Raw genomic sequence first — 57,671 nt, 5'->3', positions numbered from 1 at the left:
GCAGTCGTACCGGAAGACCCGGCCCAGGTCGCCGATGCGGTAGCGGATCAGCGGGCCCTCGAACTTCTGCAGGCTGGTGATGAGCAGTTCGCCGGGTTCGCCCTCCGGGACCGGGACGAGGTTCTCGTCGACGACCTCGATGAGGTTGTAGTCCGGACAGGCGTGGTGCAGCGTCCCGCCCATCCGCGCGCACTGGTAGCCCAGTTGGGCACCGTCGTTGGCGGCCAGGATGCTGGTGACGACCCGGGCGCCGAGCTCCTCGCGCAGCCAGTCCTTGTCGGTCTCGGTCATGGGCGTGCCGCCGTAGACGACCTTCTCCAGGCGCAGGCCGGGCCGGCGCTGCTTCGCCTCGCGCAGCAGCGGCATGATCAGCACGGGCAGGCCCAGCAGGGCGTTCGCCTCGAAGCTCTCGCAGAGCATCAGCAGGTCGTCCACGGAGATGGCCTGCGCGGTGGAGTAGCACTCCAGGGGCATCCGGGACAGTTCGCACAGGGTGGTGCTCAGACCGCCGTACAGGCCGCCGCCGTACAGGGTGTTGATCAGCCGGTCGCCGTTCTCCAGGCCGAGGGTGCGGAAGAGGGGGATGGCCTCGCGGATCATGTTCTCCCAGTCGGTGCGGGAGTACACGATGTAGCGGGGGGCGCCGGTGCTGGCGCCGCTGCGCAGCACCTCGCCCGTGCGCGGCCGGTCGGTGGACATGCCGCGGCTGCCCGGCAGGGAGTTCGCCTCGAGCGCCGCCTTCTCCAGGACGGGCAGCCGGCCGAGGTCGTCCAGACCGCTCACGGCCGGCAGGTCCCGGTAGAACGGGGTGCGGCGGGCCTGCCCGACGAGGTAGCGCAGCCGGGCCCCCACCCGGTCGGCCTCCCGCGCCCGGTCGGCGCTCCGGGCCGCGGACAGGGTCGTGCCGCGCAGGTGCTCGCGCCGCAGGAGCCGGTGCGGCCAGGGTGCCCGGCAGTCCTCGCCGGGCACGTCGCCCACCAGCCCGGCCGGGTCGGCGGCCTCCCGCGCCCCCAGGACGATCAGGATGTCCTCGGTGTCGCCGGACGGCGAGCCGGAGACGGGCTCGGCGAAGACGGCCGGGTCGAAGGGAGCCGGGTTGAGGGGGGCCGGGTTGAGGGCGGCCGGGTCGAAGGGAGCCGGGTCGAGGGGGGCCGGGTTGAGGGCGGCCGGGTCGAAGGGAGCCGGGTCGAGGGGGGCCGGGTCGAGGGCGGCCGGGTCGGAGGGAGCCGGGTCGAGGGGGGCCTCGGGGCGGGTGTCGGGCGTGCCCGTGCGCAGGACCGGTACGACGTCGGGTACGGCGACCGGCCGTGCCCCGGCCGGGACCGGGGCGTCCGGGGCGGTCACCCGCAGCGGCGGAAGGGGATGGCCGAAGGCGCGCAGCCGGCCGGCGAGCGCGGTCCAGAAGGACTCCCGGACGGTGCGGACGACGACCTCGTTGCCCACGGCCCAGGCGAGCAGCAGCCCGCGCAGGGTGTTGCCGGGCCGGTGGTCGTCGAGGACGACCACACCGGCCGGCGAGATCAGGTAGACGTCGTCGCTGTCGACCGCCGGCTGCCAGGGGAACTGGCCGAGGCCCCCGAGGAGCCTGTCCAGTCCCTCGGTGACGGCGGCACCGGCGAACAGCCCGGCCAGGGCGGACAGCCCGGCCTCGCGAAGCAGCCGGGCGAGACCGGAGTCCGGTTCGGCCAGCGCCCGCTCGGCGTCCTCGACCGCCAGCAGCAGATCGGTGGGGTAGTACCTCATGAGACGTTCCTCAGCTCGGCGGTGGCGGAGGGCTCTGCGGAGGCGGAGGGCTCAACGAGAGCGGAGGGCTCGACGCGGACGGGAGACTCCGCGGAGGCGGAGAGCTCCATGGACGCGGGGGCTGTCGCGGCGGCGGAGAGACCCACCGGCGCGGGGGCTGTCGCGGAAGCGGAAAGCTCCGCCGAACCGGGAGCCACCGCAGAAGCGGAAAACTCCACTGAACCGGGGGCCGCCGCGGCAGCGGAGAGACCCGCACCCGGCAAGGCCACGGCAGAAGCAGCCAGCCCCACCTCCGGCGCAGCCACCACCGCAGCGGACGGCGTCACCGTGATGGCGCGGACGCACTCCCGCAGGAAGTCGCCCAGCACCGTCGAGTCCTGGTGGGAGGCCTCCACGAACACCGGTACCAGCCACTCCTGGTAGGTGACGTGGTCCGGCAGCGGCTCGGTCGGGCCGAGTCGGTGCAGCCGGTCCACGCACGGGTGGTGCGCCAGGTGGTCGGGGACGGTGACGTCGACCGTCGTGCCCGGCGGCAGATGGTGCCCGGGGAACACCAGCCAGGCGTGGTACCGCCCGGTCGCCCCGGACGGCTCGGGCCGGGGAAGCCCCAGCCGGACGGCGATCTCGTGCGTGGGCAGATGGACGCCGCTGTGCCGTTCGTGCGCGGTGATGACCCCGGCGCCGCCGACCCGGTTGGCGACCTCCAGGAAGACCAGATCCCCCTCGGGGGTCTCGAACATCTCCAGGTGCAGGCACCCCTCGGTGATGCCGAGCGCCTTGACGACCCGGGCGGCGAAGGCGAAGTGCTCCTCGTCGTGGGGCAGCTGGTAGGAGCCGAGCGGGGTCCCGGTGACGAAGTCCACCGGCTTGGTGATGTACCGGCTCACCACGAGGTGCACCAGCTCGCCGTCGCTGACCAGCCCGTCGGCGTGCAGGATGTCGCCCTCGACGTACTCCTCCAGCTGGTACTCGCGCGGGTTGTCCAGCCTGCGGTACGCGCTCAGGGCCTCCCTGGCGGTCGCGTACACGGCGACGCCCTCGCTGGAGGCGCCCTGCCGGGGCTTGACGACGGTCCGCCCGGACCAGGGCAGCGGGCCGCAGGCGGGCGGGGCGGCGACGAACCGCGGGTAGCGGATGCCCGAGCCGGCCAGGGCGGCCTTCATGCTGACCTTGTCGCGCACCCGTTCCACCTGCGCGAGGTCCGGGCCCGGCAGCCCGAGGTGCTCCCGTACGCGCCGGGCCTCGAACATGGCGAACTCCGAGAGGGAGAGCACCTTCTCGTAGCCGTCGGCCCGTGAGGTGCGGGCGAGGATGCCGTCCAGGAGGTCTTCGCCCTCGTCGAGCACGAGCCTGCGGCACCTGAGTTCGGCGGGCAGGTCGGCCATGCGGTGCGGCTGGCCGATGTACGTGACGTCGTGGCGGTCGTGGTCGATACCGCGGTGGTAGTCGATCTTGCGGTACGGAACCTGGTGTATGACGAGAATCCTCATCCTTGAATCCCCCGGTATTCCAAGGCCGTGATGCCCCAGCTGAACCCCATGGCGCTGGTCGCCAGCACGACCAGGTCCCCGCTGCGCAGCCGCCGCTCGTCCGCCAGTTCCCGCAGGGCGATGAGGGTGTCTGCGCCGCCCATGTGACCGAGCCGGTCGTAGTTGAAGACGCTGCGCCCGGCCGGGATCCCGATGGTGCCCAGGAGCCGTTCGTGCATCCGCCGGTCGCCCTGGTTGATCAGGAAGTGGTCGATGTCGTCGGGAGTCCGGCCGAGCGCCGTCAGGGTCTCCTGGAGCAGCGCCGAGAAGTTCGCGACGTACGCCTCGGACAGCCCCGGCCGGTGCGGCTCCCGGCGGATCCTGACCCGGCCCTGCCGCCACTCCCCCGCGTAGTAGTCCACCCAGCCGGGATCGGTGCGCATGGCCGAGTGCAGCAGTTCGAACGACCGGGGGCCGTCGGCGGTGACGAGCATCGCCGCCGCGGCGTCCCCGAAGTTGAACAGCGCCCGGGAACCCGGGTCGGTGCGGTCCACCATCCGGCTGAGCCGGTCGGCGACGAGCACCAGGGCGTACTCGCCCGGGCCCGGGCCGGCCCCGTCCAGGGCCACCCGGAGCGCCACCGAGCCGGCGTTGCAGAAGTTGGTGACCTCGAAGCAGTGCGCGCGGTCGATGCCCAGCTCATGGGCGACCTTCGCGGCGGGCGACCAGAACGGGACGTCCCACTCGCCCGAACCCGCGTAGATCACCTGGCGGATGGCGCCGCGCGGCACCGGCGTGCGCCGCAGGACGGCCGAGGCCGCCTGCAGCGCCAGCTCCCAGGACAGCTCGTGCTCCCCGAGGGCGGGAAACTCCTTGCTGTGGGTGACCTCCAGGATGTCCGGGACGGGCACGCCGGACGTGGTGTGCAGGTCCTCGGCGCTGATCCGGGAGGCGGGGAAGCATACGTCGAAGTCGACTATGCCGCCCACTGCTCACCCGATTCGATGCTCACCCGGTGCACCGTCCGGTTCACGCCCGGCTCCACGTCGGTGGCCGCGTGATACGTCGTCCTGGTCTTCCACACCAGCAGGTCGTTGGTGGTCCACCGGTGGGTGTAGACGTGCTCCGGGTCCTGGATCAGGCCGTCGACGAGGGTGAAGAACTCCTCGGTCTCGTTGGCGTCGAAGCCCACGACGCCCTCCATGTACTCGCGGGACCCGTACAGGTACGGGCGGCCGGTGACCTCGTCGTGCCGCACCAGCGGGTGGCGCACGGGCGGGTGCTCCGTCTCGGCCTGCGCCTTGAACTCCGCGGCGGACAGCCCGACGTGCTCGGGGCGGATCCGCAGCCGCTTGGCCACGGTGTGGATCCCCGTGGCGTCGGCCAGCTTCCGCTTCCACTCCTCGGGCAGCCGGTCGTACACGTCCACGGCACTGGCGAAGAGGGTGTGGCCGCTGGTGCCGGGGACGTTGACGCCGTGCAGCATGGTGAACGGCGCGGGGTCGGCGACGAAGGTGGAGTCCTGGTGCCAGAAGTTGCCCACCCGGGCCACGCCGATCGGCTTGTCGTTCTTGACCTCGTTGGACGAGATCATGATCTCCGGGTACTCCGGGTGGCGGTACTTGCTGATCACGAACGGCACGGGCCGGCCGAGGCGCGAGGCCAGGGCGATCTGCTGCTTCGGCGTGAGATCGATGGAACGGACGACGACCAGCTGCCGCTCGTGCACGTTGCGTACGAGTTCGTCGAAGACCTCGGGCCGCTCCAGGTCCTCGTAGACGGCCCCGGTCAGCTCGGCACCGATGTACGGGGTGATGTCGGTGAACTTCACGAGAGTCTCCCTCAGGCGTCTGCCAGGCACGCGGTGAGCGCCTGGACGAAGTAGTCGATCTGCTCGCGGGTGCGGTACGGAGCCACGGTCACCCGGAACCGTTCGGTGCCCCGGGGCACCGAGGGGAAGTTGATGGGCTGGACGTAGATGCCGAACTCGTCCAGCAGGCGCCGGGCCACGCGGCGGACACGCTCGGCGCCCGGGACCATCACGGGGACGAGGTGGCTGTCGGCGTCGATGAAGTCGATACCGGCCGCGCGCAGGGCGTTCTTCGTGTACCGGGTCCCCGCGTCCAGGGCAACGCGCAGTCCCCCGTCCTTCTGCACCAGGTCCAGGCCCTTGAGCGTGGCGTCCACGCCGGCCTGGGGCAGGGCGGTGGTGAAGATGAAGCCGGGGGCGAAGGAGCGCACGTAGTCCAGGGCGGTGTCGGGCCCGGCCACATAGCCGCCGACCGTCCCGATGGCCTTGCCGAAGACCCCCTGGATGAAGGTGGCCCGGTGGTCGCCGAGTTCCTCGCTCAGGCCGGCGCCCGTCGGTCCCCGCACACCGATGGCGTGCGTCTCGTCGACGAAAGTGAGCGCGTTGTACCTCTCGGCGAGATCGAGAAAGGCACTCAGCGGCGCCACGTCCCCGTCCATGGAATAGACGGTCTCGAACACGATGATCTTGGGCTGCTCAAGCGGGTACTGGGAGAGATCGCTTTCCAGGGCGTCCGCGTCGTTGTGCCGGAATACATGCTTCCGGCATCCGGTGCGGGAAATTCCCTCGATGAGCGAGCGGTGATTCAGGGCGTCCGAGAACACGACCGTGTCCGGCACCGCGGAGATCATCGTGCTCAGCGACTCGAAGTTCGCGACGTACCCGCTGGAGAAGATCAGCGCCCGCTCTTTCCCGTGCCAGGCGGCGAGCCTCTCCTCCAGCTCCACATGACTGGCGCTGGTGCCCGCGATATTGCGGGACCCGCCGTTTCCGGTGCCGTGCCGGAAGGTGGACTCGATCTGCGCGAGAATGACGTCCGGATGCTGGCTCAGCCCCAGGTAGTCGTTGCTGCACCAGACCTGGAGCCGCCGGTCGCCGTACTGGGTCTGACCACGGTCGTCGGCCCGGTGGGCACCCGCGATGAATTCCCGGTAGAGCCCGTTCACCTTCAGGTCGTCGAGCCTTCTGCGGAATTCCCCCAGGAGGACCGTTTCCCGTGCCTCGCTGCCGATGATGGTCACGCGCCCCACCCGGAATCGTCGGGCTTGACGGTGACGTTCGCCTCGGCGACCGCGAAGCCGCCCCCCGTCGGAGCGGACATCCACAGCGCAAGAGCCGAGAAGGCTCCGGCCGCAAGCATGCCCACAGCACGTCGATATCGCGTCTTCATCTCAGTCCCCCAGAATCCTGCACGAGACGGCCTTTTCACCGCCCCCTGTGACGGAAAGAGATCCTGCCGACACTGAGGGCACAGATCCAGCCGCAGGTGGGATCATGAATCTGCACTACGGAAACCTGAAGGGGGGGCACATGTGCACAGAAATGGACAACCTCGCCAGAACCGGTGAGGTGGAACTCTGCGACCGGGGACTCACCCAGTACCGGGACGCACTCATGAACGGCAGCACCTCTACGGAGGTGGCGGAGTGTCTCCATACCCTGGGGCTGCTCCGGCCCGCCGCATCGAACTCCGGAACGCTCGAACCCGTGTCACCGGACGTCGCCCTGAGCGTGCTCAGCCAGCCCATCCACCGCGTCATCCTGGAACAGCAGGATGCCCTGGCCGCACTGCACCTCGCGATCTCACGTGCCAACAGCACCTACGCGGACGTGCAACAACAGCGACGAGCACCCGTCCGGCCGCTCCTGGGGGAGGAGGCCATCAGCGCCTCGCTGGAGGAGGCCGTACGGTCCTGCCGGGAGGAACTCCTCACCGCCCAGCCCGGCGGCGGCCGCTCCGAGAACATCCTGGCCGAAGCCCTCGACCGGGACCTCGCCCTGCTGGCCCGGGGTGTCCGGCAGCGCACCCTGTACCAGCACACCGCCCGCTCGCACGGCCCCACCCTGACCTACATCGAGCAGGTGGCCAAGAACGGTGCCGAGGTCCGCACGCTCGACGAGCTGTTCGAGCGCCTGATCATCTGTGACCGGACCGTGGCCTTCATCCCGAACGCCCAGCAGGAGCGCCGTCAGTCGGCCCTCATGATCGAGCACCCCGGGGTCGTCGCCTACCTCGTCGGCGTCTTCGAACACGCCTGGGAGCGAGCGGATCCCATCCCCGTCGTGGCGTCCTGCGAGCGGCCGCCGCTGCTGACCGACCAGACGCGGCAGGCCATCTTGCGGTTGATGGTCGACGGGTACACCGACGCGAGCATCGCGAGCCGTCTCGGCATGAGCTCCCGCACGGTCGCGGCCCACATCAAGAAGGCAGCGGAGGCGCTGGGCAGTCGCAGCCGCGCCCAACTCGCCTATCTGGTCGCGCAGTCGGGGGTGCTGGACCAGCCCGCGGGGCAGCAGGCGAGCTGAGCCGCACCGTCGCGTGCGCCGACGACGCGACGGGTGGCAACGCCCTCGGCCCCCGATCCACACCAGGGATCGGGGGCCGAGTCGCCGCGTTCCGGACCGGGCCGCCGCAGCAGGCTGCCCGGACCCGGTCAGGGGTTACTGCTTCGAACCTCCGGCCTCCGGGGACTCCTCGGCCCCGGCGGCACCGGAGGCCTCACCGGAGTCCGCCGGCCGCGCGACGGCCTCGGAAGAGGCCTCACCCTCGGAGCCCTCGGCACCGGAGGAGGCCTCGGCACCGGAGGAGCCCGCGGCGCCGGAGGAATCCGCGGCACCGGAGGAACCCGCGGCGCCGGAGGAACCCGCAGCACCGGAGGAGGCCTCGGCAGCGGAGGAGCCCTCGGCGGCCACGGCCTTCGACGTCTGCGCCGACTTCTCCACGACCGCCGCCGGCACCAGCTCCACGGCCTGCTTGGCCTCCGAGAGGAGCACGGTGTCCTGCGGCTGCTGGTCCGCGAAGTTCTCCGGGTGGTGGCAGGCGACCCGCTGGCCCGCGCGCAGCTCCGCCAGCGGCGGCTCGGTCGTCCTGCAGATCTCCGTCGCCTTCCAGCACCGGGTGTGGAAGCGGCACCCGCTCGGCGGGGCGATCGGCGAGGGCACGTCGCCCCTGAGCAGGATGCGCTCGCTCTTGGCCGCCCTGCGCCGCGGATCCGGGATCGGCACCGCCGACAGCAGGGCCTTGGTGTACGGGTGCATCGGACTGGCGTACAGCGAGTCCCGGTCGGCCAGCTCGACGATCTTGCCGAGGTACATCACCGCGATCCGGTCCGAGACGTGCCGGACGACCGACAGGTCGTGCGCGATGATCACATACGTCAGGCCGAGCTCGTCCTGGAGGTCGTCCATCAGGTTGACGACCTGGGCCTGGATCGACACGTCGAGCGCGGAGACCGGCTCGTCGGCCACGACCATCCGCGGCTTCAGGGCCAGTGCCCGGGCGATGCCGATGCGCTGCCGCTGACCGCCGGAGAACTCGTGCGGGTAACGGTTGTAGTGCTCGGGGCTCAGCCCCACCAGCTCCAGGAGGCGCTGGACCTCCTGCTTGACGCCGCCCTCGGGTTCCACGCCCTGCAACCTGAACGGCGCCGAGACGATGGTGCCGATGGTGTGCCGGGGGTTGAGCGAGCCGTACGGGTCCTGGAAGATCATCTGCACGTCGCGGCGGAGCGGGCGCATGCCGCTCGTGCCGAGGTGCGTGATGTCCTTGCCGTCGAACTCGATCTTCCCGCCGCTGGGTTCGAGCAGCCGGGTGATGAGACGGCCCATGGTCGACTTGCCGCAGCCGGACTCGCCGACGACGCCGAGGGTCTCGCCGCGGCGCACCTCGAAGTCGATGCCGTCCACGGCCTTGACCGCCCCGGCCTGCCGCTGCAGCAGGCCCTTCTTGATGGGGAAGTGCTTGACCAGTCCCTCGACCTTGAGCAGCGGTTTCTCATCGTCGGTCACGGCCGTCGTCCCTGCCCGGGTATCGGTCTCGCTCACAGCTTCGGCGCAATCTCTTCGTTCCAGATCCGGGTGCGGTCCTCCTGCGACAGGTGGCAGGCGGTGAAGTGCCTGCCGCCCACCTCGCGCAGCTCGGGCCGCTCGGTGCGGGTGATCCCGCCCTTGGGGATGTCCGCGTACGGACAGCGGGGGTTGAACGCGCACCCCGAGGGGACGTTGATGAGGCTGGGCGGCTGGCCCTTGACCGGGATGAGCCGGTCGGTCTGCTCGCGGTCGATCCGCGGCATCGAGCCGAGCAGGCCCCAGGTGTAGGGATGCTGCGGCTGGTAGAAGATCGTGTCGACCGGTCCGCGCTCCACACAGCGCCCGCCGTACATCACGAGGATGTCGTCGGCGATCTCGGCGACCACGCCGAGGTCGTGCGTGATGATGATGACCGCGGAGCCGAACTCCTTCTGCAGGTCCCGGATCAGGTCGAGGATCTGCGCCTGCACGGTCACGTCGAGCGCTGTGGTCGGCTCGTCCGCGATCAGCAGCTCGGGGTTGTTGACCAGCGCCATGGCGATCATGGCGCGCTGCCGCATACCGCCGGAGAATTCGTGCGGGTAGCTGTTGACGCGCTTGTCGGGCTCGGGGATGCCGACCCGGTCGAGGAGTTCGACGGCGCGCCTGCGGGCGGTCTTCTTGTCGACGTCGTGGTGGACCCGGTACGCCTCGACGATCTGGTTGCCGACCGTGTAGTAGGGGTGCATCGCGGACAGCGGGTCCTGGAAGATCATCGCCATGTCATGGCCGCGCAGCCGGCGCACCTCGTCGGGGCTCGCCGAGACGAGTTCCTTGCCGTCGAGCCAGATCTCGCCGGACATCCGCACGTTCTTGCCGCGGTTGCCCAGGCGGTGCAGGCCCATGATGGCCAGCGAGGTCACCGACTTGCCCGAGCCGGACTCGCCCACTATGCCGAGGGTCTGGCCCTTCTCCAGCTGGAAGGAGAGCCCGTCGACGGACTTGACCAGGCCGTCGTCGGTCGGGAAGTGCACCTTGAGGTCACGCACATCGAGGAAGGCCCGGGGGCCCTCCCTGCTGGGCGTCGGCTCGCCCACGGCGGCCCCGGTCTTGGTCAGTTCGGTCACGAGAGCCTCACGCGCGGGTCGACGGTGGCGTACAGCACGTCCACCACCAGGTTGCAGAGCACGACGAAGAAGGCCGCCAGCAGGGTGACGCCGAGGATCGGCGGCAGGTCGTTGTCGGTGATGGCCTGGACGGCGTACTGGCCGATGCCGGGCAGGGAGAACACCGACTCGGTGATCACCGCGCCGCCGAGCAGCAGGCCGATGTCCATGCCGAAGACCGTCACGATCGGCGTGAGCGCCGCCCGCAGGCCGTGCTTGACGACGACCTTGCGCTCCTTCAGGCCTTTGGCCCGTGCGGTGCGGATGAAGTCCTCGTTCATGGTTTCGAGCATGCCGGACCGGGTGAGCCGCGCGTAGATGGCGGAGTACAGCAAGGCCAGCGAACACCACGGCAGGAACAGGGTGTTGGCCCACTGGGACGGGTTCTCGGTGAACGGCACATAGGTCCGCCCGAAGATGTCCAGCTGATAGCTGAAGACGAGCAGGGCCAGCTGGCCGGTGAAGAACATGGGGAGCGACACACCGGCGAGGGCCACGCCCATCGCGGCGCGGTCGAAGAACGAGCCCGGCTTGAGCGCGGAGATCACACCGGCGGCGACACCCGACAGCAGCCACAGCACGGCGGCGCCCGCTGCCAGGGAGATGGTCACCGGCAGCCGGTCCACGAGCTGGGGCCAGACTTCGATGTGGTTCTTGAAGGAGTAGCCGAAGCAGGGCAGCTCGCACTTGACCGTGTTCGGGCCGAGGTTGTAAGTGGCGCCGGAGACGATCCCCTTGATGAACTCCCAGTACTGCTCGTAGACCGGCTTGTCGAGCCCGAGGTTCTGCTTGACCGCCAGGATGTCCTCGGGCGAAGGGTTCTTTCCGATGTACTGGGCGGCCAGCTGGTCGGGACTCTGCCCGGCCAGTCTCGGCAGCAGGAAGAAGATGCCGAAGGTGACCGCGGTGACGACCAGCAGCAGGATCACTGCCGCGATCGCCCGGCGGATGATGTACGAGATCACGGGGACCGGCGCCGGCGCCCGCGGGGGGTGAGACCCACGGGCGCCAATGCCTTCACCTGCCTTCCAGGGCTGCTCTTCGCGCTACTTCTTCGTCGTACCGAGGTTGAGGGCGTCGTACTGACCGCTCCAGGCGGCCGAGGACACCACGTTGGTGGCGTTCGGCGAGCGGTACAGCAAGACCTTGAAGTAGGTCAGCGGCACGATGACGGCCTCGTCCATCGTCTTCTTGTCGGCCTCGGCGTAGGCGGCGTTGCGCGCCGACTCGTCGGGGTTCTGGATGGCCTCGTCGAGCAGCTTGTTGACCTCGGCGTTGTCGAACGACGAGAGGTTGGTGTTGCCGGAGGAGCTGATGGCCTTGCCGTTGAGGATCTGGTTCAGGTAGCCGTAGCCGGTCGGCCAGTCGGCGCCCCACTGCATCATCATGATGCCGATGCCCTGCTTCTTGGCGAACGCGGGCACACCGGCGTAGTCCGTGAAGTACTTGCCGGACGGGTACTGCTTCATCTCGGCGTTGATGCCGACCTTCTTCAGCGAGTCGATGATCGCCGTGGCCGCGTCGACCTCCTGCTGACGGTCGCTGCGCGCGGAGATGTAGGTCTTGAAGCCGTTCGGCTGCTTGCAGGCGCTCAGGTGCTCCTTGGCCTTGGCGGCGTCACCCTTGTTGCCCTTGGTGGGGTAGGCGTCGAACTTCTGGTAGCCGATGACGTCCGGCGGCAGCACCGTGGAGGCGATGTCACCGCGGACCGGACCGCCCTGCGCGGTCTGCACGGCCACCTTGTCGATGGCGTACTGCACGGCCTTGCGGCACTCGACGTTGTCGAACGGCTTGACCGTGGTGTTGAGCGCCGCGTAGACGAGACGGCCACCGTAGGTGTTGTCCGTGTTGGCCTTCTGGTCCTTGTTGTTGAGCAGCTGCGCCTGCGTCTGCGTGTCCACGCCGCGGCCCGCCAGGTCGACGGTGGTGGTGCCGGCCATCAGGTCCTTGTCGATCGTGGCCTGGTTGACCTTCAGGTTGACCACGATCTTGTCCGGGTACTGCTTGCGCAGCGGGTCGGTCTTGGCGCTCCACTCGGGGTTGCGCACCAGGGTGACCGACTTGCCCTCCTGGTAGCTCTGGAACTTGTACGAGCCCGAGGAGACGATCTTCTTGGTGTAGTCGACGCCGGTGTCCTTGGCCTTCGGCACCGGAGCCGTCTGCGGGGCGGTGACCAGGTAGTCGAAGTCCGTGAACGGCTGCTTGAGCTTGAAGGTGATCGTGTACTTGTCCGGCGTCTCGATCGACGCCAGGCCCTTGTCGCTCTTGTCCTTGTACGGGCCCTTGTACTTGTCGCCGCCGTCCAGGAACTGGGCGAAGTAGTTCGGGCCGAGGGAGAGCACGTCACGGGCGAAGTTGGAGCGCTCCACCGCGTACTTGACGTCCGCCGAGGTGACCTCCGTGCCATCCTCGTACTTCACGCCCTGGCGGAGCTTGTACGTCCAGGTCTTGCCGCCGTCGGACGACTGGCCCTTGGACTGCGCCAGGTCCGGCACGATCTCGTTGCCCTTCTCGCCGGGGGCCGGCTTGAAGGTGAGCAGCGGACGCGCGTAGAGGCGGCTGAAGTTGTACATGTACGCGTAGTACGTGTTGCCCGGGTCGAACGAGTCCGGCACGTCGGACATCGCGTAGGTGACCGTGCCGCCCTTCTCCGTGGAGGCGTTCACGACCGACTTGGTGGCGGCATCGGCGGTGGCCTTGCTGCCGCCGTCGTCGCCGTTGTCGTCGGCCTTGCTGCAGCCCGCCAACACGAGGCTGGCGCTGCTGATGGCCGCGGCGACGGCAATTGCTGACCTTCGCATGATGGTCGGATTCCCCTTCTGAAGTTGAACACTTGGGCTGGACGCGGCACCGGCCGCGACCGCAGACGTCAGCGGCTGCGGGGGTCGAGAGCGTCCCGGAGGCCGTCACCGAGGAGGTTGAAGGCCAGTACGGTGACGAAGATGGCGAGACCGGGGACGAGCATGTACTGGGGATCGACCTCGAAGAAGTCGACCGCCTGGTTGAGCATGCCGCCCCACGACGCCTGCGGCGGCTGGATGCCCACGCCGAGGAAGCTGAGGGAGGCCTCGAAGAGGATGTTGGTCGGGATGAGCAGCGTCGAATAGACGATGATCGGCGCGACCAGGTTCGGCAGCAGCTCCTTGAAGAGGATGTACGGCCCGGAGGCGCCCATCCCCCGTGAGGCGTCGACGAACTCCCGCTCGCGCAGCGCCAGCGTCTGACCGCGGACGATGCGGCCCATGTAGGGCCAGTTGAAGAAGCCGATCACGAAGATCAGCACGAGGATGTGCAGCGGGAGGCCCTCGAGCCCGAACGCGCCGCCCTGGAGCGTCGCCGAGATGGCGATGGCGAAGAGCAGCAGCGGGAAGGCCAGGAAGGTGTCCATGAGCCGGCTGATGACCGCGTCGACGCGCCCGCCGTAGTAGCCCGCGATCAGGCCGAGCACGGTACCGATCACATTGGACAGCACCGTCGCTCCGAAGGCCACGACGAGGGAGACCCAGGAGCCCTCCAGGATGCGGGCGAGGATGTCGCGCCCGAACTTCGGCTCCACACCGAGGGGGTGGTCCCAGCTCATGCCGCCGAAGTCACCCTTGGGGAGGGTGGTGTTGGGGTCGATGAGGTCCTGGTGGAAGGCGTTGGGGTCGAGGCCCAGCAGCGACTGCAGCGGGCGGGACAGTGCGGCCGTCAGGATGAGCAGCACGACCACGACGCCGCCCGCGACCGCCACCTTGTCGCGCTTGAAGCGGGTCCAGGCGATCTGCCCGAGGGACCGGCCCTCGATGTTCTGGGACTTCACACCCGCCAGCACGGCCTCCGGCTGGGCCTCGGCCTGCGATCCGGTGGTCTCGATCGGTGCCGTCACAAGTGCCCTGCCCCTTCTCGCCGGTGGTCACCGGCCCCCTTGCCCACCGTTGTCGGCGGCTTGATCCACTGTGGCTATGGCGTGGCGTCCGCAGATGGTACGGCCACCGTCAGGCCGATCCTCAGCTTGGTATCGCTCACAGGATCGACGGCCTCGCGCCTGAGAGGCGAGTCTTCAACGCGCTCACGATCACACGCCAGGCCTGATGGAGAAAGTATGCGCAACCGTGATGCCGACAAGGGGATTCCGTTATCCGGACACGCAGGCGCGTGGTCCGGACGTTACGGCGTTGGACGTACGCATCACGCCGCGTGCCACCCGGCGTCCGCGAGCGGGACGGTCGGCGGGGCGACGGCCGGTGCCGACCGCGTCAGTACCGGCCCTGCGCCGGCGGGTAGCCGTAGCCCGAGGCCGGGGCCTGGACGGGGGCGGTGGCGTGGGCCTCGCGGTCGTAGAAGGGCCGGGCGTTCGCCCGCAGCCACATGGCGACCGGGTCGTGCTCGTCGGACATCGCGACGGTCGAGACGGGGAGCCCGTCCGGTACGGCGCCGAGGGACTGCTGCATCATCGCGCGCACCGAATCCACGGCCGGCGGCGAGGCGTCGTACACATCCAGGCCGATGGCGAGGTACGGCGCCCCGAGCGCGGGCTGCACCCAGGCGCGGCGCAGGGAGCGGACGGCCGGGGTGCGGTGGGCGTTCTGCGCGAGCAGCGCGTAGAACTGCGGGACCTCGATGGCGGGTTCGGACAGCCGCAGCGGCCCGGCGGGCTGGCGGTCCAGGCCCGTGGCGATCCGGCGCAGGTCGAGCCAGGGGATGCCGACGCCGCCGCCGGGGGCGTGCGGGTTGAGCCAGAGGCCGTAGTGGTCGGGGTAGAGGGCGCGGGCGACGTCGACGCCGTCGACCACCTCGTAGGAGCGGTTCCAGCCGCTGGCCGACAGCTCCTGCGCGGAGGTGACGCAGGGGGCGTAGCCGTAGCCGTCGACCTCCATGTTTCCGTACTGGGCGTCCGGGGAGCCGGCCTGGCCGTGCCACAGGAGCATCCAGATCTGGCCGGTGTGCGGGGTGGCGAGCGCGCGCAGGAGGGCCTCGTAGGCGTCGTAACGCCCGGGCGTGACCTGGCGCAGCATGTGCTCGACCTGTCCGGCCGCGGCCGTGCCGCTCGCGCTCACCTTTACCGCCCCTTCGTACAACGCCTCGACCGTGACCTAGCTTAAGCCCGCCCACCGACTCGGGACCGGCCCTCGTCCGGCGAGTGCGGGTCCGTCCGTGGCTCGTCGCGCCCACGCGGCGGAGCCGCATGGTGTCACAGCCCCGCGCCCCCCGGGTCCCTTGCCCTACCGCTGGTAGAAGGGCCGGACCCGGTCCCTCATCCAGTTGCCCACCGGGTCCTCCGTCACGTCCAGGAGGACGAGGTTGACGGGCCAGGGCGCCGGTGCCGTGGTGACGGCCCGGGTCAGGGCGTCCAGGGGCAGGGCCCGCAGGTCGCCTTCCCACTGGGAGAGTTCGACGCCCACGAACATCACGGGGTCGGCGGTCTCGATGGCGGCGAGGCAGCGGCGGGCGGTGAGGACGACGCCGATCGCCTCGAACTCGGCGGACGCGGCGGCGAGGAAGTCCACCGGGTCGTCCTGCCAGTCCGGCTCGAAGAGGCGGACCCGGCCGCCGCTCGCGGGGCCGTCCAGGGGGGTCCGGCCGGCCCGGCACAGTTCGGCCACGGCGGGCGGCGGGAGCGGGATGCCGACGACACCGCCCGGGTTGACGGCGATCCCCGCGTGCGGGGGCAGACCGCGGGCGAACTCCACGGCGGGGGCGATGGTGTACGGCATGTGGGAGCCGGCGACCTGGCGGAACTGCTCCTCGGAGCTGAACACCGGGACGTACGCCTGGCCGTCGATCTCGATGCCGGGCAGGTCGAGGGGGCCGCTGTGCGGGCCGCCGCCGTTGGGCAGCGGGACCCACACGAAACTCCGGCCGAGCACCTCGACGATCCGCCCGCCGGCGGACGGCCCGGCGCCGAGGGAGGCCGAGAGCACCTCCTCCAGCTCGTTGCCGGGCCATCCGCCGTGCGGGTGGGTCTGCGTCTGCGCCGGGAAGTCCGCGGAGAAGTCCGCCGGGAAGTCCATCTGCCTACCGCCTGCCTGGAACCACTGCTGTGGCCCAAAGGCTAACGGCTCCCGGCCGACGACCGGCGGGCCCGGGGCCCTGGGCGATCGGTCCGGGACCCGTGGCGCACGGCATCGGCTCCCGACCCATGACACACGGCCGGCCCCCTGCTCAGCCCGTGAAGGCGATGCGGCGCAAGGTGTTCGCCGCGTCGCGGTCGACCAGGATCGCGCCGCCGCAGCCCGAGGGCAGTTCGCCGGCTTCCACGGCGCGCAGCAGGCGGTTGGTCGCCGCGCGGTGGCGCAGGAACGCGTAGCGCGAGACGCCGCGGCCGCGGTCGCGCTGGCCGGCCAGGGCCTGTTCGGGCGTGACGTCGAGGAGGAGCAGGTGCAGGGTGCCGCCCCGGCGGCGGGCCTCGCGGGCCAGCCAGCGGCGGACCCACGCCTGCGTGCCGCAGTCGTGCACGACGACCCCCTCGCCGCCGCGCAGGGCGCGGCGCAGCCCGGCGTAGTGGGCGAGGCGGACGAGGGGGCGGTAGACCGCGTAGGGAAGGAAGCGCGGCATGCGGCGGTCCCAGCGGTCGCGGGTGTCCTGGGAGTCGACGCGCGGGCCCGGCACGGTGCGCCGCATGAGCGTGGACTTGCCGCTGCCGGGCAGGCCCGTGACCACGATGAGGTCGCGGGGGCCGAACAGCAGCGCGCGCGGGCCGCGGCCGGCGCGCTCGCGCAGATCGCGGACGACCGGCGCCGGCACCGGGCCGCAGGCCGCCCGGGCCGGTGCGGCGGCCGGCTGCTCGGGCAGCGCGATGCCCGTGGTCGTGGCGTACGCCGTGGTCCTGTTCACCGTGATCGTCCTCCCCTGGGGCCAGGTACGGAGTCCCATCCCCGCCGAGTGTAAAGAGAAGGTAATGCCGGAGGCTCTCGTTTCGGTCCTTGTCCTGCAACAGGGCTGCTACAGGGTGTCGCGGGTCGCTGCGGGTCGCTGTGTCCGGCGCGGGGGACGCTGTGCACTCCCTGTGAAAGGTCCCCCTGCCGCGCCGGAAGGATGCGTGCAATGATGTGCGCGCCAACTGCATACCGGCCGTTTGAATCCGCGCGGGAGAGTTCCCAGCACCGCTGACGCTGGGGCGCCGAAGGAGCAAGTCCCTCCCTTGAATCTCTCAGGCCCCGTTACCGCGCGGGCGAGGCACATCTGAAAAGCGGGCCGCTGCGACAGCGGTCCCACCCAAGGTGCAAGCCATGGACCGGCGCGGTCATGGCGAACCTCTCAGGTTCCGATGACAGATGGGGAGGAACGACCTCGCCCGTCATTGCCTTGGGAGACGACCGACCGTGAGCAGTACAGGAGAACTCCGTCACACCGCGCTCGATGCCCTGCATCGTTCGCTCGGCGCGACGATGACCGACTTCGCCGGCTGGGACATGCCCCTGCGCTACGGCTCCGAGCGCGACGAGCACACCGCCGTGCGCACGAGGGCCGGCCTGTTCGACCTCTCCCACATGGGTGAGATCACCGTCACCGGCCCGCAGGCCGCCGCCCTCCTCGACTTCGCCCTGGTGGGCAACATCGGCGGCGTGAAGCCGGGCCGCGCCCGCTACACCATGATCTGCCGGGCCGACGGCGGCATCCTCGACGACCTGATCGTCTACCGCCTCGGCGAGACCGAGTACATGGTCGTCGCCAACGCCTCCAACGCCCAGGTCGTCCTGGACGCGCTGACCGAGCGCGCGGCCGGCTTCGACGCCGAGGTGCGCGACGACCGGGACGCCTACGCGCTGATCGCCGTCCAGGGCCCTCAGTCCCCCGGCATCCTGGCCTCCCTCACGGACGCCGACCTCGACGGGCTGAAGTACTACGCCGGCCTGCCCGGCACGGTCGCCGGGGTCCCGGCCCTGATCGCCCGCACCGGCTACACCGGCGAGGACGGCTTCGAGCTGTTCGTGAAGCCGGAGCACGCCGTCGAGCTGTGGCAGGCCCTGGCCAAGGCCGGTGAGGGCGCCGGACTGGTCCCGTGCGGGCTGTCCTGCCGCGACACGCTGCGCCTGGAGGCGGGCATGCCGCTGTACGGGCACGAGCTGAGCACCTCCCTGACGCCCTTCGACGCCGGTCTCGGCCGCGTGGTGAAGTTCGAGAAGGAGGGCGACTTCGTGGGCCGCGAGGCCCTGCGCGAGGCCGCCGCCCGGGCCGAGCAGAACCCGCCGCGCGTCCTCGTCGGGCTCGTCGCCGAGGGCCGCCGCGTCCCGCGCGCCGGGTACGCCGTCGTCTCGGGCGGCGAGGTGATCGGCGAGGTCACCTCCGGCGCCCCCTCCCCCACCCTCGGCAAGCCGATCGCCATGGCCTACGTCGACGCCGCGCACGCCGCGCCCGGCACGCCCGGTGTGGGCGTGGACATCCGGGGCAGTCACGAGCCGTACGAGGTCGTGGCGCTGCCGTTCTACAAGCGGCAGAAGTAGACACTGGCCACGGGCGCCACGAGTTCCCGGGCACATCACCCCGCTCACCAGCGGTCCCCTTCACCAGCACTCCCGCGCGTACAGGAGAATCCAGGCCATGAGCAACCCCCAGCAGCTGCGCTACAGCAAGGAGCACGAGTGGCTGTCGGCCGCCGAGGACGGCGTGTCGACGGTCGGCATCACGGAGCACGCGGCCAACGCGCTCGGCGACGTGGTCTTCGTCCAGCTCCCCGAGGTCGGTGACACGGTGTCCGCGGGCGAGACCTGCGGCGAGCTGGAGTCGACCAAGTCGGTGTCCGACCTGTACTCCCCGGTCTCCGGTGAGGTCACGGAGGTCAACGAGGACGTCGTGAACGACCCGTCGCTGGTGAACTCGGCCCCCTTCGAGGGCGGCTGGCTGTTCAAGGTGCGGGTCACGGACGAGCCGGGCGACCTGCTCTCCGCCGACGAGTACACCGCGTTCTCCGCCGGCTGAGGAGTCGTAGCCGTATGTCCGTCCTGAACACACCCCTGCACGAGCTCGACCCGGCCGTCGCCGCCGCGGTCGACGCCGAGCTGCACCGCCAGCAGTCCACTCTGGAGATGATCGCCTCCGAGAACTTCGCGCCGGTCGCGGTCATGGAGGCGCAGGGCTCGGTCCTCACCAACAAGTACGCCGAGGGCTACCCGGGCCGCCGTTACTACGGCGGCTGCGAGCACGTCGACGTGGTCGAGCAGATCGCCATCGACCGGGTGAAGGAGCTGTTCGGCGCCGAGCACGCCAACGTGCAGCCGCACTCGGGCGCCCAGGCCAACGCGGCCGCGATGTTCGCGCTGCTCAAGCCGGGCGACACCATCATGGGTCTGAACCTCGCCCACGGCGGGCACCTGACCCACGGCATGAAGATCAACTTCTCCGGCAAGCTCTACGACGTCGTCGCCTACCACGTGGGCGAGGACGGCCGGGTCGACATGGCGGAGGTGGAGCGGCTGGCCAAGGAGGCGAAGCCGAAGCTGATCGTGGCCGGCTGGTCGGCGTACCCGCGGCAGCTGGACTTCGCGGAGTTCCGCCGGATCGCGGACGAGGTCGGCGCGTACCTGATGGTCGACATGGCCCACTTCGCCGGGCTCGTCGCGGCCGGGCTGCACCCCAACCCGGTGCCGCACGCGCACGTGGTCACCACCACGACCCACAAGACCCTCGGCGGCCCGCGCGGCGGTGTGATCCTCTCCACGGCCGAACTCGCCAAGAAGATCAACTCCGCCGTCTTCCCCGGTCAGCAGGGTGGTCCGCTGGAGCACGTGATCGCCGCCAAGGCCGTCGCGTTCAAGGTCGCCGCCTCCGAGGACTTCAAGGAGCGCCAGCGCCGTACGCTGGAGGGTGCCCGCATCCTGGCCGAGCGTCTGGTGAAGGACGACGTCCGGGCCGTGGGCGTGGACGTCCTGTCCGGCGGCACCGACGTGCACCTGGTCCTGGTCGACCTGCGCCACTCGGAGCTGGACGGCCAGCAGGCCGAGGACCGCCTCCACGAGGTGGGCATCACCGTCAACCGCAACGCGATCCCGAACGACCCGCGTCCGCCGATGGTGACCTCCGGTCTGCGGATCGGCACCCCGGCCCTGGCCACCCGTGGTTTCGGGGCCGAGGACTTCGCCGAGGTCGCGGACGTCATCGCCGAGGCGCTGAAGCCGTCGTACGACGCGGAGGCCCTCAAGGCCCGGGTGAAGGCCCTGGCGGACAAGCACCCGCTGTACCCGGGTCCGAACACGTAACAAGCGACAGCCAACGGTCGCGAAGAAACCTTTCGGGTGCCGTGCCGGCCACCAGCGGGCGCGGCACCCACCCCCTCTGCACCACCCCCGTAGTCAGGAGTTCCCCCGTGGCCATCTCGGTCTTCGACCTGTTCTCGATCGGCATCGGCCCGTCCAGCTCCCACACCGTCGGCCCGATGCGCGCGGCCGGCCTGTTCGTCCGGCGGCTGCGCAACGAGCAGCTCCTGGGGTCCGTCGCCTCGGTCCGCGCGGAGCTGTACGGCTCGCTCGGCGCCACCGGCCACGGCCACGGCACGCCCAAGGCGGTCCTGCTCGGCCTGGAGGGCGACTCGCCGCGCACGGTGGACGTGGAGACGGCCGACGAGCGGGTGGAGACGATCAAGGCCGACGGCCGGCTGAACCTGCTCGGTGAGCACGAGGTCGCGTTCTCCTTCGACGACGACATGGTCCTGCACCGCCGCAAGGCCCTGCCGTACCACGCGAACGGCATGACCCTGTGGGCCTACGACGCCTCGGGCGCGGAGCTGCTGACCAAGACGTACTACTCGGTCGGCGGTGGGTTCGTCGTCGACGAGGACGCGGTCGGCGCGGACCGCATCAAGCTCGACGACACCGTGCTGAAGTACCCCTTCCGCACGGGCGACGAGCTGCTGCGCCTGGCCGAGGACACGGGCCTGTCCATCTCGGCGCTGATGCTGGAGAACGAGCGGGCCTGGCGCACCGAGGAGGAGATCCGCGAGGGCCTGCTGGAGATCTGGCGCGTGATGCAGTCCTGCGTGGCGCGCGGCATGTCCCGCGAGGGCATCCTGCCGGGCGGTCTGAAGGTGCGCCGCCGGGCCGCCAACACGGCGCGCAAGCTGCGCTCCGAGGGCGACCCGAAGGCTCTCGCCATGGAGTGGATCACGCTCTACGCGATGGCCGTGAACGAGGAGAACGCCGCCGGCGGCCGGGTCGTCACCGCCCCCACCAACGGCGCGGCCGGCATCATCCCGGCGGTCCTGCACTACTACATGAACTTCGTGCCCGGCGCCGACGAGGACGGCGTGGTCCGCTTCCTGCTCGCCGCGGGCGCGATCGGCATGCTGTTCAAGGAGAACGCCTCCATCTCCGGCGCCGAGGTCGGCTGCCAGGGAGAGGTCGGCTCCGCCTGCTCCATGGCGGCGGGCGCCCTCGCCGAAGTCCTCGGCGGCTCCCCCGAGCAGGTCGAGAACGCCGCGGAGATCGGCATGGAACACAACCTCGGCCTGACCTGCGACCCGGTCGGCGGCCTCGTCCAGATCCCCTGCATCGAGCGCAACGGCATGGCCGCGGTGAAGGCCGTCACCGCCGCGCGCATGGCGATGCGCGGCGACGGCTCCCACAAGGTGTCCCTGGACAAGGTCATCAAGACGATGAAGGACACCGGCGCGGACATGTCGGTGAAGTACAAGGAGACGGCGCGGGGCGGGCTGGCGGTGAACATCATCGAGTGCTGACCCTTTCCGGCCGACCGCCTGACGGCTGTCACACCCCCCTCCTAAGCTGGGCCCTTCGAGCACCAGGGGGTGGGGCACAGTGGCGAGGCGGCCGGAGAGTGTCGATGTCGTGGCGGCGGTGCGGCGAGTCTTCCGTGACGGCCTGCTGAGCGGGAAGTCCGCGTTCGCGCGGGAGGTGCCGGCCTGGAGCGAGGCCACGGCCTCCGATCTGCGCATGCGGTTCGTGGACCAGCCGGACGAGTCCTCGGACACCTTCCTGGTCAAGCTGCGGCGCCAGCTCGACGGCGCGCCCGACGCGACGGTCCTGCTCGCGGCCGAGCTGCTGTTCGTGAACATGGCGCCCTTGGTGCCCGAGCAGATCGGGCTGGCCAAGAAGCGCCAGATCCTCGGCGAGGTGCTGTCCTGGGCCGACCGCCCGGTGGCGGTCCCGGCGGACCTGGAGCCCGGCCTCAAGGGTTTCCTGCACGGCGGCCAGGGCTTTCTGAACTACCGGTGGGCGCAGTTCCAGATCCTGGTGCTGCTGGTCGAGCGGCTCGCCGGGATGACCGGTGCCGAGCTGGAGGCGGTACTGAAGGACCCCCTGGGGTTCAAGGACCTGTGCCTGGACATCCAGCGGTCCGTCGGGCACAAGAAGGGACGGGCGCAGATCCACGTCCTGCTGTTCCTGCTCTTCCCCGACTTCTACCAGCCGATCGCCAGCGCCTACCACAAGCAGGAGATCGTCAAGGCCTTCGCGGACGAGCTGCCCGAGCCCACCGGTGACGACGACCGCGACCTGCTGGAGCTGCGCCGGACGCTCCAGGCGCAGACCGGGGAACCGGTCGATTTCTACGACGAGCCATGGGTGCGCAGGTGGCGCGGGGGAGCCGCTGAGCACGAGCAGCGCGGCTGGCTCGTGCGCGGATACAACGTGGACGGGCACAACTTCGTCCCGGACTGGATCCGGCGCGGCTACTGCTCGCTGTCCTGGCACGAGATGCCGGAGATTCCCGCCGGCTCGGCCAAGCAGGACGTGCAGCGGGCCGTCGCCGAGGCGATGCCGGAGGCCAGTGCCCAGCTGCGCGGACAGGCCGCGTACCAACTGCACGCCTTCCTCACCCTCATGCAGCCGGGGGACCTGGTCGTCACTGTCACCCCGGACGAGGTTCACGTCGGCACGGTCCAGGGCCCGGCGGTGTACGACACGTCGGACGGACCGGACAACGCCCGCCGCCGGCCGGTGAGCTGGGCCACCGCCGAGCGGCCGCTCGTCCGCGCGGAGCTGCCCGAGCGGGTGCAGGCCCGGTTGCCCCTGCCACCGGCGCTGTACGACGTCAGCAGCATCGCGGCCGAACTCGCCGAGCGCGCGGGCCTGGAGGACGTGGTCGCCGAGGAACTCGTCGACGTCGACGTCACCCATTCCCTGGAACTGCCCTCCGTCACCGAGGAACTGGCGGCCCGCCTGCTGATGCCACTGGAGTGGCTCCGGGAGACGGCCGAACAGCTCCAGGAACAGGGGCAGCTGGTCTTCCACGGCCCGCCCGGCACCGGCAAGACCTACCTGGCCCGTGCCCTGGCCCGGCATCTCGCCGGACCCGACCGGGTGGAGCTGGTGCAGTTCCATCCCTCCTACACCTACGAGGACTTCTTCGAGGGGTTCCGTCCGGTCCGGGGCGAGGACGGCTCGGTGGTGTTCGACGTCGTGCCGGGGCCGTTCCGGCTGCTCGCCGAACGCGCCGCGAAAGACCCGGCGAACCCGTACGTACTGATCATCGACGAAATCAACCGGGCCAACGTGGCGAAGGTCTTCGGCGAGCTGTACTTCCTGCTGGAGTACCGCGAGGAGCCCGTCACCACCCAGTACAGCCCGCACGCGCCGTTCACCCTGCCGGGCAACCTGTTCCTCATCGGCACGATGAACACCGCCGACCGCTCGATCGCCCTGGTCGACGCGGCGATGCGCCGCCGCTTCGCGTTCCGCCGCCTCTCCCCCGAGAAGCCGCCGGTGCGGGGACTGCTGGACCGCTGGCTGCGCGAGCGCGGCCTTCCGGACACCGCCGCCCGGCTCCTGGACGAGCTGAACGCCCGGCTCGGGGACGCCGACCGCGCGATCGGGCCGTCGTACCTCATGAAGCCCGCCGCGGCCCGGCCGCAGGGGCTCGACCTCGTCTGGCGCACCCAGATCCTGCCTCTGTTGGAGGACCAGCTCTACGGCACCGGCGTCGACGTGGAGGAGGAGTACGGCCTGCCCGCCCTGCGTGTGGCGCTCGGGCCGGCCCCGGAGGAGGCGTGACCGCCTCCGGCCCGGTCGCCCGAGGCCCCGCCGACCTCGACCTCACCGTCCCGGAGACCGGCCCGGGCACCGTGCGGGAACTGACCGGCGACCAGATCGCCGGGCTGCTCGGTGTGCCGGGCCTGGTCCGGCTGACCCCGGCGGCGGGCGGACGCTGGCGTCTGCGGGGGAACCAGAAGGTCGGGCTGGTCCGGCTGCGCACACCGTCCGGCGGAGCCGTCCAGCTCCATCTGCGTCCCAAACTCCCGGTCCGCGACCTGCTGTTCCTGCTCTCCTACTCGCCCGGCGACCCGTGGCGGCCCGAGCCGGTCACCGCCGCCGAGTCGAACGAGCTCCTCCCCGCCGTCGCCGATCTCCTCGCCCGCACCGCGCGCCGCACCCTCGACGCCGGGGTGCTGCACGGCTACCGCACGGTCGAGGAGGACCTGCCCCTGATCCGCGGCCGGATCCGCACCGCGGACCAGCTGCGCCGGGTCGGCCTGCCGCTACCCGTCGCCGTGCGCTACGACGACCACACCCCGGACATCCCCGAGAACCGCATCCTGCTCACGGCCCTGCACCTGGCCGCCCGGCTGCCGGAGGTCCCCGCGGCGACCCGCCGGACCCTGCGCCACATCTCCGGCCAACTGACCGGGGTCCAGCCCCTCCGCCCCGGCGCGCCCTTGCCCCGCTGGACGCCGGACCGTCTCAACTCCCGTTACGGGCCTGTGCTGCGGCTCGCGGAGCTGGTGCTCTCCGCGCGCTCCGTCCAACCGGACGGCCGGGCCCCCACCGCGGCGGACGGCTTCCTGCTCGACATGCCGGACGTGTTCGAGCGGTTCCTCACGGCGGCGCTGGGCGCGGCCCTCGCCGGCCACGGAATCCGGTGCGCCGCCCAGGAGGGGCACCACCGCCTGGACGAAGCCCGCCGGGTGCGGCTGCGGCCGGACATCGTGCTGTACCGCGCGGGCCGCCCGGTCTCCGTCGTGGACGCGAAGTACGTCTTCCTCGGCACGCCGGCACCGTCGACCGACCACCTCGGCCAGCTGCTCGGCTACTGCACCGCGCTCGGCCTGCGGCACGGCCACCTCGTCTACGCCGCCACCGACCGGGACGGCCCCGCGGACCACGTCATCCGCCGCGCCGGCATCACCGTCACGGCCCACGCCCTGGACCTGGCCCGCCCGCCGGCCGAGCTGCTGTCGGCCGTGGCCACCCTGGCGGACCGGATCACCGCGACCGCGGCGCCAGGTGCGGGCGCCGCCGCCGAGCGCCCCACCGAAGTTGACCAGCCTCCACTCCTCAGCCGCGGAAGTCCGCCGGGCGTTCCGGGGACGCCTCGGTCAGGGCCTTGGTGATCGTGTCGGTGCCGGCGCGCAGGCCGTAGACCGGGGTGCCGGGCTGCTGGCGCCAGGAGTCGTCGATGCCGCCCGCGTCGACGGTGTCGAAGCCGAGTGCGTCGATCAGGTCGCGCACCGTGCGCTTGGCCGCCTCGTCGTCGCCGGCCACCGGGAGGGCCATGCGGTCGGGGTCGCCGGCCGGAAGCGGGCGGTCCAGGATGTCCTGGGCGTAGGTGCCGTTGAACGCCTTGACCACCGGGTGGCCGATCTGCCGCTCGGTCCAGCGGCTCTCCGTGAGGCCCTCGTCCTCGATCGCGGCGATCCTGCCGTCCCGCTGCCGCGGGTAGTAGTTGCCGGTGTCGATGACGGCGACGCCGTCCGCCGCGCCGTCGAGGAGACCGGACGGCAGGTCCGGGACCGCCTTCAGGGGGATGGTCACCACGACCACGTCCGCTCCCCGCGCCGCCTCCTCGACCGGCACGGGCGTCGCCCCGGTCTCCTCCGCCAGGGCCGTGAGCGTGTGCGGGCCGCGGGAGTTGGCGACGGACACGTCGTGACCGAGGGCGGTGAGCCGCCGGGTCAGGTTGCCGCCGATGTTGCCCGCTCCGATGATGCCGATCTTCATGTCCTCGCCTCGCCTTTCGGGATGTGGACAGCGCCTCGCGGAGCCTCAGTGCCCAGGGCAACCTCCGGGGCGGATGGGCTATTCCGGGTCCCGGGCGGGTGCGAACGGGTCCTCCAGCTCCGCGCGCAGCACCTCCGCCGCGCCCTCCGCGTCCCCGTCCGCCACCGCCCGGACGAGCGCCTCGTGGGCCTCGTCGCCGGTGTCCGGGTCGTCGGCGCGCAGGCCGGTCAGGGAGAGCAGCTCGATCAGGCCCTCCCGCAGGACGGGCGTGAACTCGGTGAACAGGTCGGCGAGCACGGGGTTGTGGGCGGCTGCGACCACGGCGGCGTGGAAGGCGATGTCCGCGTCGACGAAGGCGGCGTCGTCGAGAGGGCCGGCGGCCCGGCGGGCCCGGAGGGCCGCCCACAGGGCCGTGACGTCCTCCGGCGTGCGGCGGCGCGCGGCCAGCCGGGCCGCGTGCACCTCGACCGCCATCCGGACCTCGTAGACGTCGGTCACGGCGGCCCGGCGCAGCCGGGTGGGCCAGTCCTCGACCGGCTCGGTGGCGATGACGAAGACGCCGGCGCCCTGGCGGGGCCGTACCAGTCCGGCACCGGCGAGCGCGCGCAGCGCCTCGCGGACGGTGGAGCGGCCGACTCCCAGTTCCTTCGCCAGGGTCGTCTCGCCGGGCAGCTTGGTGCCGACCGGCCAGTGGCCGCCGGTGATCTGCTCGCGCAGCCGGGCGGCGGCCTGCTCGACCAGGGGGCTGGGGCGGACGGCACCTAGCGGCATGGGGTTCACCAACTTGTCTGAGGAGAGAGGGGATTTCACTTGTCTGAGGACCTGAGCAGTGGTTAGCGTACTGCGCGTGACGCTGCGCGGTCTCCTTCTCCTCGGCTGCCGCGGCGGGGCCTGACGCGACCGGCACCCCGCCGCGGGTCGCCGTGCTGCCGGTCACCGTCCGACCGAGCCGAAGGCCACAGCCGACGATGACCACGACCACCACCCCCGCCACCGCCTGGAACCCCCAGCGCCCGGGCCCCATGCCGTACCACCGCTACCGCCCCTTCCAGGAGCGCGTGCACGTCCCCGCCGCCGGTCGCGCCTGGCCCGCCGCCCGGATCGAGCGCGCTCCCCTCTGGGTCCCCGTCGACCTGCGCGACGGCAACCAGGCCCTCGCCGAACCGATGGACACGCCCCGCAAGCGCCGCTTCTTCGACCTGCTGACCGGCGTGGGCTTCAAGGAGATCGAGGTCGGCTACCCGTCGGCGAGCCGCACCGACTTCGACTTCGTCCGGCATCTGGTGACCAGCGGCGCCGTACCGGACGACGTCACGCCCGTGGTGTTCACCCCGGCCCGCCGCGATCTGATCGACCGCACCTTCGAGGCGATCGAGGGGCTGCCGAGGGCCGTCGTCCACCTGTACATCGCGACCTCGCCGGTGTGGCGGGAGGTCGTCCTGGGGCGGGACCGGGCGGCGGTGTGGCGGACCGTGCGGGAGGCCGCCGAGCACATGGCCCGCCGCGCGGACCGCTCCTCGTACGTCCGTTTCCAGTTCTCCCCGGAGACCTTCAACCTGACCGAGCCGGACTTCGTGCTCGAACTGTGCGACGGGCTGAGCGAGTTGTGGGACGCGAGCCCCGACCGGCCGGTCACCCACAACCTGCCCGCGACGGTGGAGATCGCGACGCCGAACGTCTACGCCGACCAGATCGAGTACGTCCACCGGAATCTGTCCCGCCGCGACAGCGTGATCCTCTCCGTGCACCCGCACAACGACCGCGGCACCGGTGTCGCCTGCGCCGAACTGGCCGTGCTGGCCGGGGCCCAGCGGGTGGAGGGCTGCCTGTTCGGCAACGGGGAGCGCACCGGCAACGTCGACCTGGTGACCCTCGCGCTGAACCTGTACGCGCAGGGGGTCGACCCGATGCTCGACTTCCGGGACCTCGACGCCGTACGGGAGACGGTCGAGCACTGCAACCGGCTGCCCGTGCACCCGCGCCATCCGTACGCCGGGGAGCTGGTCCACACGGCCTTCTCGGGCACCCACCAGGACGCCATCAGCAAGGGCCTGGCCCGGCACGCCGAGCGGGCGCGGGAGCTGGGCGTGCCGGAGGGGCGGGCGCCCTGGTCGGTGCCGTACCTGCCGATCGACCCGGCGGACGTGGGCCGTTCCTACGAGGCGGTGATCCGGGTGAACTCGCAGTCGGGCAAGGGCGGCGCGGCCTATCTGCTGCGCACCGCGCACGGCGTGGACCTCCCGGCGCGCATGCGGCCGGACTTCTCCCGGGTGGTGCAGCGGGCGACGGACGACAGCGGGCGGGAGATGACGGCGAAGGAGCTGTACGCGCTGTTCCGGGCGACGTACGCGGTGGAGGACGGGGAGGTGGCGCTGGACGCCTGGTCCGTGCACCGGGACGAGGCCACGGGCGGGCACCGCTTCGTGTGCACCCTGCGGACGGGCGAGCGCACCGGCGACTACGAGGGCTCGGGCGCCGGCCCCGTATCCGCGTTCGTGGACGCGCTGGCGGGGGCCGGGATCGCCGTGGAGGTCCTGGACTTCTGCGAGCGGGCCGGTGACGAGGGCACGGACGTTTTCGCCGAGTGCCGGGTCGGCTCCGCGACGTGCTGGGGCGCGGGCCGGGACGCCTCGGCCCTGGCCGCGTCCGTGCGGGCGGTGCTGGCCGCGGTGAACAGGGCGCTGCTGTGACGGGGATCGTCCTGCGGGCCGAGGACGTCGAGGTCGTGCGGGAGGGCCGGCCGATCCTGGCGGAGGTGTCCCTGACCGTCCGGGCCGGGGAGCACTGGGCGCTGCTGGGGGCCAATGGCGCGGGCAAGTCCACGCTGCTCCGGCTGCTGGGCGCGCTGGTCCATCCCACCCGGGGCACCGTGGAGGTGCTGGGTCACCGGCTGGGCCGGGTCGACCTGCGGGAGCTGCGGGCCCACGTGGGGCATGTCGATCCCCGGCATCCGCTCGCCTCGCCGCTGCGGGTGCGGGACGTGGTGCTGACCGGCCTGACCAACTCGGTGGAGCCGCTGCCCCGGTGGCGTCCGGCACCCGGGCAGGCCGAGCGGGCGGAGCGGCTGATCGGGACGCTGGGGCTGGCCGAGCATGCCGAGGCGCGCTGGCCCACGCTCTCGCAGGGGCAGCGCGGCCGGGCCCTGATCGCCCGGGCCCTGATGCCGGAACCCCGGCTGCTGCTGCTCGACGAGCCGGCGACCGGGCTGGACCTGCCGGGCCGGGAGCAGTTGCTCGGGGCGCTGGAGGACCTGCGCCGGGAGCATCCGCGTCTCGCCACGGTCCTGGTCACCCATCACCTGGAGGAGCTGCCGGCCCACACCACGCACGCCCTGCTGCTGCGCGAGGGCCGTCCGCTCGCGGGCGGCCCGGTGGGCGAGGTGCTCACGGCCGACCGGCTGGGCAAGTGCTTCGACCTGCCGCTGGCGCTGGAGCGGCACGAGGGCCGGTGGAGTGTGCGCACGGCCCGCCGGGCATGACGAGGGGCCCGGTCCGTTCGTGGACCGGGCCCCTTCGTGCGGGTGCGGGCGCCCCCGGCGGCTTACTTGTTCAGGTAGGCCCAGAACTCGTCGAAGCTCAGCTTCTTGTCGCCGTCGAGGTCGCGGGCCTTGATGACGACCTCGGCGACCGACTCGGTGACGTTCCAGTCGCCCGACCGGGCCAGGGCGGTCTTGAACTCGGCAGCGGTGATGTATCCGTCACCGTCCGTATCGATCCGCTCGAACTGCTTGCGTGCTTCCTCGATGTCCGCCACCGATCCGCCCCTCATCTCGTGCTGTACGTCGTACTGACGCAGGTCAGATTAACCGCCCGCCCGGACCTCCAGCGCGGCGACCACCCAGGCGAACTCCTCGCGGTACGCCGCCTGTGGCCCGGACCCGTTCACGACGGCCATCAACTCCCGGTAACGGGCGACCCGGTCGGTGGCGTGCGACCGCAGCCGTTGCAGCACGGTCGCGGGGTCGGCGTCGCCCAGCAGCTCGCGCAGCACCTCGGCCGCCTCGGGCGAGTCGGGGGCGATGCCGCGCTCGCGGGCCGAGGCTCCCAGCTGGACGAGCCGGCGGGAGAACCACAGGGAGGCCCCGGCGGGCGTGGTGTGGCCGTGGTCCGCCGCGTTGAACTCGGCGACCTTGCGCATCTCGGCCCGGAAGCCGGGGTCCTGGAGCATCTCGGCCAGCTCCAGCCAGGCGTCCACCTGCTCGGGCGTGGGCTCCTCGGGCAGGTCGGCGGCGGTGTTCCGCAGGCGTTCGCGGATCACCGGGTCCGCCGTGTCCAGCCCGTGGAACACCTCGTCCACGAACTCCTCCAGGATGCGCCGCCGCTCGGCCGCCGACAGCCTTGCCAGTTTGTTGACCACCGTCATCTCCTCCGCGTCGGAACCCCGCTTCGCGACCGTCGACAGCACCGCACGCGTCACCTTCAGGGACCTGATCTGCGCGTCCAGCGCGACCACGTGCGCGGCCGCGACCCGCGCGACCGTCGTCTCGCCGGCCAGCACCCGGCGGACGTCCGCGAGGCCCAGGCCGAGTTCGCGCAGCGTCCGGATCAGCTCCAGCCGGGCCACGGAGGCGGCGTCGTACAGCCGGTAGCCGCCCTCGGACCGGGCCACCGGGGGCAGGGCGCCCTCGTCGGACCAGTAGCGGATGGTGCGCACGGTCAGTCCGGTGGCCCGGGCCAGTGCGCCGATGGTGAGCAGTCCGGTGCCGTCGTCGGTCATGTCTGGGAGTCTGGACCTTCCAGCGGGTGGAGACTCAAGGAGCGGGCCGGTGGCGGACACGCTGCGGGACATTCTCGACGCGGCGGCACGGGGCGTCTTCCCGCCGGCCGACGGCGGTACGACGATCGTGCCGCAGCCCTCGGCCCGGGACGCGGGCGTCCTCGCCTTCACGGCGCACTCGGTCGTCTTCACCGACGAGGATCCGGACTGGGTGCGCCGGACGCTGGGCCGCACCGACTGCGACCGGCTCGCGGCCACGATGAACGCCCGCTTCCTGACGGCCCTCATGGACCGGACGGGGCGTACGTCCGACACCGTCGACGTGCTGCTGACCGGCGCCGCGCTGCCCGGGGAACCGCCGGTCCGGCTGACGCAGGCGGAGGGCTCCCGCCATCCGCGGGTGCGCTCCGCACGCGGACGGCGGGACGACGTGCGGGTGTGGGAGGCGGACGGCGGGGTGCTCGCCCTGGGCCGCGGGGTGGCCGGCCGGTGGGAGGTCGCGGTCGACGTCGAGGAGGGGGCGCGGCAGCGGGGGCTGGGGCGGCGGCTGGTGGAGTCGGCGCGGCACCTGGTCGACGGGGCGCCCGTGTGGGCACAGGTGGCCGCCGGGAACGCCCGAGGGCTGCGGGCGTTCCAGGCGGCCGGTTACCGGCCCGTGGGCTCGGAGGTGCTGCTCAGTGCCACGGCTCGTAGTGCGGGTTGCTCTCGCACTCGCTCATGATCTCGGTCTTGGTCTGCTTGTCCACCGGGCAGACGCCGATGATGTACTGCCGGGCGATGCCGCCGGGGAAGGCGACCTCCTGCTGGTCGGCCCATTTGTGGGTGTCGCCGATGGTCTTGTTGACGTCGATGCCGCCCGGGGCGTCGACGTAGTAGTTGAAGGCGGACTTCCACTTCTTGTAGAGGTCGTGGTCGTACGTCGTGGACACGTACGGGGACGGCTGGTTGACCAGGACGTACTTCTCCAGATCGTACTGGCCGTTGACGACGTCCTTGGGGTGGAAGCCCTGCTCGAAGACGACGGAGGGGCCGCGGCCGTCGGCGCGGTAGAGCGTGCCGCAGGTGGTCCGCCAGGACGGGTCGGGGGTGATGCGGCCGACGTCGACACGGCGGTCGGCGGCGGCCTTGATCTCGTCGTCGAACTGGACGGGACAGGCGGCCGGCGCGGGGGCCGCGGGCTTGGCGGGGGCCGCGGGCCTGGCCGGCGCCTGGGCGGGCGCGGCGGCCGTGGTCGTGAGGACGGCGGTGAAGCAGAGGGCGGCGGCGGTGGTGCGCCGCCGCAGACGAAGAGTGATCATGCAGGGCACGATCGCGGTTCCGCTGCGGCGGGCCGGGGACCCTCACCCGATCAGGGGCGTGTCAACTGCTGCCGCGTGGACGGCGGATGGGCGTCACCGGAAGATGCCGGTGTGGCCGAGCGAGTAGCGGCCGGGCTGCGGGTAGACCGCGAGGCCGTGCGGGCCGCTGCCGACGGGGATGCGGGCGAGCTGGGTGCCGGTGCGGGTGTCGATGGCGTACACCTCGGCGTCGTAGCGGCCGGAGAGCCAGAGCACCTTGCCGTCGGCGGAGACGCCGCCCATGTCGGGGCTGCCGCCGTCGGGCAGCTGCCACTTCTTGGTGAGCTTGTCCTGGGTGAAGTCGAAGACGGAGATGGTGCCCTCGCCGCGGTTGGACACGTACATCTCGCGGGAGTCGCGGCTGACGTAGAGGCCGTGGCAGCCCTTGCCGGTGGGCAGCAGGGTGGGCTCGGTGAACTTGTCGCCGTCCAGGACCCACATGCCGTGGGCCATCATGTCGGCGATGTAGAACTTCTTGCCGTCGGGCGAGACCTTCACGTCCTGCGGCATGGCGCCCTCGAACGGCAGCCGCTGCTGTCCGACGACCTTCATCTTCTCGGTGTCGACCTTGAGCAGCTCGCCGCTGAACTCGCAGGAGACGATGAAGTAGCGGCCGTCGAGGGAGAAGTCGGCGTGGTTGACGCCGTAGCAGGAGACCGGGACGGTCTTCTTGCGTTCCATGGTGTGCGGGTCGCGGAAGACCAGCTCCCGGTCGAGGGAGGCCATGACGACGGCGTACCTGCCGTTGGGCGTGAAGTAGAGGTTGTACGGGTCGTGGACCTCGACCTCCTTGCCCGCCTTGCCGGTCCTGGGGTCGATGGGGGTGAGGGTGTGGCCGCGGTTGTTGTTGACCCAGAGCGTCTTCAGGTCCCAGGAGGGCACGACGTGCTGGGGCTGCCGGCCCACGGGGATCGTCTCGATGATCTCGTACGTCTTCGGGTCGATGACGGAGACCGTGTCGGACTCGGTGTTGGGCACGTAGACGCGGGACGGGAAGTCCTTGACCACCGGGGACAGCTTGTTCGGGCGGTCGGCCGCGTAGACGTCCTCGGGGTCGAGGACGGGCGGCATGCCGGGCAGGCCCTCGACGGGCTTCTTCTCGGGCGGGGCGGGTACGGCGGCCTTGGTGCCGCGCGCCTCGGAGGCCCGCTCCCCGCCCGTGCCGCAGGCGGCGAGGACGGCGAGGGCGGCACCCGTGACCAGGGCACTCTTGATGAGGTGACGGTGCATTCCACCATTTAAGGTGCGCGTCACCTGGAAACGGGCTATTCGCCCGATCGGCGGCCGGGTGAGCCGCCGCGCAGGCAGCCGGACCCGGCCCGCGCGGCACAGGCAGCCGGACCCGGCCCTCAGCGGTCGCCGACCCGCATCTCGAACCAGGTGGTCTTCCCCCGGGGCAGCAGATCGACGCCCCAGCGGTCCGCCAGCTTGTCGACGAGGAACAGGCCCCGGCCGCTGACGTCCAGTTCCTGCACCGGCATCAGGCACGGCAGCCCGCGGGAGGGGTCGCGGACCTCGACGCGGATCCAGCCGCGGCGCCGGTGCAGGCGCAGCCCGAAGACGCGGGCGCCGGTGTGGCGTACGGCGTTGCCGACCAGTTCGGAGACGAGAAGGACCGCGTCCTCCGTGGTCTTGGGGGTGAGCCCCCAGTGGCGCAGGACCACGACCTGGGTGAGGCGTCTGGCGGTGGCCGCGGACTCGGGGCGGGACGGCAGCGGGACCTCTGCCTCCGTCGGGTTGCCGTACAACTCCAGCGCCTTCAGCGCGTGTTCGTCCTCGACGGTCGGCGACCAGCGCGCCGCGGCCGCATGTGCGTCTCCCCGCGGCTGTTCCATACCCTCCAGCCCCGCCATGCCCCCATCATGGCCGCCGGGAGCGCCCGACGGGGCCGTTCCCGGGGAATACGCCCCCGGGCACGGCCTGCGGACCGACGGTCCAGCGTCATATGCCAACGGCACTTCGGAGTCGTCCGCACCCCCTCCGACCTGCTGGAACGACCCGTTTCGGGGCAATCGACGGACCCCCTCGGCCGACCACGCTTAAGGCTGCCTTAAGGCTGCCATAAACCGCCCCTTCGAGGGACCCGGATCAGACACCGCGTCAATGGCAAGCCCCTGGAGGGAGGTTCAGAGGAACTTCGCCTTGCCCGGCCCCTCCTCCACGAAGCTGCGCATCCCGCGCTCGCGGTCCTCGGTGGCGAACAGGCCCGCGAACCAGTTCCGTTCGATCGCCAGGCCCGTGTCGATGTCCGTCTCCAGGCCCGTGTCGACGGCCTCCTTCGCGGCGCGCAGCGCGAGGGCGGGACCCTGCGCCAGCTTCGCGGCCCAGGCGTGCGCCTGCGCGTACACCTCGTCGGCGGGCACGACCCGGTCGACCAGACCGATCCTCTCGGCCTCGTCGGCCTTGACCATGCGGCCGGTGAAGATCAGGTCCTTGGCCTTGGAGGGGCCGACCAGGCGGGCCAGGCGCTGGGTACCGCCCGCGCCGGGGATCAGGCCGAGCAGGATCTCCGGCTGGCCGAGCTTGGCGTTCTCGGCGGCGATGCGATAGTCCGCGCACAGCGCGAGTTCGCAGCCGCCGCCCAGCGCGTAGCCCGTCACGGCCGCGACGACCGGCTTGGGGATCCGGGCCACCGCCGTGAAGGAGTCCTGGAGGGCGCGGGCGCGCAGGACCATCGCGGTGTGGTCCATCGCCTGCATCTCCTTGATGTCCGCGCCGGCCGCGAACACCTTCTCCCCGCCGTAGACCACCACGGCCCGCACGTCCGCGCGGCGCGCGGCCTCCTCGGCGAGTTCCTTCAGCCGGTCCTGCGTGGCGATGTCCAGCGCGTTCATGGGCGGTCGGTCCAGCCGGAGCGTGCCGACGCCTTCAGCGACTTCGAGAGAGACGGTCATAGGGAGCAGGTTAACGGGGGCTAACGGGCAGGGCCCCGGTGCGGTCCGTCACACCGGGGCCCTGCCGTCAGCGAAGGGGTGCTACTTCTTCCACTTCTCCCACGACATGTTCCAGCCGTTGAGCCCGTTGTCCGGGGCGACGATCCGGTCCTCGGAGTTCTTGACGACCACCACGTCGCCGATCATCGAGTGGTTGAAGAACCACGCGGCCGGCGCGTTCTTGTCCCAGCCGCCGCGCACATCGCGCAGGCCGATGCAGCCGTGGCTGGCGTTGTAGTTGCCGAAGGCGCCGCTCGCCCAGTAGTTGCCGTGCAGGAACGTGCCGGAGGTGGTGAGGCGGACGGCGTGCGGGACGTCCTTGATGTCGTACTCGCCGCCGTAGCCGACGGTCTCGCCGTTCATCCGGGTGACCGTGAGCATCTCGCTGATGACCATCTGGCCGTTCCAGGTCTCCATGCCGGGCTTGCCGGTGGTGACCGGGATGGTCTTGAAGAGCTTGCCGTCCCGCATGACCTTCATCGTCAGCTTCTTGGCGTCGACGACGGAGACCTGGTTGCGGCCGATGGTGAAGTCGATGGTCTTGTCCTGCTCGCCGTAGACCCCGGGGCGGCCCTCGACGCCGTCGAGGTTCAGGTCGACGGTCACCTTGGTGCCGGGCTTCCAGTACTTCTCGGGGCGGAAGTCGAGGCGGTCGTTGCCGAACCAGTGGCCCTCGACGTCGACGGCCGGCTCGGTCCTGATGCGGATGGCCTTCTCGACGGCCTCCGGGCTGGTGATGCCCCGGGAGAAGCGGATCGAGAACGGCATGCCGACGCCGACCTTGGAGCCGTCCTCGGGGGTGAAGGTGCCGATGAAGGTGTTCTTCGGGGTCAGCGTCGTGAAGCCGGCGTCCTCCGCGGCCGTACGGCCCTCGGCGTCCTTGGCGACCGCGTGCACCGTGTACTTCGTGGCGGCGGACAGGTGCGTGGACGGCGTCCAGCTGGCGCCGTCGCCGGATATCTCGCCGTCGACCTTCCTGCCCTCGCCGTCCTTGACCTCGACCTCGGTCAGCTTGCCCTTGGCGGCGGTGACCTTCAGCGCGCCGCTGGTGTCGACGGACTTGGCGCCGTCCTTGGGGGTGATGCTGACGACGGCCTCGGACTGCTTGCTCTGCGCGGTGTCCGCGTCCTTGCCCTTGCCGTCGCCCGCGCCGGAACCGGAGCCGGTGCCCCCGCCGCCGCACGCCGTGACGGCGAGGAGCAGCACGCCCAGGATCAGCGCGAGCAGTCCCTTCCCGCCCCCAACCGACGCCCCCGATATCGGTCGCCCGTTCAAGTTGTTCTCCCCTCCCCGGGCCTGGTCAGGCCCGCACCCCTGCGCGTCCCCCGCGCACCGGCGAATAGTAACCACAGGGTGCGGGGCGCAGGCGGCCCGCGATTGTCACTGTTCGGTCCCAACGGAATGCCGGGTCAACCCGCCCCTCTGTCCGGCTACTTCACCGCACTGCCCGCCTTCCATGCATTCCAGCCCATATTCCATCCTCCGAGCCCGTTGTCGGGAGCGACCTTTTTGTCATTGCTGTTGACGACCTCGACGACGTCCCCGATGAGGCTGCGGTCGAAGAACCAGCCGGCCGGGGTGTCGGAGCCGCCGCCCTTCACATCGCGCAGTCCGACGCAGCCGTGGCTGACGTTGGTGCGGCCGAAGACGGTGTGGTGCGCCCAGTAGTTGCCGTGCAGGAAGGTGCCGGAGTCGGTCAGGCGCATGGCGTGCGGGACGTCCGGGATGTCGTATTCGCCCTTGCCGTCGCGCTTCTTGAAGCCGACCGTGGCGCCGTTCATCCGGGTGACCTCGAGCATCTCGGTCACCACCATCTTGCCGTTGTAGGTGGTGGTCTTCGGGGCGCCGGCGGTGATCGGCACGGTGGCGAGGGGCTCGCCGTCGCGGCGCACCTCCATGGAGTGCCGGGCGGCGTCGACGACGGAGACCTGGCTGCGGCCGACGGTGAAGGAGAACGTCTTGTGCTGCAGGCCGTAGACCCCGGGTGCCCCCTCGACGTCCCGCAGGCGCAGGGAGACGGTGACCTGGGTGCCGGGCTTCCAGTAGTGCTCGGGGCGGAAGTCGAGGCGGGTCCGGCCGAACCAGTGCGGGCGGATCTCGACGGCCGGGCGGGCGGTGACCCGCACCGCGCGTTCGACGGCGGCGCGGTGCCTGATCTCCCGGTTGAACTCCAGGGAGACGATCATGCCGGTGCCGACCGTGGCGCGGTCCTCCGGGGTGACGTAGCCGATGAAGCGCTCCTCGGGGACGTACGTCGTGAAGGTGGTGTGGCGGGCCGAGCGGCGTCCGTCGCCGCCCACGGCGACCGCGTCGACCGTGTACTCGGCGGCCAGTGCCAGCCGCTCCTCCGCGGGCTCCCAGGTCAGGCCGTCGGCGGAGATCCGCCCGGGCACGGGGGACTCCTGGGCGTCCTGTGATCTGACGACCTTCACCGACTCCAGCCGGCCGTCGGGCACGCGCACCCGCAGCTTCCTGCCGGGGCGCACGCCCTTGCTGCCGTCGCCGGGCGAGACCTTGATGACGTCCTCGGGCGCCGGGGGCGCGCCGAACGCCCCGGCGATCCCGCCCGCGTCGTCCGAGGTACAGCCCGTGGCCCCGGCGAGGAGCCCTGCCCATGTCACTACGGCGGCCAGCGCGGCCCTCGCGCGCCGCGCGCGCCCTTGTACGTGCCTCACGAGGTGCCCAACGACCGGTCGCGTCCCCGGGAAACGACCATGCCCGCCCCCGGGGAAACGTGAGTGCGACCCACCCTCTGGGCAGAACAGTGGGGAGGACGTCGCGCAGGGGAGCCGCGGACCGGAGCGCAGCAGGGCCGCACCCCTCTGTCCCCCGTCGTCCCACGAGCCGCGGGAGGCTGACAGGTGTCCAGCGCAGCCGAGCAGGAGGCGGTGGCCGGTCCTCAGGCCACCGGGAACGGGCGCCAGGCCGCCGCCGTGAACGGCCTACGGCGGGCCGCGCCGCCGCCCACGGTGCCCGCCCGGCCGGGCGCGCCGACCCCGCTGGGCGCCCGGTTCCGGGTCGGTCCGGACGGGGTGGCCGGGACCAATTTCGCGTTGTGGGCGGGCGGGGCCGAGGGCGTCGAGCTGTGCCTCTTCGACGAGGCGGGCAAGGAGTCACGGGTCCGGCTCGCCGAGCTGACCCACGAGATCTGGCACGGCTTCGTCCCGGGCGTGCTGCCCGGGCAGCGCTACGGCTACCGGGTGCACGGCCGCTGGGACCCCTGGACGGGCGCCCGCTGGAACCCGGCGAAGCTGCTCCTCGACCCGTACGCGCGTGCCGTGGACGGCGACTTCACGCTGCCGCCGGAGGTGTACGGGCACGTCCGCGACTGGCCGCAGCAGCACGTCGCCGACACCGTGCGCGACGACCGGGACTCGGCGCCGTACGTCCCGAAGGGCGTCGTCGTCCACGATGACGACGACTGGGCCGACGACCGCCGGCCGAAGACGCCCTGGGCGGACTCGGTCATCTACGAGCTGCACGTCAAGGGCTTCACCCAGCGGCACCCGGGCATCCCCGAGGAGCTGCGCGGCACCTACGCCGGCCTCGCCCACCCGGCGGCCATAGAGCACCTGGTGAAGCTGGGCGTGACGGCGGTGGAGCTGCTGCCGGTGCACCAGTTCGCGCACGAGGACCACCTGCTGCGCAGAGGCCTGCGGAACTACTGGGGCTACAACTCCATCGGCTACTTCGCCCCGCACGCGGCCTACGCGGCCTCCGGTACGACCGGGCAGCAGGTCGGCGAGTTCAAGCGGATGGTGCGCGCCCTGCACGCGGCGGGGATCGAGGTCATCCTCGACGTGGTCTACAACCACACCGCCGAGGCGGGCGAGCTGGGCCCGACGCTGTCCCTGAAGGGCATCGACAACCGCGGCTACTACCGCCTCCAGGACGACCCCCGCCGCTACGCCGACTACACCGGCTGCGGCAACACCCTGCACGTGGTCCAGCCGCAGGTGCTGCGCCTGATCACCGACTCGCTGCGCTACTGGGTGACGGAGATGGGCGTGGACGGCTTCCGCTTCGACCTGGCGGCGGCGCTGGCCCGCTCCATGCACGACGTCGACATGCTCTCCCCGTTCCTGGCGGTGATCGCCCAGGACCCGGTGCTGCGGCGGGTGAAGCTGATCGCCGAACCGTGGGACGTGGGGTCGGGCGGCTACCAGGTGGGGGCGTTCCCGCCGCTGTGGACGGAGTGGAACGACCGGTACCGCAACGCCGTCCGGGACTTCTGGCGGCACGCGCTGCCGGACGTGCGCGAGATGGGCTACCGCCTGTCCGGCTCCAGCGATCTGTACGCCTGGGGCGGCCGCAGGCCCTACGCCTCGGTCAACTTCATCACCGCGCACGACGGTTTCACCCTGCGCGACCTGGTGTCGTACGAGCGTAAGCACAACGAGGCCAACGGCGAGGGCAACCGGGACGGCACGGACGACAACCGGGCCTGGAACTGCGGGGCCGAGGGCGAGACGGACGACGAGGGCGTGCTCGCCCTGCGGCGCCGGCAGCTGCGGAACCTGCTGACCACGCTGCTGCTGTCCACGGGCGTGCCCATGCTGGTCGCGGGCGACGAGCTGGGCCGCACGCAGGGCGGCAACAACAACGCCTACTGCCAGGACAACGAGATCAGCTGGCTGGACTGGGACCTGCTGGCGGACCCCGGCTGGCGGGCCCTGTTCGAGCTGACCTCCCGGCTGATCGCGCTGCGCCACCGGCACCCGGTGCTCCGCCGCCGGGCCTTCTTCTCCGGCCGGGCCCAGACCGCGGACGGCCTGCGCGACCTGGCCTGGTTCACGTCCCGGGGCACGGAGATGACCGAGCAGGACTGGTACGCGCCCGCCGCCACGCTGGCCATGTACCTGTCCGGACGGGACATCCCGGGCCGGGACGAGCGCGGCGACCAGATCCTCGACGACAGCTTCCTGGCCGTGCTGCACGCGGGCGAGGAGCCGGTGAGCTTCGTCCTGCCCGGGCCGCCGTGGGCGGAGCGGTACGAGGTCGTCGTCGACACCGGCCTGGAGGAACAGGGGGAGGCGCCGGGGGTGGCGCACCGGGCGGGGACGGAGATCACGGTGCCGGCGCGGGCGGTGCTGCTGCTGCGGGTGGCGGGCTAAGTGGTGTCCCCCCAGCCCGAACGCCCCGGGGGCGGGCCGAGGATCCCCCGGTCGTATGCCGTCGCGACCGCTGCCGCGCGGTCCTTGACGCCGAGCTTGGCGTACAGGTGGGTGAGGTGGGTCTTCACGGTCGCCTCGCTGATGAACAGTTCCCGGGCGATCTCGCGGTTGGAGGTGCCCCTCGCGACCAGGGCCAGGACCTCGCGCTCCCGTGCGGAGAGCGGCTCCCTGCCGGGAGCCTTCGGCGTGCGGACCGCGGAGACCAGGCGGGAGGCCACCGCCGGGGAGAGGACCGTGCGGCCTTCCGACGCCGCCCGGACCGCCGTGCAGAGCTCCTCGCGCGGGGCGTCCTTGAGGAGGTAGCCCGTCGCGCCCGCCTCGATCGCGGGGAGGGTGTCGGAGTCGGTGTCGTAGGTGGTCAGGACGAGGACCTTGGCGCGGGCGCCGGTGCGGGTCAGTTCGCGGATGGCGTCCACACCCCCGCCGCCCGGCATGCGCAGGTCCATGAGGATCACGTCCGGGTCCAGGCCGGCGGCGAGCGCGACCGCCTCGACGCCGTTCGCCGCCTCCCCGAGGACCGTGAAGCCCGGCGTGGACTCGAACATGCCGCGCAGTCCGTCCCGGACGACGGGGTGGTCGTCGACGATGAGCAGAGTGATGGCGGCGTCGTCAGTCATGGCGGACCAACGGTACGCGAGCGGAGACCGCCGTACCGTGGCCCGGCTCGGACTCGACCGTGAGGGATCCGGCGATGCGTTCGGCGCGGGCGCTCATGCCGGGCAGGCCGAAACCGCCGGTGCTGGTGCGCTCCCCGACGGCGGCCCGGTCGAAGCCGCGGCCGTCGTCGCGGATGTCGAGGATGACGTCCTCGCCGACGAAGGACAGGGTGACCCCGGCCCGGGTGGCGGCCGCGTGCCGGGCCGTGTTGGAGAGGGCCTCCTGGACGATCCGCAGGAGCGTTGCCGCGACCTCCTCGTGGAGTTGCTCGGCGGTACCGGTGACCGTGAACTCGGCGCGCACGCCCGTTCGTTCACCCCACTCGCCGACCGTCTTCTTCAGGGCTTCCGGCAGTCCGGCGTCGGCCAGTGCCACGGGGGCGAGGTTGTGCACGGACCGGCGGGCCTCGCCGAGGCTGTGCCGGGCCAGGTCGGTCGCGCGGGACACGTGCTCGCGGGCCAGGCCGGGGTCGGGGGTGTTCGCGACGACCTGGAGCTGGGCGATGATGCCGGCCAGCCCCTGGGCGATGGTGTCGTGGATCTCGGCGGCCAGCCGCCGGCGTTCGTCGGCGACCCCGGCCTCCCGCGCCTGCACCAGGAGCTGGGCGTGCAGGGCGGCGTTCTCGTCGAGGGCCTGCTGCAACGCCGCGTTGGTGCGCTCCAGTTCGGCGATGGTGGCGGTCTGGATGCGGGTGCGTTCCTCCTCTCGCGCGGTCAGCTGGCCGAAGACGGCGATCAGCGTGACGTGGACGCAGAGCAGTCCGCCGAACACCGCCCAGTCCAGCGGTCCGTGCAGGGGCATGCCGCCGGACTGGGAGCCCGCGATGGTCACCGCGGTGGCCACCAGGCCGAGTTTGAGGGCGCGCCCCCGCAGCAGCCGCTCGGCGCCGATGAATCCGGCGGCGGCGTAGAACGCGAAGAACGGGTTGCACCAGCTGAGCGCGAAGCCCAGCGCCCAGCGCACGAAGTAGTAGCAGGCGCCCGGCACCGACGGGGCCAGGGGCCGGCCGCGGGACCAGCGCCCCCACCACAGCTGGAGGACCACCGCGGCGCCGACCAGGGCGACGGAGGCGTACTGCTCCGCCGTGCTCATGTCGACCGCGTCGGCCGAGGCCACGCTGAGCAGCGTGCCGGCCCCGAGCATCCCGTACGGTCCCCAGCGGAAGTACGCCGCCCACCGCTGCTCGACACCCGCCACGTCCGTCATGCCCTCAGTGTCGGCCACGGCCCGGCCCCCCTCCCCCGGCTCCGGTCATTCCCAGCGGAACCAGCGGGCGGCCGACACCGAGAGCACCGCCGTCCACGCCGCCAGCACGGCCAGGTGCCCCCAGCCCGGCCAGTCGCCCGCGGCGGCCTGGTCCAGGGCCCGCGCGGCGGCCCCGAACGGGGTGCACTGGACGACGCGGGCCAGCAGGTCCGGCATGGCCTGCACCGGCATCCACACCCCGGCGCAGAACATCATCGGGAAGAACACGGCGGTCCCGATGGCCGTCGCGATCCTCGTCGTGCGGGCCCGGGCCGAGATGACCGCTCCCAGGGAGAGGGCGGCGAGCACCGCGAGGAGCAGCGCGACCAGGTATCCGGCGGGCTGCTGGGGCAGCCGTACGTCGTACGCGAGCCGGCCGACCGCGAGTGCGAGCAGCGCGGAGGCCACGGCGGCCAGGCCGTTCACCAGCATCTGGGCGGCCAGCAGGGACGCGGGCCGGACCGGGGTGGTGGACAGCCGGCGCAGGATGCCGTTCTCCCGGTAGCCGGTGAGGGTCGGCGGCAGCGCCTGCACCCCGGCCATGATCAGGGCGATCAGGACGCTCACGGGCACGTAGACGTCGACGGTCCGCAGCCCGCCGAGCCCGTCCTGCGCCTCGCGGTACGACGGCACGGCGCCGAGGATGCCCAGGAGCAGGCTGGGGAAGAGCAGGATCCAGAAGAGACTGCCCGGTTCCCGGCGGAAGAGCCGGAACTCGCTGCGCAGCACAGCGGGGTCGATCAGGGCGGTGCTCATGCGGAGGCCTCCGTCAGGTCCAGGAACGCGTCGTCCAGCGTGGCGTCGGTGACGCGGAGTTGGTGGGCGGTGATGTGGCGACGGGCGAGCAGGGACAGCACGGCGTCGACGGTGTCGTCCGTGCCGGACAGCGTGATCCGGCCGTCCTTGTTCTCGATCCCGGCCAGGGCGGGGAGTTCGTTCAGCTCACCGTCGTCCAGGGGCGCGGACGGGGTGAAGCTGATGACGGTGGCGCCCGCCGAGCGGCGGATCAGCCCGGCCGGGGTGTCCAGGGCGGCCACCCGGCCCTGGTCGATCACCGCGATCCGGTCGCACAGCCGCTGCGCCTCCTCCATGAAGTGCGTGACGAGCAGGACGGTGACGCCCCGCGCGCGGACGTCCTCGACGAGCTGCCAGGTGTCGCGGCGGGCCCGCGGATCGAGGCCGGTGGTGAGTTCGTCGAGGACGACGATCCGGGGGTCGCCGATCAGGGCGAGCGCGATGAACAGGCGCTGCTTCTGGCCGCCGGAGAGCTTGGCGAAACGGGTGGTCAGCTTCTGCTCCAGGCCGAGGCGTTCGGCCAGCGGACGCCAGTCGGCGGGGCGCGGATAGAACGCGGCGTACAGCTCCAGCGCCTCCCGCACGGTGAGCTTGGGCTGAAGCCGGCTCTCCTGGAGCTGGGCCCCCAGCACCCGGGCGACCCGCTCGTGGTCGGCGAGGGGGTCGAGGCCGGTGACGCGGACGCGTCCGGAGTCCGGTACGCGCAGCCCCTCGACACACTCCACGGTGGTGGTCTTCCCGGCACCGTTCGGCCCGAGGATCCCGAAGATCTCCCCCTCCTCCACGGCGAAGGAGACACCGTCGACGGCGGGACGGCCCGCGTAGCTCTTGTGCAACTCGGTGACTTCGATGACAGGTGCGGTCGGCATACGACGAGGATCGCGGCGGGGCGGGGCGGCGCACATCGGCCGTCGCGCTCGAACGGGCATCAGCCGATCGGTTGATGCGGCGATACGACTCGGCGGGCGCGGCCGCGCGACTGGGCGGGCACCGCCGTGCGGCCCCTCGAACACGCAGGTCGCAGGACCGGCGCCCGACCCGGGTCCGGCGGAAACTCGGTGGGCAGTGTCAGTGGCGATCCGTAGGCTCGCTGCTGATGGCCACGACACCCGCCCCCGCCCAGGACCGTTCCGTCGTGCGCACGCTGCTGCGCCTGTGGCCGTACGTGCGGCCCGTGCGGGCGCGGCTGTTCACCGCCGCGTTCGTGGCGATACTGGCCTCCTGCACGGGCCTGGTGATCCCGCTCGTCCTGAAGTGGATGGTGGACGGACCGGTCGCCGACCGGGACCCGGCCGGGGTGTGGCTCGGCGCGCTGTACCTGCTGCTGCTCGGCTTCGCGGAGGCCCTGCTGTTCGGCCTCAGGCGCTGGCTGGTGGCCCGTCCGCTGTCGCACGTCGAGGCGTCGATGCGGGCGGCCCTGTACCGCCACCTCCAGCGGCTGCCGGTGTCCTTCCACGACCGGTGGGCCTCGGGGCAGTTGCTGTCCCGGGGGACGACGGACCTGATGCTGCTGCGCATGTTCCTCGCCTTCCCGCTGACGTTCCTGCTGGTCAACGGGGTGACGATCGTCGTCGGCGTGGTCATCATGCTGCTGCAGGACTGGACGCTGGGGCTGGTCATCCTCGGACCCGCCGTGCCCGTCATGGTCACCTGCCTGGTCTTCGAGAGGCGCTACGCCGCGGCGGCGCGCCGCGCCCAGGACCAGGTCGGCGACCTGACGACGGTCGTCGAGGAGAGCGTGCTCGGCGTCCGCATCATCAAGGGCTTCGGCCGCCACCGGAGTCAGGCGCGGGCGTTCCGGGAGCTGTCGCGCAAGCTGCGCGGCACGGAACTGCGCAAGGCGCGGCTGCTGGCGACGATCTGGGGCGTCATCGTCACGCTGCCGGAGGTGGCGATCGGGGCGGCGCTGGTGGTGGGGGTCGTCCAGGTGGCCGACGGGGCGCTGTCGGCGGGCACGCTGGTGGCGTTCCTGTCGACGGCGCTGGCGCTGCGCTGGCCCGTGGAGTCGATCGGGTTCCTGCTGGCGATGAGCCAGGAGGCGGCGACGGCGACGGAGCGGTACTTCGAGGTGATGGACGAGGAGCCCGAGGAGGCGGCGACCGCCCCGATTTCCGCCCCGACTCCCCAGGAGGAGAAGGGACTTCGCCTCGACGGCGTCACCTTCCGCTACCCGGACGCCCCGCCCGGCACCCCGCCCGTGCTCCGGGACATCGACCTGCACATCCGCCCGGGCGAATCCATGGCCCTGGTCGGCGCGACCGGCAGCGGCAAGACCACCCTGACGGCGCTCATCCCCCGTCTGTACGAGGTGACTTCGGGCCGTATCACGCTCGACGGCGTCGACATCACCGCCCTGTCCCGTGAGGCGCTCCGCGCCAAGGTCGCCGTCGCGTTCGAGGAACCCACGCTCTTCTCGGCGTCCGTCGGCGACAACGTTCTCATGGGCGCCGGCGACAGCGCCGGTCCGGCCGAGCTGGAGCGCGCCCTGGCCGTCGCCCAGGCCGACTTCGCGCACGGGCTGCCGCAGGGGACGGACACCCGGGTGGGCGAGCAGGGCCTCAGCCTCTCCGGCGGGCAGCGGCAGCGCCTCGCACTCGCGCGGGCCGTGGTCGGACAGCCGGAGTTCCTCGTCCTGGACGATCCGCTGTCGGCCCTGGACGTGCACACCGAGGCCGCCGTGGAGGCCGCCCTGCGGCAGGTCCTCGCGGACACGACGGCCCTGATCGTGGCGCACCGCCCGTCCACGGTGCTGCTCGCCGACCGGGTCGCGCTGCTGTCCGGCGGCCGGATCGCCGCGGTCGGCACCCACCAGGAACTGCTGCGGACGAACGCCGAGTACGCGCACCTGATGTCCGGGGCATCGCCGGGGTCAGGGGAACAGGAGGACGCACGATGACGGCGGCCACCACCACCGCACCGGCCGGCGACAAACCCGGCGACCGGCCCCCCGGCACCGCCGACACCGGCGACACGGGTGATCCCTTCGACAAGGACGTCCTGCCCACTCCCCCGGGCGCCACCGCCGCCCTGCTGCGCTCCCTGCTCGCGCCCCTGAAGGCCCGCGTCACGGTCACGACGCTCCTGCTGCTGCTCCAGCAGGCGGTGGTGCAGGCGGGCCCGCTGCTCGTCGCCTACGCCATCGACCGTGCCGTGCCGGCGTTCCGGGCGCACGACCACGGGCCGCTGATCGCGGTCGGCGCCGGCTACCTGGGGTGCGCGCTGGCCGCGGGCGGACTGCAGTGGGCGTTCATCGCCGCCGCGGCCCGGGTCAACCAGGACGTGCTGCTGGACCTGCGCGGCCGGATCTTCCGCCACGCGCAGGCGCTGAGCGTCGACTTCCACGAGCGCTACACCTCGGGCCGGCTCATCTCCCGCTCCACGACGGACGTGGAGTCGCTGCGCGAACTGCTGGACGAGGGCCTCCAGGAGCTCGTGACGGTCGTCCTGTCCTTCGTCTACATCTCGGCGATGCTGCTCTGGCTCGACCTGGGCCTCGGGGGCGTGGCGGTGGCGTCCCTGGTGCCGCTCTACGCGCTGGTGCGGCTGTACCAGCGGCGGGCCGGGCGGGTGTACCGGGCGCGGTCCACCGCGATCGCGGCCGTCATCGTCAAGTTCGTCGAGACCATGAACGGCATCCGCCCGGTGCGCGCCTTCCGCCGCGAGGCCGCCAACGACGCCGACTTCGGGGCGCTGAACCGGCGGCACGAACGGACCAACGGCGACGCCCTGCTGGAGATGGCCCGCTACGTCACCGGCTCGCGGCTGGTCGCCAACACGGCGGTCGCGGCGATCGTGCTGTGGGGCGCCTACCGGGTCGCGGACGGCACGCTGGCCCTCGGCGTGCTGGCGGCGGCGGTGCTGTACCTGCGGCGGCTGTACGACCCCATCGACCGGCTCGGGATGTTCCTCAACTCCTACCAGTCGGCGGCGGCCTCGCTGGAGAAGATCGCCGGGCTGCTCGCCCAGACCCCGTCCGTGCCCGAGCCGTCGAACCCCCGGCCGCTCCCGCCGCTCGAGAGCGAGCACCCGGGCCGCGAGGTGGTCTTCGACGGCGTCCGCTTCGGCTACCGCACCGGCGGCGAGGTGCTGCCCCGCTTCGACCTCACGCTCCCCGCCGGGCAGACGGTCGCGGTCGTCGGCTCCACGGGCGCCGGCAAGTCGACGCTGGCCAAGCTGCTGGCCCGGTTCTACGACCCCTCCGACGGCCGGGTGCTGCTGGACGGCGTCGACCTGCGCGACCTGGCCGTGCCGGAGCTGCGGCGCGGGGTGGTCATGGTGACGCAGGAGGCGTTCCTCTTCTCGGGCACGGTCGCCGACAACATCGCGATCGGCCGCCCGGACGCCACCCGCGCGGAGATAGAGCAGGCGGCGAAGGAGATCGGGGCGCACGACTTCATCACCGCCCTGCCCGACGGCTACGACACGGACGTCCGCAAGCGGGGCGGCCGCATCTCGGCCGGGCAGCGCCAACTGGTCGCGTTCGCCCGCGCGTTGCTGGCGGACCCGGCGGTGCTGATCCTCGACGAGGCGACCAGCTCGCTGGACATCCCGGGCGAGCGTGCGGTGCAGCGGGCGATGGCGACGGTGCTGAGGGGCCGTACGGCGGTCGTCATCGCGCACCGGCTGTCGACCGTGGAGATCGCGGACCGCGTCCTCGTGATGGAGGGCGGACGGATCGTGGAGGACGGCGAACCGGCCGGACTCATCGCCGGCACGGGCAGGTTCGCGGATCTGCACCGGGCGTGGCGGGACAGCCTGGCGTAGCCGCCGCGCGCCGTGGGGTCGGTCCTGCCGACCTCACGGCAGCCGCTCCTCACGACAGCCGCCCCTTACGACAGCCGCTCCTTACGCGTCCGCATAGCGAACATGAACTTCCGGTCAACGAACCTTTTCCGGCCAATGTATTGACGCGCCCCTGACAGAAAGCGCGCTCCCCTGCCACGCTTCCCGCGACTGCTCCACGGCAACCCCACGGCAACACCTCCACCTCCCCAGGCCGGGCGACCCCCGGTCCCGCAGAAGGAGTCAGTGTTGAGAAGCAGTTCCTCGGAAAGAGGCACCTCCCACAGACGCACTCCCCACACTCCCCGCCACACCGCGGCCGTGGCCCTCGCCGGCGTCGCCGCGCTGATCGCCGCCGCCGTGCAGAGCGGCACCGCCACCGCTGCCCCGGAGAAGGCACCGCAGGCCGCGAGCAAGGCGAACCCCGGCTCGGAGTCGGTCCGGCTCACCCCCGCGCAGCGCGCCGCGCTGATCCGCGAGGCGGACGCCGCCAAGACCCGGACCGCGAAGGACCTCGGCCTCGGCGCCAAGGAGAAGCTGGTCGTCCGTGACGTCCTGAAGGACCGGGACGGCACCGTGCACACCCGCTACGAGCGCACCTACGACGGCCTGCCGGTCCTCGGCGGCGACCTCGTCGTGGAGAGCACGAAGGCCGACGACACCGCCGCCGTCGTGAAGGCCACCCGCGCCGCCATCGCCCCGGCCACGACGAGGACCGCGGTGCCCGCCGCGCAGGCCCGGCAGCAGGCACTGGCCGCCGGGAAGGCCGAGGAGGCGAAGAGCCCCGGCATCAACCGCGAGCCCCGCAAGGTGATCTGGGCCGCGAGCGGCAAGCCGGTCGTGGCGTACGAGACGGTCGTCGGCGGCTTCCAGCACGACGGCACCCCGCAGGAACTGCACGTGATCACCGACGCCACCACGGGCGAGAAGCTGTACGCGTGGGAGGCCATCGAGACCGGCACCGGCCACACGGTGTACTCCGGCACGGTCGACCTCACCACCACCCAGTCCGGGTCGACGTACACCCTCACGGACGGCGCCCGCGGCAACCACAAGACGTACAACCTGAACCGCGGCACCTCCGGCACCGGCACTCTCTTCTCCGGCCCCGACGACGTCTGGGGCAACGGCAGTCCGTCGAACCTGGAGTCGGCCGCCGCCGACGCCCACTACGGCGCGGCGCTCACCTGGGACTACTACAAGAACGTGCACGGGCGCAGCGGCATCCGCGGCGACGGCGTGGGCGCGTACTCCCGGGTCCACTACGGCAACAACTACGTCAACGCCTTCTGGTCGGACAGCTGCTTCTGCATGACCTACGGCGACGGCTCCGGCAACGCCAACCCGCTGACGTCGATCGACGTGGCCGCGCACGAGATGACCCACGGGCTCACGTCCAACACGGCGGGCCTCAACTACAGCGGCGAGTCGGGCGGTCTGAACGAGGCGACCTCCGACATCTTCGGCGCGACCGTGGAGTTCTACGCCAAGAACTCATCCGACGTCGGTGACTACCTCATCGGCGAGGAGATCGACATCAACGGCGACGGCACGCCGCTGCGCTACATGGACAAGCCCAGCAAGGACGGCGACTCCAAGGACGCCTGGTACTCGGGCATCGGCTCGATCGACGTGCACTACTCCTCGGGCCCGGCGAACCACTTCTTCTACCTGCTGAGCGAGGGCAGCGGCACCAAGACCATCAACGGTGTCACGTACGACTCGCCCACCTCGGACGGCCTTCCGGTCACCGGCATCGGCCGGGACAAGGCGGAGAAGATCTGGTTCCGCGCGCTGACCACCAAGTTCACCTCGACCACCAACTACGCGGGCGCCCGCACCGGCACCCTCGCGGCCACCGGTGAGCTCTACGGCACCGACAGCGCCGAGTACAAGGCGGTCCAGGACGCGTGGGCGGGCGTGAACGTCGGAGCCCGCTCCGGCGGCGGCGGGGGCGGCACGTCCTTCGAGAACACCGCCGACGTGGCGATCCCGGACCGGGGCGCGGCGGTCACCTCGTCGGTCACCGTCTCCGGCCGGACGGGCAACGCGCCCTCCAACCTCCAGGTCGCCGTGGACATCGTCCACACCTACATCGGCGACCTCAAGGTGGAACTGGTCGCCCCCGACGGCACGGCCTACACGCTCAAGGGCTACGGCACCGGCGGCAGCGCGGACAACATCGCCACCACCTACACGGTGAACGCCTCCTCCGAGGCCGCCAACGGCGTCTGGCAGCTGCGGGTCCAGGACAACGCGGCCCGCGACACCGGATACATCAACAGCTGGAAGCTCACCTTCCCGTAGCCCCCACGGCAGGGCGTCGCCCCGGCGGGTTCGAATCCCCCGGGGCGGCGCCCGTTTCACGCTCCGGATGTCCACCTCATCGTCGATTTCCGGCCAACATCACCACACTCACCTGACATGCACACGCCCTAAGTGCCACTCTTCCCCCACCCGCCGCACAGCACCACAGCAGTTCCCCCACATCTAGGAGCTCGTGTGACCACCCCCCGCTACGCGCGTCACAAGCGCACCACCCTGACCATCGCCACCGCAGTCGCGGCCGGCGCCCTGCTCACCACCGGCCTGACCTCCGGCAGCAGCGTCGCCGCCGACGCCACGGGCAAGCCGGCGCTCGCCGCCGCCCCCGTCCTGCTCACCGCGCCCGCCCGCACCGCGCTCATCAAGGAGCAGCAGGCGGACGCCGCCGCCACCGCCGACGCGATAGGCCTCGGCGAACAGGAGAAGCTGGTCGTCAGGGACGTCGTGAAGGACGCCGACGGCACCGTGCACACCCGCTACGAGCGCACCTACGCGGGCCTGCCGGTCCTCGGCGGCGACCTCGTCGTGCACGAGTCGGAGTCCGGCGAGTCCCAGGGCGTCACCAGAGCCACGAAGGCCGCGATCAAGGTCGCCTCCCTCAAGCCGGCCGTGCCCGCCGCCAAGGCGGAGAAGCAGGCCGTGACGCTCGCCAAGGCGGCCGGCTCGGAGAAGACCGAGGCGAACGCCACGCCCCGCAAGGTGATCTGGGCGGCCGACGGCAAGCCCGTCCTCGCCTACGAGACGGTCGTCGGCGGCCTCCAGGAGGACGGCACGCCGAACGAGCTGCACGTGATCACGGACGCCGCCACCGGCAAGAAGCTCTACGAGTACCAGGGCATCGAGACCGGCACGGGCAACACCACCTACAGCGGCAAGGTCACCATCGGCACCACGAAGTCCGGGTCGTCCTACACCCTGACGGACGGCACGCGCGGCGGCCACAAGACGTACAACCTCAACCGCGGCACCTCCGGCACCGGCACCCTCTTCTCCGGCGCCGACGACGTCTGGGGCACCGGCAGCCCGTCCAACCTGGAGACCGCCGCCGCCGACGCCCACTACGGCGCCCAGGTCACCTGGGACTTCTACAAGAGCACCTTCGGCCGCAGCGGCATCCGCAACGACGGCAAGGCCGCCTACTCGCGCGTCCACTACGGCAACAACTACGTCAACGCCTTCTGGTCCGACAGCTGCTTCTGCATGACCTACGGCGACGGCTCGGGCAACGCCCACCCGCTGACCTCGCTCGACGTGGCCGCGCACGAGATGAGCCACGGCCTGACCTCGGCCACGGCCAAGCTGAACTACAGCGGCGAGTCCGGCGGTCTGAACGAGGCGACCTCCGACATCTTCGGCGCGGGCGCGGAGTTCTTCGCCAACAACTCCTCCGACGTCGGTGACTACCTCATCGGCGAGGAGATCGACATCAACGGCGACGGCACGCCGCTGCGCTACATGGACAAGCCCAGCAAGGACGGCGACTCCGCCGACGCCTGGTCCGCCGGCCTGGGCAGCCTGGACGTCCACTACTCCTCCGGCCCCGCCAACCACTTCTTCTACCTGCTGTCGGAGGGCAGCGGCTCGAAGACGATCAACGGCGTGACCTACAACTCACCCACCTCCAACGGCTCCACGGTCACCGGCATCGGCCGCACCAAGGCCCTGCAGATCTGGTACAAGGCGCTGACGACGTACATGACGTCGACGACCAAGTACGCGCAGGCCCGCACGGCCACCCTGAACGCGGCCTCGGCGCTGTACGGCGCGTCCAGCACCGAGTACAAGGCGGTCGCGGCCGCCTGGTCGGCCGTCAACGTCGGCTGACCGGAGCACGGCTCAAGGGCGGTACCCGGACCGAAGGCGGGTCCGGGTACCGCCCTACTCTTGGTGACCGTGTCTTATCCGGATCCGCAGGACTTCACCTACGCCGACGTCGGCGCCACCCGCGACCAGGGCTTCTGCCCGCCGGGCTTCCATCCCATGAACGTCCGCACCCGCCTCGGCGAGGGCGAGGAGGTCTTCCGCCGGGCGTCGGAGGCCGTCCTCACCTGGGAGATGCACCGGGCCCTGGGCGTCGGCATCGACGCCGGTGCGGACCGCGCCGCCCCCGGCGTCGACGTCACCGTCACCCTCGCCGGCATGATCAAGGCCCCCTGCCGCGTGGTCTGGACGGTGGAGGAACCCCGCCGCGCCGGCTGGGCCTACGGCACCCTGACCGGCCACCCCGAGTGCGGCGAGGAGTCCTTCGTGGTCGACCGCACGGGCGACGGCACGGTCTGGCTGACGGTGAACGCGTTCAGCCGGGGAGCCAAGTGGTACGCGAGGGCGGGCGGCCCGGCAACCAGAGGCTTGCAACACGCATACGCGCGACGCTGCGGCAGCGTCCTACGGAACCTCGCGACACCCGGGGGTGCAGGTACCTAGGGGCGCGGGGAACTGCGCGACCAGCCCCCACGCACCCGCAGCCAACCCTCAACGCATCAACAACCCCGCAGCCGCTACCAGTTCCTCGGAAGGCCCGGCCACCAAGCCCAACTCCGCGCTGGAAGCCAACAGCCGATGCGCCGGAAGGATCCGCACCGTATACCCAAAAGGCCCGGTGCGATCCAGGGACAAGGCCCCTTCATAAACCCACCGCCCATCCTGCTCGGCGGAGCCCACCGGCTTCAGGGGAACAACCGTCGCGTCACCGATCCGGTCCTCCTCGTCCACCCGCCCCGAGACGACCTGCACCTCCACGTCGTCCGGCCCGAGATCCCCGAGCCCGACCCGCACCCGAAGCCCCAGCGTCGTACCCAGCTCCGCCAGAGTCTCGGACGCAGACGTCTCCACATGGTCGACGGTGACGGCCGGCCAGGCCCCCCGCACCCGGCCCTTCCACTCCGCGAGATCCCGCGCCGCGTCCGGATCCATCGACCGGTGGGCGAGCGCCGCCGGCGCGTAGAGCCGCTCGACGTACTCCCGGACCATCCGCCCGGCCAGCACCTTCGGCCCGAGCAGGCTCAGCGTCTGGCGGACCATCTCGATCCACCGGTCGGGCAGCCCGCTCTGCCCGCGCTCGTAGAAGCGGGGCGTCACCCGCTGCTCCAGCAGGTCGTACAGCGCCGCGGCCTCTACGTCGTCGCGGTGGTCCGGGTCGGTGCCGACCCCGTCGGCCGTGGGGATCGCCCAGCCGAAGTCGGGCTGGAACCACTCGTCCCACCAGCCGTCCAGCACGGACAGGTTGAGGCAGCCGTTGAGCGCCGCCTTCATCCCGGACGTGCCGCACGCCTCCAGCGGCCGGAGCGGGTTGTTCAGCCAGATGTCGCAGCCGGGGTAGAGCTTCTGCGCCATCGCCATGCCGTAGTCCGGCAGGAACACGATCCGGTGCCGCACCCGCGGGTCGTCCGCGAACCGCACCAGCTCCTGCACCAGCCGCTTGCCGCCGTCGTCCGCGGGGTGCGCCTTGCCCGCGACGACGATCTGGACGGGCCGCTCGGGGTGCAGCAGCAGCTCCATCAGCCGGTCACGGTCGCGCAGCATCAGCGTCAGGCGCTTGTACGACGGCACGCGCCGGGCGAAGCCGATGGTGAGGACGTCCGGGTCGAGCACGCCGTCGATCCAGCCCAGCTCGGCCGTACCCGCGCCGCGCTGCCGCCAGGAGGCCCGCAGCCGCTCGCGCACCTCCTCGACGAGCTGTTCGCGCAGGCCCCGCCGCAGCTCCCAGATGTCCTGGTCGGGGATGTCCGCCACCGTGTCCCAGCGGTCCGAGCCGCCGACGGTCAGCGCGTCCTCGGCGCGCTGGGCACCGATCTGCCGGGCGCCGAGCCGGAACACCTCGGGGGCGACCCAGGTCGGCGCGTGGACGCCGTTCGTCACGGACGTGATCGGCACCTCGTCGGGGTCGAAGCCCGGCCACAGGCCGGAGAACATCTCGCGGCTGACGTTGCCGTGCAGCAGGGAGACGCCGTTGGCGCGCTGGGCCAGGCGCAGGCCCATCACGGCCATGTTGAACAGGTTGGGCTCCCCGCCGGGGTAGGTCTCCATGCCGAGCCTCAGGACGCGCTCGACGTCGATGCGGGGCAGCTCGGCGTCGGGGCCGAAGTGCCGGGCGACCAGCTCGCGGTCGAAGCGGTCGATGCCGGCCGGGACGGGGGTGTGCGTGGTGAAGACCGTGCCCGCGCGGACTGATTCCAGCGCGGAGTCGAAGTCGAGGCCCTCCGCGCAGAGTTCGGCGATGCGTTCCAGTCCGAGGAACCCGGCGTGTCCCTCGTTCGTGTGGAACACCTCCGGCTCGGGGTGACCGGTCAGCCGGCAGTACGTCCGTACCGCCCGGACCCCTCCTATGCCGAGCAGCATCTCCTGGAGCAGCCGGTGCTCGCTGCCGCCGCCGTAGAGCCGGTCGGTCACGCCGCGCTCGCCGAGGTCGTTCTCCTCGACGTCCGAGTCCAGCATCAGCAGCGGGACCCGGCCGACCTGCGCCTGCCAGATCCGGGCGTGCAGCTGCTTGCCGCCGGGCAGGGCGAGGGCGACCTGGGCGGGGGTGCCGTCGGGCTCCTCCAGCTGCACGACGGGCAGCTCGTTCGGGTCGAGGACCGGGTAGTGCTCCTGCTGCCAGCCGTCCCGGGACAGGGTCTGGCGGAAGTAGCCGTGGCGGTAGAGCAGGCCCACGCCGATCAGCGGGACACCGAGGTCGCTGGCCGCCTTCAGATGGTCGCCGGCGAGGATGCCGAGGCCGCCGGAGTACTGCGGCAGGGCGGCCGTGATGCCGAACTCGGGTGAGAAGTAGGCGATCGCGGCGGGCAGTTCCTCGGGCTGGGCCTGGTACCAGCGGTCGCCGGTCATGTAGTCGTTCAGGTCGCCCGCGACCGCGGCGAGGCGGCGCAGGAAACGGCGGTCCTGGGACAGCTCGGCGAGCCGCGCGGGCGGCACGCTGCCCAGCAGCCGGACCGGGTCGCCGCCCGAGGCGGCCCAGCGCCCGGGGTCGACGGACTGGAACAGGTCACGGGTCTCCGCATGCCAGGACCAGCGCAGGTTGCGGGCCAGATCGCTGAGCGGCCGGAGGGGGTCGGGGAGCACGGGTCGGACGGTGAATCGACGGATCGCCTTCACGGGTTCCACCTCGGCGCGTTGCAGGATGACGCAGGGCTTCATCGACGTCTCCTACGACAGTACCGGCGTCGGTGCCGCCACCGCCGACGCTCCGCCACGGCGCCCCCGATCGGCCTGAACAGGACCGTCCGCGGATATTGGCCGATTCCGCCCCCATAGGCGTCCTTGTGGTGCTTCACCCGCCACGAGAGGCTGCCCCTGGCGTACCGGCCCGCGCCGGCCGCACGCGGCACCGCGCGGCAGCCGTACGCCGAGTCGAGGAGGGGAACTCGGACCATGGCACGGACGCGACAGCGGCGTCTGCGCCGGACGGGGGGCCTGGCCGCGGTGATCTCCGCCGTGGCGTTTTCGGCCATCACCCTGCCCGCGCACGCCGTACCGGAGGGGCGGATAACCGGCGCCGGAGGACCCGGCTCGGTGCACGGAAGTTACCTGGTGACACTGGAGAAGGGCACCCGGGCACCGTCGGCGGCCGGAAAGGACCTCGCCGAGAAGTACGGGGTGGAGATCAGCCACACCTACGGCACGGTCCTGAACGGCTACGCGGTCCGGGCCGACGAGAGACGGGCCCGGCGGCTCGCCGCCGACCCGCGGGTGGCCTCCGTCGTCCAGGACACCCGGGTGCGGCTGGACCGGACGCAGCGGAACCCGCCGTCCTGGGGGCTGGACCGCGTCGACCAGCCGGAGCTGCCCCTGGACGGCGGCTACACCTGGCCCGATGCGGGGGGCGCGGGGGTGACGGTGTACGTGCTCGACACCGGCGTCCGGACCACCCACCAGGACTTCGGCGGCCGGGCCGGCCACGGCTGGGACTTCGTCGGGAACGACCGGACGGCCGGGGACGCCAACGGCCACGGCACCCACGTCGCCGCCACGGTCGCCGGGAAGAGGTATGGCGTCGCCAAGAAGGCGCGGATCGTCGCCGTGCGTGTCCTCGACGCGGCGGGCGCGGGCACCACGGCCCGGGTGATCGCCGGGATCGACTGGGTGACCCGGCACGCGAGGAAGCCGGCGGTCGCGAACCTCAGCCTGAGCGGACCCCGCAACGCGCAGCTGGACGCCGCCGTCCGCGCGTCCATCGCCTCCGGCGTCACCTACACGGTCGCCGCGGGCAACGACGGCAGGCCGGCCGGTCTGTACTCCCCGGGGGGCGTCAAGGAGGCGCTCACGGTCGGCGCGACCGACCGCGGGGATGCAAAACCGGCCTTCTCCAACCACGGTCCGGCGCTCGATCTGTTCGCCCCGGGCGTCGGCATCGCCTCCGCGTCGGCCGCGAGCGACACCGCGCGGGCCGTGTTCTCGGGTACCTCGATGGCGTCCCCGCATGCCGCCGGCGCGGCCGCGCTGCATCTGGCCGACCATCCGAAGGCGACTCCGGCCCAGGTCACGAGGGCTCTGGTCGCGTCGGCGGCGACCGGGAAGGTCTCCGGGCGGGGAGTCGGTTCGCCGGACAAGTTACTGCGGGTGCCGCGGGGGTAGGCGGAAGCAGCGAAGACGCGCAGGGGCCGGCCTCGTCCGCCGCGGACGAGGCCGGTCTTGTGTGTCGACATACGCGTGAGTAGTTAACAAAGTGCCGGATTGCCCACCCGAATAGGGTGGGAAGGCTCCTCCGGGTACCCCTCTCAGGAGCACCAAGCAGGACCCACCTCCCCACATACATCCGCCCACCCACGTTGACGCGGACAGGAGCGGTCATGCCCGCCAAGCACCAATCGCCAGCACCCCCCAACCGCCGCACCACCGGGGCGCACGCCTCCGGCGGCGAAGCACACCCCGTGCGCCCGGCCGACACCGGTCCACCGGTCCCGCCACCACCCCAGGTGGGCGGGGCGACCGCCGTAGGGCGGATACCCGTTCTCGATGTCCGCCCGGTCGTCCAGCACGGGCGCCGGCCGGCCAAGGCCGTGACCGGCGAGACCTTCGAGATCTCGGCGACCGTGTTCCGGGAGGGGCACGACGCGGTCGCCGCCAACGTCGTCCTGAGGGATCCCGAGGGCCGTCCCGGCCCGTGGACGCCGATGCGGGAGCTGGCGCCCGGGACGGACCGCTGGGGCGCCCGGGTCACCGCCGGGGAGCCCGGCCTGTGGTCGTTCTCGGTGGAGGCGTGGGGCGACCCGGTCAGCACCTGGCGCCACCACGCCCAGATCAAGATCCCGGCGGGCATGGACACGGACGTCGTCCTGGAGGAGGGCGCCCGCCTGTACGAGCGGGCGGCCGAGGGCGTGCCCGTGGAGGAGGGCCTGCGGGACGTGGTCCTGGCCGCCGTCGACGCCCTGCGGGACGAGCACCGCCCGGCGGCGTCCCGGCTGGCGGCGGCGTTGACGCCGGAGGTGGACGCGGTCCTGGCCCGGCATCCCCTGCGGGACCTGGTCACGACCTCGGAGCCGCTGCCGCTGCTGGTGGAGCGCGAGCGGGCGCTGTACGGCTCCTGGTACGAGTTCTTCCCCCGCTCCGAAGGCACTCCCGAGCGGCCCCACGGCACGTTCCGCACCGCCGCCCGACGGCTGCCGGAGATCGCCGCGATGGGCTTCGACGTGGTCTACCTGCCCCC

At 71.8% G+C, this 57,671-nt stretch carries 46 protein-coding genes, 1 pseudogene and 1 riboswitch (1 of these 48 running past the window's edge); of the genes and pseudogenes, 18 read left to right on the top strand and 29 right to left on the bottom strand.

Annotated elements, in window-relative coordinates:
- The 6 genes in view from ABZ386_RS17750 to ABZ386_RS17725 are tightly spaced (at most 11 nt apart) and all read right to left on the bottom strand, a layout consistent with a single transcriptional unit that may run on beyond the window.
- On the bottom strand, positions 1-1,743 hold the 5' portion of the coding sequence (locus tag ABZ386_RS17750) for a phenylacetate--CoA ligase family protein (RefSeq protein ID WP_358965046.1). 384 nt of this gene lie to the left of the window's left edge; only the first 1,743 of its 2,127 coding nucleotides appear in the window; the start codon lies at positions 1,741-1,743; its stop codon lies off the left edge, out of view.
- Positions 1,740-3,233 carry an ATP-grasp domain-containing protein gene (locus tag ABZ386_RS17745; RefSeq protein WP_358965045.1) on the bottom strand — a complete coding sequence of 498 codons (1,494 nt, stop codon included), beginning with the start codon at positions 3,231-3,233 and terminating at the stop codon, positions 1,740-1,742. The genes ABZ386_RS17750 and ABZ386_RS17745 overlap by 4 nt, the downstream gene beginning before the upstream one ends.
- Positions 3,230-4,201, bottom strand: a complete 972-nt coding sequence (locus ABZ386_RS17740; RefSeq protein ID WP_351340957.1) for a 3-oxoacyl-[acyl-carrier-protein] synthase III C-terminal domain-containing protein — start codon at positions 4,199-4,201, stop codon at positions 3,230-3,232. Before ABZ386_RS17740 ends, ABZ386_RS17745 begins: the two co-directional genes overlap by 4 nt.
- The gene (locus tag ABZ386_RS17735) at positions 4,189-5,043 is read right to left on the bottom strand and encodes a TauD/TfdA family dioxygenase (protein ID WP_114255433.1); all 855 of its coding nucleotides are present in this window, start codon (positions 5,041-5,043) and stop codon (positions 4,189-4,191) included. The genes ABZ386_RS17740 and ABZ386_RS17735 overlap by 13 nt, the downstream gene beginning before the upstream one ends.
- 11 nt (positions 5,044-5,054) lie before the next feature.
- The gene (gene hemA, locus ABZ386_RS17730) at positions 5,055-6,263 is read right to left on the bottom strand and encodes a 5-aminolevulinate synthase (protein WP_351340953.1); all 1,209 of its coding nucleotides are present in this window, start codon (positions 6,261-6,263) and stop codon (positions 5,055-5,057) included.
- Positions 6,260-6,388: a hypothetical protein gene (locus tag ABZ386_RS17725; protein ID WP_351340951.1), complete on the bottom strand. Its 129-nt coding sequence runs from the start codon at positions 6,386-6,388 to the stop codon at positions 6,260-6,262. The genes hemA and ABZ386_RS17725 overlap by 4 nt, the downstream gene beginning before the upstream one ends.
- 164 nt (positions 6,389-6,552) lie before the next feature.
- Here ABZ386_RS17725 and ABZ386_RS17720 point away from each other — a divergent pair, with 164 nt between their 5' ends.
- Positions 6,553-7,548 (top strand): LuxR C-terminal-related transcriptional regulator, encoded by a 996-nt coding sequence (locus ABZ386_RS17720; protein ID WP_356669771.1) that lies wholly within the window; start codon positions 6,553-6,555, stop codon positions 7,546-7,548.
- A 135-nt stretch (positions 7,549-7,683) separates the two neighbouring features.
- On the opposite strand, the gene ABZ386_RS17715 is transcribed toward ABZ386_RS17720, so the two are convergent.
- From ABZ386_RS17715 to ABZ386_RS17680, 8 genes are all read right to left on the bottom strand, one after another.
- Positions 7,684-9,066, bottom strand: coding sequence for a dipeptide ABC transporter ATP-binding protein (locus tag ABZ386_RS17715; RefSeq protein WP_358965044.1), 1,383 nt, complete (start codon positions 9,064-9,066; stop codon positions 7,684-7,686).
- Complete coding sequence (locus ABZ386_RS17710) at positions 9,063-10,157, bottom strand: ABC transporter ATP-binding protein (RefSeq protein WP_356502045.1); 1,095 nt, start codon at positions 10,155-10,157, stop codon at positions 9,063-9,065. The genes ABZ386_RS17715 and ABZ386_RS17710 overlap by 4 nt, the downstream gene beginning before the upstream one ends.
- Positions 10,154-11,161 carry an ABC transporter permease gene (locus ABZ386_RS17705; protein WP_114255429.1) on the bottom strand — a complete coding sequence of 336 codons (1,008 nt, stop codon included), beginning with the start codon at positions 11,159-11,161 and terminating at the stop codon, positions 10,154-10,156. Before ABZ386_RS17705 ends, ABZ386_RS17710 begins: the two co-directional genes overlap by 4 nt.
- An 81-nt stretch (positions 11,162-11,242) precedes the next feature.
- Positions 11,243-12,997: an ABC transporter substrate-binding protein gene (locus ABZ386_RS17700; protein WP_351340940.1), complete on the bottom strand. Its 1,755-nt coding sequence runs from the start codon at positions 12,995-12,997 to the stop codon at positions 11,243-11,245.
- A 68-nt stretch (positions 12,998-13,065) separates the two neighbouring features.
- Positions 13,066-14,064 (bottom strand): ABC transporter permease, encoded by a 999-nt coding sequence (locus ABZ386_RS17695; RefSeq protein ID WP_351340937.1) that lies wholly within the window; start codon positions 14,062-14,064, stop codon positions 13,066-13,068.
- A gap of 370 nt (positions 14,065-14,434) precedes the next feature.
- Positions 14,435-15,235 carry an enhanced serine sensitivity protein SseB C-terminal domain-containing protein gene (locus ABZ386_RS17690; RefSeq protein ID WP_114255427.1) on the bottom strand — a complete coding sequence of 267 codons (801 nt, stop codon included), beginning with the start codon at positions 15,233-15,235 and terminating at the stop codon, positions 14,435-14,437.
- A gap of 165 nt (positions 15,236-15,400) precedes the next feature.
- The gene (locus tag ABZ386_RS17685; protein WP_356502043.1) at positions 15,401-16,189 is read right to left on the bottom strand and encodes an enhanced serine sensitivity protein SseB; all 789 of its coding nucleotides are present in this window, start codon (positions 16,187-16,189) and stop codon (positions 15,401-15,403) included.
- Between the two features lie 151 nt (positions 16,190-16,340).
- The gene (locus tag ABZ386_RS17680; RefSeq protein WP_358965043.1) at positions 16,341-17,012 is read right to left on the bottom strand and encodes an AAA family ATPase; all 672 of its coding nucleotides are present in this window, start codon (positions 17,010-17,012) and stop codon (positions 16,341-16,343) included.
- 242 nt (positions 17,013-17,254) lie between these two features.
- Positions 17,255-17,354, top strand: a riboswitch (glycine riboswitch).
- Positions 17,355-17,500: 146 nt separating this feature from the next.
- Here ABZ386_RS17680 and gcvT point away from each other — a divergent pair.
- From gcvT to ABZ386_RS17650, 6 genes are all read left to right on the top strand, one after another.
- The gene (gene gcvT, locus ABZ386_RS17675) at positions 17,501-18,622 is read left to right on the top strand and encodes a glycine cleavage system aminomethyltransferase GcvT (RefSeq protein ID WP_358965042.1); all 1,122 of its coding nucleotides are present in this window, start codon (positions 17,501-17,503) and stop codon (positions 18,620-18,622) included.
- 97 nt (positions 18,623-18,719) lie between these two features.
- Complete coding sequence (gcvH, locus tag ABZ386_RS17670; protein WP_086562694.1) at positions 18,720-19,097, top strand: glycine cleavage system protein GcvH; 378 nt, start codon at positions 18,720-18,722, stop codon at positions 19,095-19,097.
- A gap of 14 nt (positions 19,098-19,111) precedes the next feature.
- Entirely contained in the window at positions 19,112-20,374 is a 1,263-nt protein-coding gene (glyA, locus tag ABZ386_RS17665) for a serine hydroxymethyltransferase (RefSeq protein WP_358965041.1), read from the top strand.
- 107 nt (positions 20,375-20,481) lie between these two features.
- Positions 20,482-21,849 (top strand): L-serine ammonia-lyase, encoded by a 1,368-nt coding sequence (locus ABZ386_RS17660; RefSeq protein ID WP_351340923.1) that lies wholly within the window; start codon positions 20,482-20,484, stop codon positions 21,847-21,849.
- A 118-nt stretch (positions 21,850-21,967) separates the two neighbouring features.
- Entirely contained in the window at positions 21,968-24,121 is a 2,154-nt protein-coding gene (locus tag ABZ386_RS17655) for an AAA family ATPase (RefSeq protein WP_358965040.1), read from the top strand.
- Entirely contained in the window at positions 24,118-25,458 is a 1,341-nt protein-coding gene (locus tag ABZ386_RS17650) for a restriction endonuclease (protein ID WP_356614661.1), read from the top strand. Before ABZ386_RS17655 ends, ABZ386_RS17650 begins: the two co-directional genes overlap by 4 nt.
- Here the strand turns inward: ABZ386_RS17650 and ABZ386_RS17645 are convergent.
- A pseudogene (locus ABZ386_RS17645) lies at positions 25,403-26,074 on the bottom strand (NAD(P)-binding domain-containing protein); the annotation flags it as partial. The gene ABZ386_RS17650 and the pseudogene ABZ386_RS17645 sit on opposite strands and share 56 nt — an antisense overlap.
- Positions 26,075-26,143: 69 nt before the next feature.
- Positions 26,144-26,836, bottom strand: coding sequence for an FCD domain-containing protein (locus ABZ386_RS17640; protein ID WP_358965039.1), 693 nt, complete (start codon positions 26,834-26,836; stop codon positions 26,144-26,146).
- 197 nt (positions 26,837-27,033) lie between these two features.
- Between ABZ386_RS17640 and ABZ386_RS17635 the strand changes: the two genes are divergently transcribed.
- Together ABZ386_RS17635 and ABZ386_RS17630 are read left to right on the top strand one after the other, a co-directional pair.
- Entirely contained in the window at positions 27,034-28,755 is a 1,722-nt protein-coding gene (locus ABZ386_RS17635) for a 2-isopropylmalate synthase (RefSeq protein ID WP_358965038.1), read from the top strand.
- A complete protein-coding gene (locus tag ABZ386_RS17630) occupies positions 28,752-29,543 on the top strand; it encodes an ATP-binding cassette domain-containing protein (protein ID WP_358965037.1) in 792 nt (263 codons plus the stop codon). The genes ABZ386_RS17635 and ABZ386_RS17630 overlap by 4 nt, the downstream gene beginning before the upstream one ends.
- A 62-nt stretch (positions 29,544-29,605) precedes the next feature.
- Here ABZ386_RS17630 and ABZ386_RS17625 read toward each other — a convergent pair whose 3' ends face one another.
- On the bottom strand, positions 29,606-29,818 hold the full coding sequence (locus tag ABZ386_RS17625; protein WP_358965036.1) for an EF-hand domain-containing protein: 213 nt from the start codon (positions 29,816-29,818) through the stop codon (positions 29,606-29,608).
- Positions 29,819-29,866: 48 nt separating this feature from the next.
- Complete coding sequence (locus tag ABZ386_RS17620) at positions 29,867-30,781, bottom strand: MerR family transcriptional regulator (RefSeq protein ID WP_351340903.1); 915 nt, start codon at positions 30,779-30,781, stop codon at positions 29,867-29,869.
- Between the two features lie 49 nt (positions 30,782-30,830).
- Between ABZ386_RS17620 and ABZ386_RS17615 the strand changes: the two genes are divergently transcribed.
- Positions 30,831-31,502 carry a GNAT family N-acetyltransferase gene (locus ABZ386_RS17615; RefSeq protein ID WP_358965035.1) on the top strand — a complete coding sequence of 224 codons (672 nt, stop codon included), beginning with the start codon at positions 30,831-30,833 and terminating at the stop codon, positions 31,500-31,502.
- Here ABZ386_RS17615 and ABZ386_RS17610 read toward each other — a convergent pair.
- From ABZ386_RS17610 to ABZ386_RS17585, 6 genes are all read right to left on the bottom strand, one after another.
- On the bottom strand, positions 31,456-32,079 hold the full coding sequence (locus ABZ386_RS17610) for an ADP-ribosyltransferase (protein ID WP_351340897.1): 624 nt from the start codon (positions 32,077-32,079) through the stop codon (positions 31,456-31,458). The genes ABZ386_RS17615 and ABZ386_RS17610 overlap by 47 nt on opposite strands.
- Positions 32,080-32,172: 93 nt before the next feature.
- Positions 32,173-33,348 (bottom strand): hypothetical protein, encoded by a 1,176-nt coding sequence (locus tag ABZ386_RS17605; protein ID WP_351340894.1) that lies wholly within the window; start codon positions 33,346-33,348, stop codon positions 32,173-32,175.
- A gap of 119 nt (positions 33,349-33,467) precedes the next feature.
- A complete protein-coding gene (locus tag ABZ386_RS17600) occupies positions 33,468-34,076 on the bottom strand; it encodes an ATP-binding protein (protein ID WP_351340892.1) in 609 nt (202 codons plus the stop codon).
- A gap of 168 nt (positions 34,077-34,244) precedes the next feature.
- A complete protein-coding gene (locus ABZ386_RS17595; RefSeq protein ID WP_351340889.1) occupies positions 34,245-35,012 on the bottom strand; it encodes an enoyl-CoA hydratase-related protein in 768 nt (255 codons plus the stop codon).
- 81 nt (positions 35,013-35,093) lie between these two features.
- Positions 35,094-36,326, bottom strand: coding sequence for an Ig-like domain-containing protein (locus ABZ386_RS17590; protein WP_351340887.1), 1,233 nt, complete (start codon positions 36,324-36,326; stop codon positions 35,094-35,096).
- Positions 36,327-36,481: 155 nt separating this feature from the next.
- Positions 36,482-37,726, bottom strand: a complete 1,245-nt coding sequence (locus ABZ386_RS17585; RefSeq protein ID WP_351340884.1) for an Ig-like domain-containing protein — start codon at positions 37,724-37,726, stop codon at positions 36,482-36,484.
- A gap of 186 nt (positions 37,727-37,912) precedes the next feature.
- Here ABZ386_RS17585 and glgX point away from each other — a divergent pair, with 186 nt between their 5' ends.
- A complete protein-coding gene (glgX, locus tag ABZ386_RS17580) occupies positions 37,913-40,165 on the top strand; it encodes a glycogen debranching protein GlgX (protein WP_358965034.1) in 2,253 nt (750 codons plus the stop codon).
- Here glgX and ABZ386_RS17575 read toward each other — a convergent pair.
- From ABZ386_RS17575 to ABZ386_RS17560, 4 genes are read right to left on the bottom strand one after another with little or no spacing between them, the layout of a single operon-like run.
- Positions 40,162-40,842 carry a response regulator transcription factor gene (locus ABZ386_RS17575; RefSeq protein WP_351340878.1) on the bottom strand — a complete coding sequence of 227 codons (681 nt, stop codon included), beginning with the start codon at positions 40,840-40,842 and terminating at the stop codon, positions 40,162-40,164. The two genes, glgX and ABZ386_RS17575, sit on opposite strands and share 4 nt — an antisense overlap.
- Positions 40,835-42,088 (bottom strand): sensor histidine kinase, encoded by a 1,254-nt coding sequence (locus ABZ386_RS17570; protein ID WP_355716334.1) that lies wholly within the window; start codon positions 42,086-42,088, stop codon positions 40,835-40,837. Before ABZ386_RS17570 ends, ABZ386_RS17575 begins: the two co-directional genes overlap by 8 nt.
- A 45-nt stretch (positions 42,089-42,133) precedes the next feature.
- Positions 42,134-42,883 carry an ABC transporter permease gene (locus tag ABZ386_RS17565; protein ID WP_358965033.1) on the bottom strand — a complete coding sequence of 250 codons (750 nt, stop codon included), beginning with the start codon at positions 42,881-42,883 and terminating at the stop codon, positions 42,134-42,136.
- On the bottom strand, positions 42,880-43,791 hold the full coding sequence (locus tag ABZ386_RS17560; protein WP_358965032.1) for an ABC transporter ATP-binding protein: 912 nt from the start codon (positions 43,789-43,791) through the stop codon (positions 42,880-42,882). The genes ABZ386_RS17565 and ABZ386_RS17560 overlap by 4 nt, the downstream gene beginning before the upstream one ends.
- Before the next feature lie 227 nt (positions 43,792-44,018).
- Here ABZ386_RS17560 and ABZ386_RS17555 point away from each other — a divergent pair, with 227 nt between their 5' ends.
- The 5 genes from ABZ386_RS17555 to ABZ386_RS17535 all read left to right on the top strand — a co-directional run bounded on the left by ABZ386_RS17555 (position 44,019) and on the right by ABZ386_RS17535 (position 52,453).
- Positions 44,019-45,818: an ABC transporter ATP-binding protein gene (locus ABZ386_RS17555; protein WP_358965031.1), complete on the top strand. Its 1,800-nt coding sequence runs from the start codon at positions 44,019-44,021 to the stop codon at positions 45,816-45,818.
- Positions 45,815-47,686, top strand: coding sequence for an ABC transporter ATP-binding protein (locus tag ABZ386_RS17550; RefSeq protein ID WP_358965030.1), 1,872 nt, complete (start codon positions 45,815-45,817; stop codon positions 47,684-47,686). The genes ABZ386_RS17555 and ABZ386_RS17550 overlap by 4 nt, the downstream gene beginning before the upstream one ends.
- 267 nt (positions 47,687-47,953) lie before the next feature.
- On the top strand, positions 47,954-50,011 hold the full coding sequence (locus ABZ386_RS17545; protein ID WP_358965029.1) for a M4 family metallopeptidase: 2,058 nt from the start codon (positions 47,954-47,956) through the stop codon (positions 50,009-50,011).
- A 195-nt stretch (positions 50,012-50,206) separates the two neighbouring features.
- Positions 50,207-51,853 (top strand): M4 family metallopeptidase, encoded by a 1,647-nt coding sequence (locus ABZ386_RS17540; protein ID WP_356668729.1) that lies wholly within the window; start codon positions 50,207-50,209, stop codon positions 51,851-51,853.
- Positions 51,854-51,916: 63 nt separating this feature from the next.
- Positions 51,917-52,453, top strand: a complete 537-nt coding sequence (locus ABZ386_RS17535) for a DUF1990 domain-containing protein (protein ID WP_355716300.1) — start codon at positions 51,917-51,919, stop codon at positions 52,451-52,453.
- A gap of 48 nt (positions 52,454-52,501) precedes the next feature.
- Here ABZ386_RS17535 and ABZ386_RS17530 read toward each other — a convergent pair whose 3' ends face one another.
- Complete coding sequence (locus ABZ386_RS17530; protein WP_358965285.1) at positions 52,502-55,120, bottom strand: glycosyltransferase family 1 protein; 2,619 nt, start codon at positions 55,118-55,120, stop codon at positions 52,502-52,504.
- Between the two features lie 276 nt (positions 55,121-55,396).
- On the opposite strand from ABZ386_RS17530, the gene ABZ386_RS17525 reads away from it, so the two are divergent.
- Together ABZ386_RS17525 and ABZ386_RS17520 are read left to right on the top strand one after the other, a co-directional pair.
- Positions 55,397-56,599, top strand: coding sequence for a S8 family peptidase (locus ABZ386_RS17525; protein WP_358965028.1), 1,203 nt, complete (start codon positions 55,397-55,399; stop codon positions 56,597-56,599).
- A gap of 215 nt (positions 56,600-56,814) precedes the next feature.
- Positions 56,815-57,671 (top strand): maltotransferase domain-containing protein (locus tag ABZ386_RS17520; protein ID WP_358965027.1); only part of this gene is annotated, 857 nt, incomplete at its 3' end.

This window comes from Streptomyces sp. NPDC006140, from assembly GCF_040628815.1.
Classification (GTDB): Bacteria; Actinomycetota; Actinomycetes; order Streptomycetales; family Streptomycetaceae; genus Streptomyces.
The sequence above is the reverse complement of the archived record's forward strand: the minus strand, read 5'-3'. Positions and strand labels throughout refer to the sequence as shown.

Coding starts and splice junctions, on each gene's coding strand:
- ABZ386_RS17745 (WP_358965045.1), bottom strand. CDS start 3,233: ATGAGGATTCTCGTCATACACCAGGTTCCGTACCGCAAGATCGACTAC.
- ABZ386_RS17720 (WP_356669771.1), top strand. CDS start 6,553: ATGTGCACAGAAATGGACAACCTCGCCAGAACCGGTGAGGTGGAACTC.
- ABZ386_RS17700 (WP_351340940.1), bottom strand. CDS start 12,997: ATGCGAAGGTCAGCAATTGCCGTCGCCGCGGCCATCAGCAGCGCCAGC.
- ABZ386_RS17685 (WP_356502043.1), bottom strand. CDS start 16,189: ATGGACTTCCCGGCGGACTTCTCCGCGGACTTCCCGGCGCAGACGCAG.
- gcvH (WP_086562694.1), top strand. CDS start 18,720: ATGAGCAACCCCCAGCAGCTGCGCTACAGCAAGGAGCACGAGTGGCTG.
- glyA (WP_358965041.1), top strand. CDS start 19,112: ATGTCCGTCCTGAACACACCCCTGCACGAGCTCGACCCGGCCGTCGCC.
- ABZ386_RS17640 (WP_358965039.1), bottom strand. CDS start 26,836: ATGCCGCTAGGTGCCGTCCGCCCCAGCCCCCTGGTCGAGCAGGCCGCC.
- ABZ386_RS17635 (WP_358965038.1), top strand. CDS start 27,034: ATGACCACGACCACCACCCCCGCCACCGCCTGGAACCCCCAGCGCCCG.
- ABZ386_RS17620 (WP_351340903.1), bottom strand. CDS start 30,781: ATGACCGACGACGGCACCGGACTGCTCACCATCGGCGCACTGGCCCGG.
- ABZ386_RS17610 (WP_351340897.1), bottom strand. CDS start 32,079: ATGATCACTCTTCGTCTGCGGCGGCGCACCACCGCCGCCGCCCTCTGC.
- ABZ386_RS17605 (WP_351340894.1), bottom strand. CDS start 33,348: ATGCACCGTCACCTCATCAAGAGTGCCCTGGTCACGGGTGCCGCCCTC.
- ABZ386_RS17595 (WP_351340889.1), bottom strand. CDS start 35,012: ATGACCGTCTCTCTCGAAGTCGCTGAAGGCGTCGGCACGCTCCGGCTG.
- ABZ386_RS17575 (WP_351340878.1), bottom strand. CDS start 40,842: ATGACTGACGACGCCGCCATCACTCTGCTCATCGTCGACGACCACCCC.
- ABZ386_RS17570 (WP_355716334.1), bottom strand. CDS start 42,088: ATGACGGACGTGGCGGGTGTCGAGCAGCGGTGGGCGGCGTACTTCCGC.
- ABZ386_RS17565 (WP_358965033.1), bottom strand. CDS start 42,883: ATGAGCACCGCCCTGATCGACCCCGCTGTGCTGCGCAGCGAGTTCCGG.
- ABZ386_RS17560 (WP_358965032.1), bottom strand. CDS start 43,791: ATGCCGACCGCACCTGTCATCGAAGTCACCGAGTTGCACAAGAGCTAC.
- ABZ386_RS17555 (WP_358965031.1), top strand. CDS start 44,019: ATGGCCACGACACCCGCCCCCGCCCAGGACCGTTCCGTCGTGCGCACG.
- ABZ386_RS17550 (WP_358965030.1), top strand. CDS start 45,815: ATGACGGCGGCCACCACCACCGCACCGGCCGGCGACAAACCCGGCGAC.
- ABZ386_RS17525 (WP_358965028.1), top strand. CDS start 55,397: ATGGCACGGACGCGACAGCGGCGTCTGCGCCGGACGGGGGGCCTGGCC.